The sequence below is a fragment of the Streptomyces javensis genome, assembly GCF_039525925.1.
GTDB classification, from domain to species: Bacteria; Actinomycetota; Actinomycetes; order Streptomycetales; family Streptomycetaceae; genus Streptomyces; species Streptomyces asiaticus.
In genome coordinates, this window is sequence record NZ_BAAAIF010000057.1 from 1 (window position 1) to 57,671 (window position 57,671).

At 71.1% G+C, this 57,671-nt stretch carries 50 protein-coding genes and 1 pseudogene (1 of these 51 running past the window's edge); 25 read left to right on the forward strand and 26 right to left on the reverse strand.

Features of this window, described 5'->3' with window-relative positions; genetic code table 11:
• Positions 1-85: 85 nt before the first annotated feature.
• Positions 86-640 carry an ATP-binding protein gene (locus ABD329_RS35180; RefSeq protein WP_198276291.1) on the reverse strand — a complete coding sequence of 185 codons (555 nt, stop codon included), beginning with the start codon at positions 638-640 and terminating at the stop codon, positions 86-88.
• A 296-nt stretch (positions 641-936) separates the two neighbouring features.
• Between ABD329_RS35180 and ABD329_RS35185 the strand changes: the two genes are divergently transcribed.
• Positions 937-1,812, forward strand: coding sequence for a helix-turn-helix domain-containing protein (locus ABD329_RS35185; protein WP_164428131.1), 876 nt, complete (start codon positions 937-939; stop codon positions 1,810-1,812).
• A 3-nt stretch (positions 1,813-1,815) separates the two neighbouring features.
• The gene (locus ABD329_RS35190; protein ID WP_147966479.1) at positions 1,816-2,040 is read left to right on the forward strand and encodes a DUF397 domain-containing protein; all 225 of its coding nucleotides are present in this window, start codon (positions 1,816-1,818) and stop codon (positions 2,038-2,040) included.
• 151 nt (positions 2,041-2,191) lie between these two features.
• On the opposite strand, the gene ABD329_RS35195 is transcribed toward ABD329_RS35190, so the two are convergent.
• The 6 genes from ABD329_RS35195 to ABD329_RS35220 form a co-directional block, all read right to left on the reverse strand.
• Complete coding sequence (locus tag ABD329_RS35195; RefSeq protein ID WP_309142665.1) at positions 2,192-4,519, reverse strand: ATP-binding protein; 2,328 nt, start codon at positions 4,517-4,519, stop codon at positions 2,192-2,194.
• Positions 4,520-4,613: 94 nt separating this feature from the next.
• Positions 4,614-5,252 carry a DUF6879 family protein gene (locus tag ABD329_RS35200; protein ID WP_198276290.1) on the reverse strand — a complete coding sequence of 213 codons (639 nt, stop codon included), beginning with the start codon at positions 5,250-5,252 and terminating at the stop codon, positions 4,614-4,616.
• Positions 5,245-5,514 carry a hypothetical protein gene (locus tag ABD329_RS35205; protein WP_198276289.1) on the reverse strand — a complete coding sequence of 90 codons (270 nt, stop codon included), beginning with the start codon at positions 5,512-5,514 and terminating at the stop codon, positions 5,245-5,247. The genes ABD329_RS35200 and ABD329_RS35205 overlap by 8 nt, the downstream gene beginning before the upstream one ends.
• A gap of 572 nt (positions 5,515-6,086) precedes the next feature.
• Complete coding sequence (locus tag ABD329_RS35210) at positions 6,087-7,220, reverse strand: TIGR02391 family protein (protein ID WP_309142666.1); 1,134 nt, start codon at positions 7,218-7,220, stop codon at positions 6,087-6,089.
• Positions 7,221-8,232: 1,012 nt separating this feature from the next.
• Entirely contained in the window at positions 8,233-8,850 is a 618-nt protein-coding gene (locus ABD329_RS35215) for a hypothetical protein (RefSeq protein WP_198276288.1), read from the reverse strand.
• Positions 8,851-8,897: 47 nt separating this feature from the next.
• Complete coding sequence (locus tag ABD329_RS35220) at positions 8,898-10,136, reverse strand: AAA family ATPase (RefSeq protein WP_198276287.1); 1,239 nt, start codon at positions 10,134-10,136, stop codon at positions 8,898-8,900.
• A gap of 633 nt (positions 10,137-10,769) precedes the next feature.
• On the opposite strand from ABD329_RS35220, the gene ABD329_RS35225 reads away from it, so the two are divergent.
• The 8 genes and pseudogenes from ABD329_RS35225 (at position 10,770) to ABD329_RS35260 (ending at position 20,827) form a co-directional block, all read left to right on the forward strand.
• A complete protein-coding gene (locus tag ABD329_RS35225; protein ID WP_198276286.1) occupies positions 10,770-12,374 on the forward strand; it encodes a TIGR02677 family protein in 1,605 nt (534 codons plus the stop codon).
• A 9-nt stretch (positions 12,375-12,383) separates the two neighbouring features.
• Positions 12,384-13,649, forward strand: coding sequence for a TIGR02678 family protein (locus tag ABD329_RS35230; protein WP_198276285.1), 1,266 nt, complete (start codon positions 12,384-12,386; stop codon positions 13,647-13,649).
• Positions 13,646-17,791 carry a TIGR02680 family protein gene (locus ABD329_RS35235; RefSeq protein WP_198276284.1) on the forward strand — a complete coding sequence of 1,382 codons (4,146 nt, stop codon included), beginning with the start codon at positions 13,646-13,648 and terminating at the stop codon, positions 17,789-17,791. Before ABD329_RS35230 ends, ABD329_RS35235 begins: the two co-directional genes overlap by 4 nt.
• Before the next feature lie 67 nt (positions 17,792-17,858).
• The gene (locus ABD329_RS35240; protein WP_198276283.1) at positions 17,859-19,106 is read left to right on the forward strand and encodes a TIGR02679 family protein; all 1,248 of its coding nucleotides are present in this window, start codon (positions 17,859-17,861) and stop codon (positions 19,104-19,106) included.
• A 44-nt stretch (positions 19,107-19,150) separates the two neighbouring features.
• On the forward strand, positions 19,151-19,414 hold the full coding sequence (locus ABD329_RS35245) for a CopG family transcriptional regulator (protein ID WP_198276282.1): 264 nt from the start codon (positions 19,151-19,153) through the stop codon (positions 19,412-19,414).
• A pseudogene (locus ABD329_RS35250) lies at positions 19,411-19,800 on the forward strand (DNA-binding protein); the annotation flags it as partial. The gene ABD329_RS35245 and the pseudogene ABD329_RS35250, both read left to right, overlap by 4 nt.
• A gap of 353 nt (positions 19,801-20,153) precedes the next feature.
• Positions 20,154-20,417 carry a CopG family transcriptional regulator gene (locus tag ABD329_RS35255; protein ID WP_198276280.1) on the forward strand — a complete coding sequence of 88 codons (264 nt, stop codon included), beginning with the start codon at positions 20,154-20,156 and terminating at the stop codon, positions 20,415-20,417.
• Entirely contained in the window at positions 20,414-20,827 is a 414-nt protein-coding gene (locus ABD329_RS35260) for a DNA-binding protein (protein ID WP_198276279.1), read from the forward strand. Before ABD329_RS35255 ends, ABD329_RS35260 begins: the two co-directional genes overlap by 4 nt.
• Positions 20,828-21,206: 379 nt before the next feature.
• Here ABD329_RS35260 and ABD329_RS35265 read toward each other — a convergent pair whose 3' ends face one another.
• The 3 genes from ABD329_RS35265 to ABD329_RS35275 form a co-directional block, all read right to left on the reverse strand.
• Complete coding sequence (locus ABD329_RS35265) at positions 21,207-22,820, reverse strand: FAD-dependent oxidoreductase (RefSeq protein WP_425574418.1); 1,614 nt, start codon at positions 22,818-22,820, stop codon at positions 21,207-21,209.
• Positions 22,821-23,139: 319 nt separating this feature from the next.
• Positions 23,140-23,919, reverse strand: coding sequence for a methyltransferase domain-containing protein (locus ABD329_RS35270; protein WP_198276278.1), 780 nt, complete (start codon positions 23,917-23,919; stop codon positions 23,140-23,142).
• A 17-nt stretch (positions 23,920-23,936) separates the two neighbouring features.
• Positions 23,937-25,136: a lycopene cyclase family protein gene (locus ABD329_RS35275; protein WP_198276277.1), complete on the reverse strand. Its 1,200-nt coding sequence runs from the start codon at positions 25,134-25,136 to the stop codon at positions 23,937-23,939.
• Between the two features lie 366 nt (positions 25,137-25,502).
• On the opposite strand from ABD329_RS35275, the gene ABD329_RS35280 reads away from it, so the two are divergent.
• From ABD329_RS35280 to ABD329_RS35295, 4 genes are read left to right on the forward strand one after another with little or no spacing between them, the layout of a single operon-like run.
• A complete protein-coding gene (locus ABD329_RS35280; protein ID WP_198276276.1) occupies positions 25,503-25,661 on the forward strand; it encodes a hypothetical protein in 159 nt (52 codons plus the stop codon).
• Positions 25,658-27,277, forward strand: a complete 1,620-nt coding sequence (gene crtI / locus ABD329_RS35285; RefSeq protein ID WP_344317415.1) for a phytoene desaturase family protein — start codon at positions 25,658-25,660, stop codon at positions 27,275-27,277. Before ABD329_RS35280 ends, crtI begins: the two co-directional genes overlap by 4 nt.
• Entirely contained in the window at positions 27,274-28,308 is a 1,035-nt protein-coding gene (locus ABD329_RS35290; protein WP_344317416.1) for a phytoene/squalene synthase family protein, read from the forward strand. Before crtI ends, ABD329_RS35290 begins: the two co-directional genes overlap by 4 nt.
• On the forward strand, positions 28,305-29,315 hold the full coding sequence (locus ABD329_RS35295; protein ID WP_344317417.1) for a Rieske (2Fe-2S) protein: 1,011 nt from the start codon (positions 28,305-28,307) through the stop codon (positions 29,313-29,315). Before ABD329_RS35290 ends, ABD329_RS35295 begins: the two co-directional genes overlap by 4 nt.
• Positions 29,316-29,931: 616 nt before the next feature.
• Here the strand turns inward: ABD329_RS35295 and ABD329_RS35305 are convergent.
• Positions 29,932-31,365, reverse strand: coding sequence for an ATP-binding protein (locus tag ABD329_RS35305; RefSeq protein ID WP_198281324.1), 1,434 nt, complete (start codon positions 31,363-31,365; stop codon positions 29,932-29,934).
• 194 nt (positions 31,366-31,559) lie between these two features.
• On the opposite strand from ABD329_RS35305, the gene ABD329_RS35310 reads away from it, so the two are divergent.
• Complete coding sequence (locus ABD329_RS35310) at positions 31,560-32,231, forward strand: DUF2399 domain-containing protein (RefSeq protein ID WP_198281323.1); 672 nt, start codon at positions 31,560-31,562, stop codon at positions 32,229-32,231.
• A gap of 141 nt (positions 32,232-32,372) precedes the next feature.
• Here the strand turns inward: ABD329_RS35310 and ABD329_RS35315 are convergent, their stop codons facing one another.
• Positions 32,373-33,272 carry a DUF72 domain-containing protein gene (locus tag ABD329_RS35315; protein WP_198281322.1) on the reverse strand — a complete coding sequence of 300 codons (900 nt, stop codon included), beginning with the start codon at positions 33,270-33,272 and terminating at the stop codon, positions 32,373-32,375.
• A 270-nt stretch (positions 33,273-33,542) separates the two neighbouring features.
• On the opposite strand from ABD329_RS35315, the gene ABD329_RS35320 reads away from it, so the two are divergent.
• Complete coding sequence (locus ABD329_RS35320; RefSeq protein ID WP_198282261.1) at positions 33,543-34,211, forward strand: lytic polysaccharide monooxygenase auxiliary activity family 9 protein; 669 nt, start codon at positions 33,543-33,545, stop codon at positions 34,209-34,211.
• 214 nt (positions 34,212-34,425) lie between these two features.
• On the forward strand, positions 34,426-35,106 hold the full coding sequence (locus ABD329_RS35325) for a DUF4234 domain-containing protein (RefSeq protein ID WP_198282262.1): 681 nt from the start codon (positions 34,426-34,428) through the stop codon (positions 35,104-35,106).
• 42 nt (positions 35,107-35,148) lie between these two features.
• Here ABD329_RS35325 and ABD329_RS35330 read toward each other — a convergent pair whose 3' ends face one another.
• The 3 genes from ABD329_RS35330 to ABD329_RS35340 form a co-directional block, all read right to left on the reverse strand.
• Positions 35,149-35,610: a hypothetical protein gene (locus tag ABD329_RS35330; RefSeq protein WP_344317419.1), complete on the reverse strand. Its 462-nt coding sequence runs from the start codon at positions 35,608-35,610 to the stop codon at positions 35,149-35,151.
• A 106-nt stretch (positions 35,611-35,716) separates the two neighbouring features.
• Entirely contained in the window at positions 35,717-36,115 is a 399-nt protein-coding gene (locus ABD329_RS35335) for a DUF427 domain-containing protein (RefSeq protein ID WP_344317421.1), read from the reverse strand.
• Between the two features lie 96 nt (positions 36,116-36,211).
• Positions 36,212-36,808, reverse strand: a complete 597-nt coding sequence (locus ABD329_RS35340) for a MarR family winged helix-turn-helix transcriptional regulator (RefSeq protein WP_344317422.1) — start codon at positions 36,806-36,808, stop codon at positions 36,212-36,214.
• Positions 36,809-36,929: 121 nt separating this feature from the next.
• On the opposite strand from ABD329_RS35340, the gene ABD329_RS35345 reads away from it, so the two are divergent.
• Positions 36,930-39,353 (forward strand): MFS transporter, encoded by a 2,424-nt coding sequence (locus tag ABD329_RS35345; protein ID WP_198281253.1) that lies wholly within the window; start codon positions 36,930-36,932, stop codon positions 39,351-39,353.
• 109 nt (positions 39,354-39,462) lie between these two features.
• On the opposite strand, the gene ABD329_RS35350 is transcribed toward ABD329_RS35345, so the two are convergent.
• Positions 39,463-39,732 carry a hypothetical protein gene (locus ABD329_RS35350; RefSeq protein WP_198281252.1) on the reverse strand — a complete coding sequence of 90 codons (270 nt, stop codon included), beginning with the start codon at positions 39,730-39,732 and terminating at the stop codon, positions 39,463-39,465.
• A gap of 150 nt (positions 39,733-39,882) precedes the next feature.
• On the reverse strand, positions 39,883-41,127 hold the full coding sequence (locus ABD329_RS35355) for an MFS transporter (RefSeq protein WP_198281251.1): 1,245 nt from the start codon (positions 41,125-41,127) through the stop codon (positions 39,883-39,885).
• A 100-nt stretch (positions 41,128-41,227) separates the two neighbouring features.
• Here ABD329_RS35355 and ABD329_RS35360 point away from each other — a divergent pair, with 100 nt between their 5' ends.
• The gene (locus ABD329_RS35360) at positions 41,228-42,118 is read left to right on the forward strand and encodes a LysR family transcriptional regulator (RefSeq protein ID WP_344317424.1); all 891 of its coding nucleotides are present in this window, start codon (positions 41,228-41,230) and stop codon (positions 42,116-42,118) included.
• Between the two features lie 90 nt (positions 42,119-42,208).
• Here the strand turns inward: ABD329_RS35360 and ABD329_RS35365 are convergent, their stop codons facing one another.
• Together ABD329_RS35365 and ABD329_RS35370 are read right to left on the reverse strand one after the other, a co-directional pair.
• Positions 42,209-42,721: a GNAT family N-acetyltransferase gene (locus ABD329_RS35365; RefSeq protein ID WP_198281053.1), complete on the reverse strand. Its 513-nt coding sequence runs from the start codon at positions 42,719-42,721 to the stop codon at positions 42,209-42,211.
• Positions 42,722-42,946: 225 nt separating this feature from the next.
• Complete coding sequence (locus ABD329_RS35370; RefSeq protein ID WP_198281052.1) at positions 42,947-44,056, reverse strand: ferritin-like domain-containing protein; 1,110 nt, start codon at positions 44,054-44,056, stop codon at positions 42,947-42,949.
• Between the two features lie 191 nt (positions 44,057-44,247).
• Between ABD329_RS35370 and ABD329_RS35375 the strand changes: the two genes are divergently transcribed.
• The 4 genes from ABD329_RS35375 to ABD329_RS35390 all read left to right on the forward strand — a co-directional run bounded on the left by ABD329_RS35375 (position 44,248) and on the right by ABD329_RS35390 (position 48,049).
• Positions 44,248-45,177: an AurF N-oxygenase family protein gene (locus ABD329_RS35375; protein WP_198281051.1), complete on the forward strand. Its 930-nt coding sequence runs from the start codon at positions 44,248-44,250 to the stop codon at positions 45,175-45,177.
• A 155-nt stretch (positions 45,178-45,332) separates the two neighbouring features.
• On the forward strand, positions 45,333-46,160 hold the full coding sequence (locus ABD329_RS35380) for a TetR/AcrR family transcriptional regulator (RefSeq protein WP_246619029.1): 828 nt from the start codon (positions 45,333-45,335) through the stop codon (positions 46,158-46,160).
• Between the two features lie 157 nt (positions 46,161-46,317).
• Positions 46,318-46,584 (forward strand): hypothetical protein, encoded by a 267-nt coding sequence (locus ABD329_RS35385; protein WP_198281050.1) that lies wholly within the window; start codon positions 46,318-46,320, stop codon positions 46,582-46,584.
• Positions 46,585-46,750: 166 nt separating this feature from the next.
• A complete protein-coding gene (locus ABD329_RS35390) occupies positions 46,751-48,049 on the forward strand; it encodes a C40 family peptidase (protein ID WP_344317425.1) in 1,299 nt (432 codons plus the stop codon).
• A gap of 21 nt (positions 48,050-48,070) precedes the next feature.
• Here the strand turns inward: ABD329_RS35390 and ABD329_RS35395 are convergent, their stop codons facing one another.
• The 5 genes from ABD329_RS35395 to ABD329_RS35415 all read right to left on the reverse strand — a co-directional run bounded on the left by ABD329_RS35395 (position 48,071) and on the right by ABD329_RS35415 (position 54,362).
• A complete protein-coding gene (locus ABD329_RS35395) occupies positions 48,071-49,438 on the reverse strand; it encodes a styrene monooxygenase/indole monooxygenase family protein (protein WP_246618646.1) in 1,368 nt (455 codons plus the stop codon).
• Positions 49,439-49,515: 77 nt separating this feature from the next.
• Positions 49,516-50,181 (reverse strand): GTP-binding protein, encoded by a 666-nt coding sequence (locus ABD329_RS35400; RefSeq protein WP_425574419.1) that lies wholly within the window; start codon positions 50,179-50,181, stop codon positions 49,516-49,518.
• Positions 50,162-50,554, reverse strand: coding sequence for a DUF742 domain-containing protein (locus ABD329_RS35405; protein ID WP_198278584.1), 393 nt, complete (start codon positions 50,552-50,554; stop codon positions 50,162-50,164). The genes ABD329_RS35400 and ABD329_RS35405 overlap by 20 nt, the downstream gene beginning before the upstream one ends.
• Positions 50,551-51,042: a roadblock/LC7 domain-containing protein gene (locus ABD329_RS35410; RefSeq protein WP_198278585.1), complete on the reverse strand. Its 492-nt coding sequence runs from the start codon at positions 51,040-51,042 to the stop codon at positions 50,551-50,553. The genes ABD329_RS35405 and ABD329_RS35410 overlap by 4 nt, the downstream gene beginning before the upstream one ends.
• A complete protein-coding gene (locus ABD329_RS35415) occupies positions 51,039-54,362 on the reverse strand; it encodes a nitrate- and nitrite sensing domain-containing protein (protein ID WP_198278586.1) in 3,324 nt (1,107 codons plus the stop codon). The genes ABD329_RS35410 and ABD329_RS35415 overlap by 4 nt, the downstream gene beginning before the upstream one ends.
• Before the next feature lie 389 nt (positions 54,363-54,751).
• Between ABD329_RS35415 and ABD329_RS35420 the strand changes: the two genes are divergently transcribed.
• Positions 54,752-55,522, forward strand: coding sequence for a protein phosphatase 2C domain-containing protein (locus tag ABD329_RS35420; RefSeq protein WP_198278587.1), 771 nt, complete (start codon positions 54,752-54,754; stop codon positions 55,520-55,522).
• 108 nt (positions 55,523-55,630) lie between these two features.
• Here the strand turns inward: ABD329_RS35420 and ABD329_RS35425 are convergent, their stop codons facing one another.
• The gene (locus ABD329_RS35425) at positions 55,631-56,113 is read right to left on the reverse strand and encodes a MarR family winged helix-turn-helix transcriptional regulator (RefSeq protein ID WP_198278588.1); all 483 of its coding nucleotides are present in this window, start codon (positions 56,111-56,113) and stop codon (positions 55,631-55,633) included.
• A gap of 250 nt (positions 56,114-56,363) precedes the next feature.
• On the opposite strand from ABD329_RS35425, the gene ABD329_RS35430 reads away from it, so the two are divergent.
• Positions 56,364-57,212: a lysozyme gene (locus ABD329_RS35430; protein WP_198278589.1), complete on the forward strand. Its 849-nt coding sequence runs from the start codon at positions 56,364-56,366 to the stop codon at positions 57,210-57,212.
• 131 nt (positions 57,213-57,343) lie between these two features.
• On the opposite strand, the gene ABD329_RS35435 is transcribed toward ABD329_RS35430, so the two are convergent.
• Positions 57,344-57,671 carry the 3' portion of a Uma2 family endonuclease gene (locus ABD329_RS35435; RefSeq protein WP_198278590.1) on the reverse strand. 263 nt of this gene lie beyond the right edge of the window, so only the last 328 of its 591 coding nucleotides appear in the window; its start codon lies beyond the right edge, outside the window — the gene reads right to left on this strand; it ends in the stop codon at positions 57,344-57,346.

Genomic DNA, 57,671 nt, shown 5'->3' on the forward strand with positions numbered 1-57,671 from the left:
CCGCCAGAAGGGCGTCCAGGCAAGGAGTCACAACCAAGCCAACGGGCGCCCTTCGCCATGGTCGCGGCCAGCACAAACATCGGACTCATTCATCTAGCACCACGGTGAGCCCACCCGATGTGCGCTGCTGGCTTCCCACGCTGCGGACGGTGCGCCACTCACCCCACACCCGTACGCACTGACCCGCTCGGACCGTCAACGCGGCGACCTCCATCCCGTCCCGTTCCGGCACCAGATCCGGGGCTTTCAGCTCGGCCCAGACAGTCTTCCCGATCCCGCACGCGCGCCTTTCACAGCCCCAGCGATGGGCCAGAGCCTCCACGAGTAGCAGCCCTCGCCCGCCTGTCTCGTCCTCTTCCGGCTTCCGCACCTCCGGCTTGCCCTCGCCGGCGTCGCTGACTTCGAGCCGTAGCACGCCCTCATCCAGCAGCCGCGCGATCCGCACCTCCACCAGTCGGTCATTGGGCACACGCACACGCAGGGCATTGGTCACCAGCTCCGACAACACCAGCTCCCCCACCTCCGCGGCCTCCTGCCCGACACCCCAGTCGGCGAGCACGGAATGCAGCAGCGCCCGCGCCCGCGGAACGCTGCTCCGTCGACGGGGCAGGCGAAACTTGACTTCGTACGGTTCGCTCACGACAGCTCCCACCGATCCAGCGAGCCGTTCGAACTCCCCGGTGAGAGCGGGAACGTGCTCGTTCGTCAGTTACCCGTGCCTCTGAGTCGTTGCACGGAGTATTGCCACGCTCAGCGTTCAGTTGAGCGCATAACGTCATGAACGCTAAGCTGCACCCCACGGCCGGGCACCGTCAAGTCACACGTCGTGTCAATTGACACGACGTTGCTTATTGATCGTTCTTGGCCACATCGGGATCGAGAATGTCCCTCACTCGCCCGGTCTTTGAGGTCAACTCGCGGGCACAAGGAGAAGCAATGACCAACAGCAATAGCACCTTGCTGATGTCACGCGTCACGTTCGGCCGGGCTCTGCGACGTCTGCGCCACGAGGCCAATCGCTTCACCATCGCGGAAGTTGCGGCGGCGCTCGGCTGCGACGTCTCCTTGATCAGCCGGATCGAGAACGGAAAGCGGGTCTGCTCCCAGCGGCACTTCGCCCAGCTCATGGACCTCTACGGGGTCTCCGCTGACCAGCGTGACGAACTTGCCGAGCTGCACGCATCCGCCCGGGAGCGACGCCAGCCGTGGTGGGCGCCGTACAGCGAAGTGATCAGCGCGCAGTACGAACGCTTCCTCGGGTTCGAGGCCGCAGCCTCGACTGTCCACGAGTATCAAGTCGGCATCGTGCCAGGGCTCTTGCAGACAGAGGCTTACGCGACGGCGGTGACCGGCGTGGGCTTCGCCTCACTGGGCCCAGACCAGATCGAGGCGCTTGTCGAGGTACGCAGCCTGCGTCAGCGGCATTGTCTCCACGAAACGACAGCTCCACTGGAGTGCCACTACGTCATCGCGCAGGCGGCCCTGGACTTCCAGGTCGGCGGTGCACGGACGCACCAGGAACAGTTGGGACATCTGGTGGAGATCTCAGCGCATCCCAGCGTCGACCTACGTGTCATCCCCTACGAGAAGGGCGAACAGGCCGCTCAGATCTCAGCCTTTAGGATTCTCCAGTTCTCAGACGACGACGTGCCCGACGTGGCCTTCGGTGAGTCGGTCGCTGGTAGCTTGACGATGGACGACCCACGGGACCTGCGACGCCTGCACCGACTGTTCCGCAGTCTCACCGATGCGGCCCTCTGTCCAGAGGAGAGCCGCGACGTCATCGCTCGTACGAGAAACAGGGGAAGCTAACTGATGGAGAAGATAGACCTCTACTCGATCGACCCTGCATCCCTCGCCTGGCAGAAGAGCAGCTTCACCGCGAACAATGGTGAGTGCTTCGAGCTGGCTCCCCTCCCCGGTGGAGGGGTGGCTGTTCGTGATTCGAAGAACCCATCCGGCCCGCATCTCTGCTTCACTTCCGGTGAGTGGCGAGCCTTCAAGGCAGGCATGACCGCAGGAGACTTTGACAATCTATAATTCGATCTTTCGGAACAGCTCACCGGTTCAACTTGCGGATCTTTCGGCTGATCGGCCGGAAGGCGGAGGCGGGGAAGCCGCCAAGAAGATGAGCGCCGCCGAATCCGCGGCCCCGCCCCTGTCCACGTCGGCCTCCGCCTCGATCGGTGCTTCAGCTAGTTTCGGTTAGTCCACGTTCGATGGTCTCGCGCACCGCTACCGCGCGAGGGTCATCGAAAGCGGCGAGGAACCTCAGCGCCTCTGTCCAGTGCCGACGGGCCTCGTCCGGGCTTTCGCCGAGTAAGGCCGAGGCCGTGCCATCGAGGGCCAGGGCCTGGTGCCACTCATCCCCGAGATCGCGGTGCGTCGAGGCAGCCTGGCGGTGGAAGTCGACCGCCTCGGCATGACGTCCGAGTTGGCGGTACACCTCACCAACCCCCTGCCAGGCCAGCGCCTCTCGGCTGCGGTCGGCGAGGCGTCGGTGGAGTGTGGCGGATCGCTGGTAGGAGGTCAGGGCCTCGGCGTACTCGCCCTTCGCCTGCTGGGCATCGCCCAGGGTCAGCAGCCAGAACCCCTCCAGGCGGAGGTTGCGGAGACCGAGGGCGATGTCGAGGGCGGCCTGGGCCGAGACCAGGGATGCTTCGACATCGCCCCGCTCGCGTTGGACATCGCTCAGCACGCGCAGGATGTTGCCCTCGCCGCGCTGATCACCGAGGGTTCGGTGCGCTGCCAGGGCTTGGTCAATGACGGTTGCCGCCTCCGGGAGCCGTCCGGCGCGGTAGTGGGTGGTCGCAAGGTTGGACAGCGCAGTGGCGGCCCAGTGGGCGGCGTCCTGCTCCTGGAAGGCGGAGATGGCCTGCTCGAAGTAGCGGGCAGCGGGGTCGAGTCGTCTGGCGCGGAGATGGTTCAGCCCGATCAGGTTGAGTGAGCGGGCTTCGCCAAGGCGGTCTCCCAGATCGCGCCGGATGGCCAGCGCGTTCTCGTGGGATTCGAGGCTCTCGGCCAGGCAGTTGAGGCGGGTGTAGGCCATGCCGAGGTAGGTATGGAGTGCGCCTTGCGCGGCGCGTTCGTCCAACCGTTCGGCTGCCTCCAGGCCGATGCGGCCCACGGCCGGCCAGCTTGTGCCCGAGGCGGAGGGAAACTGGGCGTTCCACAAGACTGTGGCCAGCTGCCACGCCAGTCGGTCATGCCCGGCGTCGGCCGCCGTACGGACGGACTGGAGGAGGTTGGCGTGCTCCCGCTCGGCCCAGTCCACGGCGGCGTCATACTCGGAGAACGTCAGCGGGCTGACGTCATCCGGGGCAGGCGTGAGGGGCACACGGTCCTCGGCGGGGTTGATCCAGCCCTGCGCGGCGTCGGCGGTGTGCAGGTACCACTCCAGCACGCGTCGCAGCGCTGCCTCCCGCTCGACCGGCGGCTCCTCGTGCTGGGCCTGGTCGATGGCGTACGCGCGCAGAAGGTCATGGAACTGGTAGCGGTCCGGAGCGGTCTGTTCCAGGAGGTGTGCGCCGACCAGAGAGTCCAGTAGTTGCCGGGACCGACTGATGCTGGTCGACCCTGCCAGGGCCGCCGCGGCCCGCAGCCCGAACTCGGGTCCGGGATGCAGGCCCAGCAGGCGGAACAGGCGGGCGGCCTGCTCGGACAGGGCTCGATAGGACCACGCGAAGACGGTGCGGACGGCTTCGGCTTCCTCGTCATCGCCAGTGCTCAAGGCGTCCCATAGGGCCGATTCGTCACGCAGGTCGGCGATCAGGTCGTCCAGCCGTAGGTGAGGGTGACTGGCGGCGCGTTCCGCGGCTATCCGCAGAGCGAGCGGAAGTCGTGCGCACAGCCGGGCCAACTCGGCGAGCTGCCGTTCGTCATCGACCGGCCGGTATCCCGCAGTGACGACGCGCAGCAAGGCAACCGCCTCCGGCTCCGGCAGCACACCGAGCGTGAGTCGGCGAGCTCCGTCACGGACGGCGAGACCGGACAAGCGGCTACGGCTGGTGACCAGCACCAGGCCGTGCGCGCTCCCGGGCAACAACGGCCTGACCTGGCCGACAGTGGCCGCGTTGTCCAGGACAACCAGCACCCGGCGGTCGGCCAGCAACGAGCGGTATAGCGCGGCGGCCGCGTCGAGATCCTGCGGTACGGCTTCGGCCGGGACACCGAGCGAGGTCAGCAAGCGGTGCAGGGCCTCGCGTGCCGCGACCGGCTCCCCGGGGTCGTAGCCGCGCAGATTGGCGTACAGCTGACCATCCGGGAAACACTCCCGGACCTGGTGTGCCCAGCGCAGTGCCAGCGATGTCTTTCCGGCGCCGGCGGTGCCGGCGATCACGTATACCGAGACGACAAGCGGACCGCCGTCCTCGGTGGTAAGGACGGCATTCAACTGGCCGAGCTCATCGGTTCGGTTGACGAATCCGCCCACGTCAGCCGGTAACTGGCGTGGTACGGGGCTGGAGGAGTTCCCCGGGTCCGGTGTGCCCTGCGCGTGGAAGTGGATGCCTCCGTGCACACTTCTCGCCTGGACGACGTCACGTGAGGATCCCGACAGCTCGGAGTGGGTGCTACCGAAGTGCTCGTCCTGTCCGCCTGGCGATGTGATCGGCCTACTCCCTTCCCGCGTCGCTCAGCGTCGGCGGATCAAGGTGCGCTACCTCGCGGTCGAAGTAGGAGATCACTTCTTCACCCACCGCGTAGAGCGCCTTGATGTAGTTCTCCCAGCGCTCGACGAGGTCACGGTCGGTGTAGCGGATCGCGCCGTCCGCAACTCCTGCTTCGGTGTACAGGACTTGGAAGAGGGTGCGGCCGCCCAGCACAACCACTTCCGGAAGCGGGCCGGTGTCCTCCGAGGCGGCCACCTGCGCGGCGGAGACGATCCTGATCCGCTGCCCGTACTCCGCACGCTGCCGCTGGGAGTGGAGTTCCCACTGCACGTACGGCGTCAGTGGCCTCTCGACCACCCGCACACGGTGAAAGGCATACCCTCTGCGCTCGTCTTCCTGAGCGGTCTCAGCCAAGGTGTCGCGCCGGTCGGCGAGGAGCCGAAGCGCCTCCTCCCAGTCACCCCGACGCAGGGCGTCCCGGCTCGGACTGCCCTGCTCCTCGAAGTGCTGTCGGCGCTCCAGCTTCCAGGAACTCCCGTCACGGACCGCGTCCTCCCGTTGCCGGAAGTCCTGCTTGTAGGCGGTGCGGGTGAGCCGATCGCCCTGCTCGGGAACGAGATCGGGGGCGAGGAGATCAAGCATCGGGGATGTCCTTCTTCGCCGCGCTGAGCATGTTCCCCGGGATGACGACCAGCCGCTCATCAGGAGCGAGGTGCACGCCCTGCGGCAGGCGGGAGCCGTAGACGGCTGTCAGATCCCTGCCGATCACAGCCACATCACCGTTGTCGAGCTGCCAGATGTCCGGACACTCGTCATTGCCGTCGGAGTTCCCGAGCTCTTCGGCCGACTTCCCCAGCCGACGCTCGAATAACGCGGACGGGTCAGCCTCCCAGGCACGGGCCATGTCTGCCTCCGGTCAGGTGGTCGAGCACGCTGTGGCTACCCACTGTATCCAGGGACACACCCATAGGTGAGAGGGTTGGCCCCACGGCCGAGCCGCCGGTGGTGGCACGGAAGCCGTCAGGGGCGGCTCCCGGTGCGGTCGGAGCGCCGGTCGGCTACGTGCGCGCTCGGGGCACCGGCACCGGGAAGGCCGTCTGGATCACCAGCTCACCGTCCATCAATGGCTCGGTTCGTCCCCATTTGCAGTGTCCCCCGCCGGGGGCACTCCTTATGAGGTGCCTGAAGACCCTGTGACCAGCGGAAACGCTGAGTACGGGGTCTTCGTGTTTGTGCAGGCGTATGCCGCCTGGGGCGGCCGTATGTCGGGGTCTGTGGACGAGGCGTGGACGGGATCTTGAGACATCGCCGCAGGTGAGCTCTCACAAATGGCGAGGCCCGCACTAACGCCAGGCGCCCCGCCCCGGTATGCGTCGTCGCGCCGCCGGGCCAACAACGGGCGCCTATGAGCGCATCCGGCACCTCTCACAGGCCCACGGTGCTCCCCAGACAGGCGACCTCGCGCCGCAAGACAAGTTACGGCGTCCCGACTGCCGCGGTCGACGGCGCGCCGAGCTTGGCCTCTGCCTCGTCGAGCCGCCGCATGAGCATGTTGGCGAGGGCCAGCATCTCCTGCGCTTCTTCCGGATCGTCGGCGAAGTGCGGGCCGTGGGATCTCGGGTTTCGAAGTGCTTCCATCGCCCCCTTGAACAGGTCTCGAAAGCCTTCGCGCTCGCTCCGTAGCGAAGGGCCAGTGGCTCGCGTCACGACAAGCTTCGGCGTGTCCGATCCGAGCGCCGCGCCCATGAGTTTCGACCCGACTTCCGGGAGTCCGCTCAGCGTCTGGACGCGGTGCTCCACGGCTTGGAAGGCGCTCCGCACTGCATCGGTGTACTGCCCCTTCTCGAAGCGTCCAGCTGCTACTGCCGCCACTGCGGGGTGAAGTGGAATGGAAAGGGCGAGTGTTGGCGCGGGCTCTGGCGCGAGGACGGGTTTACGTACAAGTGGCGATGGCACGAACTTGGGTTCTACCGGCTGAGAGTCGCGCACGCTGGTCCTCGCGTTCCAATACTCCACGAGTCTAGCCACCATCGCGAAGGGGCGTACTCTGCGGTCGAATGAGACGCGCCAGTACAGCTCCTCGGGTCGCCAGCCGAGACCCGCCGTCCAGGGCTCATGGGTGATCAGGAGTGCGGCGCGGTAGAAGGCCTCGGCCGGCGGGATCACTCCAGGATCGAACGCTGGGTGTGTCGTGACTACTTCCGGGTCAATGTACGGCTGACTAGGCGCCGAGGGATCGTCGGGCCGGGGCTCCCAGTCTCGTTCGATCACGCCGGCTAGACGCACTATGTAAATGAATGCCTTGATCTCTGTCGCAGAGTCGTCGCAGTGCACTGCGCCAGCGAGAGAGAGTTGGATCGCTTGGTCCGGCTGCGGCGGTCGACGTTGCAGGTCGAAGTCGATCCCCAAGAGCAGACCCTGCGGTAGTTGCTCAATCGCATCTTCAAATTGGACACCCATGCGGTAGAGGGCCCTATCAGCCTGCTCGAAGATGGGCCACCGACGCTTCTGGGCAAGGTGCTGCCAGACGAGGTTCAAGAGCTTGGATCCCTCGTCGCCCGAGGGGCGAGGCATGCCCTTCGGCGCGACAGCCCGATTGCGCATGTTCACGAACAACCCGCAACTGTCTGTAACCGTATAGGCCAGGAAGGTTATCGGACGGTCCGGCCATCCAGCGACTGTGTTCGGACCGCCCCCTGGGACTCTGAGCTAGTGTGATGCGCCAGAAATCCTGAGGGTTAGTTACTACCTTGTTGGCATGTCGCATTCGGGGCCTTCTGCTGTGGCGATCACGTTGTCCGAGGCCGAGCGTGCCGAGTTGGTGCGCCGGACGAAAGTGCCGCACCGGCGCTCAGCTGAGAAGGCCCGCATCATCCTGGCGTGTGCTGACGGCATGTCGAACGCGGGTGTCGACGATCGTGATGGGAATCATGCTCGGCGGGACCGGCTCCACCACCATTGCCAACGTCGCCGAGCGTACGGGACAACACTGGGGGCGTCAGGTTGTCGCCAAGGTGCCTGTCGAGACGTTACGCCAGATCAACAGGATCTTGGGGACGAACTTCGTCACGAAGTACGGGACCAAGCAGGGAGTCATAGTTCTCGGTCGAGTGGCACCGTTCGGTATCGGCGCTGTGATCGGTGGTGGCGCCAACGCTGCGATGGCCACTCTGGCTGTGAGGGCCGGTCGTCGCGCGTTCGGCCCACCTCCGACATCGTGGCCATGCTGACGTTCGGAAGCGATCGATCGCTCAGGTGGGACGGCCACGAGGAGTGTTGGACGGTTACCAGCGCTCACTCCCCCGCATAAGCCGGCAGCCGCTCCACAGGTATCCGAGCGTCCCGATCGGCCGTGAGTACGATTCATGCGAAAGGTGCAACTCGCCTCGCCGGAGCGGCCAGGACGTAGCGAAATGGGTGGAGGACCCTCGGCGAGTACTGCGGTCGGCGCGCGCGGGGGGGGCCGTGGCGCTGGATGGCCGTTGCGGTTGCCGACCGATCGCCTCGGGAACGCCTACGTTCGACACCATGGCCGACTGCGGCGGGGCAGCCGGGGCGGCCAGAATGGCCAGGACCGGGTGGTCCCTGTGAGCACCCGGCACGACACCCGGTGCTGCGGGGCTCACGCCCAGTCCTTGAGGTCCTCGACGAAGTCCGTGTAGGAGTCGTTTCTGCCTTCCGGAGCGGAGATCAGGCCGTTCTCCAACGCCTTACGCGCGACCAGAGGGCCGTCGCTCTCGCGAAAGAGCGGCGAGCCGAGCCGTCCTTTGAGTGCTTCCTTGGGGTCTTTGATCCGCCCCGTATCCTTGCCGCGCAAACGAGAGGGAACCTTCCACCTCGGACGCACATGAGGGAAAGCGTCCGGGAAGAGGAGAAGCCATCCCTCGGATTCCCACGCGGCAAGCGCGAGTGCGGTGTGGTGCAACCCGTCGCACTGGCGGCCGAATTCTTCCGTGACCGCAGTGCGAACTTTTCTGTAGTCCCGATCGGTGAAACCATCCACGTCTTCGTGGACCACAAACCCGATAAGCTGCGCCTTCTGCTGAAGCGCCTTGGCTCGCGCCTTTCCGGTAAGTGCCTTTACTGCCGCGGTCAGATCGGGTCCGGACTTTTTGCGCAGTCGTACGGGGTCGTTGATGCGAACCAGCTTGGCGGCCGCCCCTAAGTCGGGACGGTGCGCACGTATCAAAGCAGCCATGATCTCGCAGTCGTTCTGATCCTCACCGGCGAGGACAATCACTTGGTTCGGCGAACCGCTGCGCCGACCGCCTCCCCGACCTCTGCTGGTCACAATGCGCCCCCGGTGAGGTCGCCGCCGAGCACGCCCGCGAACCACAGTTCGCCGAGCGGCTGGTCGCCGGACTCCTCCACGATGGCCTCGACTTCGCTCACCGATAGCGCCGGAATGATCGACGCGCCGTCGTCGTCCCGATCGCAGACGACGAACTCGCCGGGACGAAGCCGGTTCACGAGGGCGGGCGAGTGGGTGGCGACGATGAATTGGGTGCGCTCGGACGCTTCCCGTAGCCGCTGCACAACGAGTTCCAGCGCCTGCGGGTGCAACCCGTGATCGATCTCCTCGATACACGTGAAGGCCGGCGGATGAGGATCGTAGAGAAGGGCGAGCAGCCCGAGCAGCCGGACCGTACCGTAGGAGGCATCGGCCAGCGGGGTCAGGCGACGCAGACTGCGTTCGCGCAGGACGACGGTCAGTTGGTCGATCGAACCGCCGGCCTCTTCGAATTCAATGTTCTCCAGTTGCGGGAGAACCAGCCGGGCGTCCTCGACCAGATTCTCCCAGATTTCGTCCCGGCCACTGAGACTGATCAGGAACGCGGCAAGGTTTTCAGCGTGTGGCGCCAGCGTCGTCATGTCCGCGGCACGCAGCCGAGTGGGCATCCGAGCGGCAGCCACGTCGACATCGAAAACCCGGAAGGAGGAGAGGCGGTCTGCGACCCGGGTCACCTCGTCGCCACCGTCCGCGGGGCCGAGCCTGGGAAGGGTGGACAAGCCACTGCTCAGTCTGCGAATGCCGAAACTGCTTCCGCGGCCCTCCTCCCTACCGGCACGTTTGTCGACCACCCGCGCTTCCTCGCCGGAGATGGTGATGCGCCGCCCCCGCCCCTGTGTTCGCTTGAATACGAAGCTCTCTTCGCGTGACAGGGCGTAGGAGGCTCGGTTGGTGTCCCGGTTCGACGGCAGGGATCGGCGTCGGATCGTGAGGCTGTACTCGTCGGGCGCATTGAGTGTGGAGTTACTCGTCCAGGTTGCCTTCAGCTGCACGCGCATGAAGGTGGGTGGCTTGACGCCACCCCAGAAGGCAGCCTCGTCGAACCCGCCCCGTGCGTCGAGCGCGGGCTGGAGGTCCGTTCGAATGATGTCAGCAAGGAAGTCGAAAACCTTCAGCACGTTCGACTTGCCCACGCCGTTCGGCCCCACCAGCACGGTCAGCGGACCGAGCGGGATGGTCACGTCGCGCAGGCTTCGGAAGTTCTCGACGTGGAGTTCGAGGAGGCGGCTGGGCATGGGATGAACCTATCCGGTAGGCGAACGCGGCAAAGGCAGTTCCCGCAACAGATCGGATCTCGCCGCATATCGGCATCGGCCGACGTCAAGGAAGGGATACGCACGGTGGCGCCATCGCGTGAAGCGACCCGTGTCATGAGTACACAGGGGAGATTAGACCGATCAGCTGACATCACGCTGCGGCAATGCGGACCACGAACCAGCGTCAGCCCATGCCGGGGATGACGACCACCAACCCGTCACACAGATGTCCGGGAACCGCCGACTGGCCGTGCTGCTGATCACCTCGCCGCGCTGTACGGGAGCCGGGTCACCGTTATCAGAATCTGACCGCGGACGTGGGCGAACCGCGCCCTCGCCTCCTGCACGTGGCGACGGTCGTGCAGCGTCCGCCGGGTCTGTCAGTGGTGCGCCGTACGGTTTTCTTCGTGGCCGGCGATGTTCCTGGGGGCGGCGCCGGCTGCCGAAGAGGTACGTCGTGTCATCGTGCTCTCGGTGGGAGGTCAGTATGGTCTGCGAGCAATCGGTGGCTCTGCGCGCGCGGGGTGTGACGCGTAAGCGGCAGGCCATCCTGTCAATCCCCGCGGCGGGGATTTCTGCCCTCGTGTACGTGTCGGGAAGAATGCCGGGACGATGACGTCACCAGCTTCCGGTCCGCGCGGCAGCGAGCATGCGCCGTTCATCCATCTGACCGTGCCGAACGCGGCCTTGTACCGTCAGGTGATGCGTGCGTTCCTCGCGGCGAAGGAGCGGTTCGCGGTGCATCTGCGGCCCGAGGACGTGCACGCCGCGCTGGAGCCGGAGTACCGGCCGACGGATCTGGACGCGGTGGTGAAGGCGCTGGACAGCCTGGTGGAGTGGGGCAATCTGCGGGCGGATCCGGACACCTCGCGGGTCACCGCGGTCGAGGACTTCTACCGCAAGCGGTTCATCTATCAGCTCACCCAGGCCGGGGAGGCCGCCGAACAGGCGTTGTCGGTGTACGACGAGGCGCTGGGGCGGCGCGGTGCGCTACAGGCGGTGGCGCTGCACGACATCGTCACGCAGCTGCGTGCCCTTCTGGTGATCGCGGCCGAGCGGGAGGAGGGCGGGCCGGAGGAGGGCGGGCCGGACGCGGCGAAGGCGCATCTGGCGCTGTCGGCGCTGACGGGCCGGTTCGAGGCGCTGGCGGAGAACGCGCGGGCGTTCATGGGGTCGCTCCAGCGCACCATGGATTCGCACGGTGTGGAGGTCGAGGTGTTCCTCGCCTACAAGGACCGGCTGATCCAGTACCTGGAGCGGTTCATCCAGGACCTGATCACGCTGGGCGCGCGGATCGCGGTGCTCATCGGCGAGCTGGAGCAGGACGGACGGGCCGGTGTGCTGCTGCGGCTGGCGGCGGCCCGTGAGGCGGCCGACGCCGCGCCCGAGGACGCCGAAAGCGCCGAGGAGCAGGCGTATGAGCGGTGGGCGGCGAAGTGGTCGGGGCTCACCGCCTGGTTCGTCTCCGCGGACGGCCGTGAGTCGCAGGCCCGGCTGCTGCGCGGGCGGGCCCTCGGGGCGATCCCGCAACTCCTCGCGGTTGTCAGGCAGTTGAACGAGCGGCGGGCCGGACGTTCGGACCGGTCCGCGGACTTCCGCACCCTCGCCCGCTGGTTCGCCGAGGCTCCGGACGACGAGGCGCGGCACCGGCTGTGGCGCGCCGCCTTCGGTCTGTACTCCGCGCGTCATCTGACCGTGGACGCCGATACCCTGGCCGAGCGCACGGCCCGCCCGGTGCCCGCGTCCACCTCGTGGGCCGAGGCCGAGCCGCTGCGGATCAGCCCGCAACTGCGCCGTACCGGCAGCTACGAACGCCGCGGGCGGGCCCGCCGGGTGCAGGACCGCTCCGAGGAGCGACACCGGCTCGCGGAGATCGCCGCCAGGCAGGCGGAGGAGATTGCCACCGCCCGTGCCCGGCTCGCGACGGACGGCACCATACGGTTGTCCGCGGTGGGAGAACTGGACCCGGTGGCCTTCGGGCTGTTCTTGCAGCTGCTCGGCGATGCCCTGGCCACCTGGCGGCCCGGTATGACGAGCACGGTGGCGACCAGCAACGACGGCTCGATGGAGATCCGGCTGACGGCCCTCGCCGACGGGACGACGGCCGACATCCGCACGCCGGGCGGGACCTTCCGCGGCCCCGACCACCTGATCGAGATCACCGACCTCACCCGGCCCGGCCGCGCAGGACGGCCACCCACCGGCCGAGACGATTGAGGGGGAGCCATGACCACGCCCCTGGGCGAGGTGCTGGACGGCCGGCGGACGGCCGAGGTGCACAAGGCGGCCCGGACGCTGTTGAAGGAGCCGCTGTTGCTGGCGCAGGGCCCGCACGCGGACGAGTTCCGGCTGGTGCGGCAGCACGCCTCGGAGCTGCGCGACTGGTTCGACCGCAACACCGGCTGGTCGCTGCGGGTGGACGCGGAGGCCGCCCGGCTGGCCCGGACGCCCGGCACCTTGGCCGATCCCACCCATCCGGCGCGCGAGGCGTCCCGTGGCCGCGCCCCGTTCACGCGCCGCCGGTATGTGCTGCTGTGTCTGGCGCTGGCTGCGCTGGAGCGGGGTGAGGCGCAGATCGCCCTGGGCCGCCTGGCCGAGCAGGTGGTGCTGGACGCCACCGATCCCCACCTGGCCGCCGCCGGGGTGGAGTTCACCATGGAGCGCCGCGACGAACGCCTGGATCTGGCGGCGGTCGTGCGGCTGCTGCTGCGCCATGGGGTGCTGCGGCGGGTTGCCGGCGAGGAGGAGGCGTACGTCAGTGGTAGCGGCGACGTGCTCTACGACGTACAGCGGCGCGTCCTGGCCGGGCTGCTGGCCGCCCGCCGGGGCCCGTCGACGATCACCGCCGAGGACTTCGAGGACCGGCTGGCCGAGCTGACCGCCGAGAGCGCGCTGGACAGCGACGAGCTCCGATTCCGCGCGATCCGCCAGCGGCTGACCCGGAGGCTGCTGGACGACCCGGTGCTGTACTACGAGGAGCTGACCGACGAGGAACTCGCCTACCTGACCCGCCAGCGCGCCTTCCTCACCGCCCGCATCACCGAACTGACCGGCCTGGTTCCCGAAGTGCGGGCCGAGGGCATCGCCATGGTCGACCCGCACGACGATCTGACCGACGTACGGATGCCGGAGCAGGGCACGCACGGGCACGTCACCCTGCTGCTCGCCGAACACCTGGCGGCCATGGACGGCGAGGTGAGCCGCGCCGACCTCGAACGCAAGGTTCGGGAGCTGGCAGCCGAACACGGTGCGTTCTGGTCGAAGAGCGCCAAGCAGCCCGGCGCGGAGGCGGAGCTGGTCGGCCAGGCGCTGGAGAGGCTCACCGCGCTCGGCCTGGTCGCCACCACCCCGAAGGGCATCGTCCCGCTGCCCGCGCTCGCGCGGTACGCGGTCGGCGAGGCCGTCGTGACGGAACCGGGACCGGCATCCTCCCGCACACCCCGTGCTCCTCGCACGCCCCGCACACCCAAGCGAAAGGCACCGCAGTCGTGACCGCCCTGCCCGACCCGACACCCGGCCGGTGGCAGCCGCTGCGCATCGGCCTGATCGACCTCTTCCACTACGACACGGAGGAGTTCTGGTTCCGCGACGGCCGCCTGCTGCTGCGCGGCAACAACGGCACCGGCAAGTCCAAGGTGCTCGCCCTGACCCTGCCCTTCCTCCTGGACGGCGACCTGTCCGCCCGCCGGGTGGAACCCGACGCCGACCCGGGCAAGCGCATGGAGTGGAACCTGCTGCTCGGCGGCCGGCACCCGCACCCGGAGCGGCTCGGCTACACCTGGATCGAATTCGGCCGCCGGGACCAGGACTCGGGCCGGGCCCACTTCCGCACGCTGCTGTGCGGGCTGAAGGCTGTAACGGGCCGCGGTATCGCCCGCCACTGGTACGCGGTCACCGACCAGCGCGTCGGCGAGGAGCTGACCCTGCTCGACGCCACCGGCACCGCGCTGTCGCGGGACCGCCTGGCCGAGGCCGTCACCGGCCGCGGCATGGTTCACGACCAGGCGAAGGCGTACCGCAGGGCGGTCGACGAGGCGCTGTTCGGGCTCGGCGAGCGGCGCTACGCCGCCCTGGTCGACCTGCTCATCCAGCTGCGCCAGCCCCAGCTGTCCAAGCGCCCCAACGAGACGGCGCTGTCCCGTGCGCTGACCGAGGCGCTGCCGCCCATGGACCAGGCGGTGATCGCCGATGTGGCCGAGGCATTCCGCTCCCTGGACGAGGAGAAGGAGGAACTGCGAGCGGCCGCTGAGGCGGAACGGGCCGCCTCCGCCTTCCTCGACCACTATCGCCGCTACGCCCGCGTGGCCACTCGCCGGCGGGCCCGGCTGCCGCGCAGCGAACACGCCCGCTACGAACAGCTGCACCGTGACCTGTCCCAGGCGCGGACCGAGCGGGAGGAGGCCGAGCGGCAACGGGCGGCGGCCGCGGAGCGTATCGCCCAGCTGGAGGAGACGGCCGTGCGGCTGACGGCCCAGGACGCCGCGCTGCGCGCGGGTCCGGAGATGCGCAGCGCCCGGGAGCTGGAGCAGGCGGCGGCCGATGCGCGGCGCACCGCCGGCGAGCGGACCCGAGCGGAGACGGACCGGGACCAGGCCGCCCAGGCGAACTCTCGCGCCCTCGGCCGCCTGACGAGCGCCGAAGGACGGCTGACAGCGGCGGAGCAGCGAGTCGAGAGCACGCTGTGCCAAGCACGGGAGACGGCCCGAGCGGCCCGGCTCGACGACGTGCTGGGGCCCCACGACGCGGTCCCGGAGGCGGAACTGCACCACGCGGCCGAGGAGTCGGTGGCACGCCGGAGGCGCACCCTCGACCACGTGGAGGAGCTGGCCGCGGGGGCCGAACAGGCCGCCGACGAACGGCGGGCCGCCGCCCGCCGCCTGGACGAGGCCCAGACCGAGGCCGCCCACACCGCCGAACGCCAGGCCCAGGCGGAGGCGTCCGCCACACAGGCGGGCCAGGACCTGGTGGGTGCCGTACGCGAACACCTCGACCGATGCACGGAACTGGACCTTCCCGACCCGACGGGGCTCCTGGACGCTCTGCACGACTGGGGCACGCATCTGCACGGCCCCAGCCCCGCCCGGGAGCAGACCGCGGCGGCCCACCGCGGGCAGGCCGCGGACCTGGCCGACCGGGCCGCCGCACTCGGCCAGCGGCTGGCCGAACTGGCCGAGCGGCGCACCGCGACCGAAAGGGAGCTGGCGGAGCTGGAGGCCGGCGGCCAGCACGGACCGGAGGCACCCCGCACCCGTACCCCGGGGCTTCGCGACCGGACTCCCGGAGCGCCTCTGTGGAGGCTGGTCGACTTCCACGACCACGTCACTCCGGACGAACGGGCGGGGCTGGAGGCCGCGCTGGAGGCATCCGGGCTCCTGGACGCGTGGGTGTGCCCGGACGGCACCATGCTGGAGGCGAGCGGGCACGACGTGCTGCTGTCCCCGCTGCCTTCACATGCGCCGCCGGTCGGCGCCGTGCTCGCCGACGCGCTGCGGCCCGCCGTCGACCACGGCGACCCCCGGGCCACGCAGGTCGATGAACCGGCCGTGTCCGCTCTGCTGACGGCCATCGGCCTCGGGGGTACCGGCGCACCCGGCACGTGGGTGGCGGCGGACGGTCATTTCCGCATCGGCGCGCTGACCGGCAGCTGGTCGAAGGAAGCGGCAGTGTACGTGGGTGAAGGCGCTCGCGAGGAAGCACGCCGCGCCCGGATCGCCACCCTGCGCGGCGAACTGGACGCCCTGGCCGACAACACGGCACGCCGCGAAGCCGAACGCGCCACGGTGGCCGCGCGCCGACGCACCCTGGACGCCGAACTGGCCGCCGTCCCCGACGACGCCCCCCTGCGCCACGCCCACGCGGTGGCCGCCGCGGCGGCGGACGCCGCCCACCGGGCCCGCACCCGCCAGGAGGAACACGCGGCCGAACTCACCGCGACGGCCCGCCGCGAGGCCGAAGCGGCCACCACGTTGACCGAGACGGCCGCCGCCGTGAACCTCCCCACCGACCGACCGGCCCTGACCGCCGTCCGCCAGGCCCTGGCCGACCACACGGCCGTCCTCGCCGCACTGTGGCCGGCCCTGCGCGACCGGGCCGAGGCGCGCCGCGCTGTCGCCGACGAGCGGGCGGAAGCCGGCCGGACCGGGGAGCGGGTGGCCGAGCTGGACCAGCGACTGGCCGAGGCGATCCGGTTCGCCGCCGCCGCGGACGAGCACCACACCACTCTCCGCTCGACCGTCGGCGCGGCCGTCGCCGAGTTGGAGCGCCGTCTGGCCGAAACCGCGGCTGCCCTCGGCGCCTGCGAGCGGGACCAGAAGCAGGCCCGTCACGAGTACTCCGCCGCGGACCGCCGCGCCGGCCGCGCCGAGGGCCGTATCGAGCAGCTGGACAAGGACGTCCATGAGGCGGCGGCCACGCGTGCCGAGGCCATCGCCGCGCTCCAGCGGTTCGCGGCCACCGGCCTGCTGACCGTCGCCCTGCCCGAGGCTCCCGTACCGCCTCTGGACGGCGGATCCTGGGCCGCCACCCCGGCGATCGCGCTCGCCCGGGCGATCGAGGCGGCGCTGTCCGGTACGGACGACTCCGAGGGCGCCTGGGAACGCGTACAGAAGCGGCTCAGCGAGGAGTACAAGAAGCTCCAGGACGTCCTCTCCCGGGGCGGCCACAGCGCCACGGCGCGCATGACCGAGGACGGGATGATCGTCGACCTCGTCTACCAGGGCCACGGGCGGGCCGTGCCCGAACTGGCCGGGGCCCTGGCCACCGAGGTCCAGGAGCTGACCCGCATACTGTCGGCGCACGAACGCGAAATCCTGGAAACCCACCTGCTGACCGAGGTCGCCGGCACCCTCCAGGAACTGATCGACACCGCCGAGCGCCAGGTACGCGCCATGAACACCGAACTCGAACGGCGGCCCACCTCCACCGGCATGAAGCTGCGCCTGATGTGGCGGCCCTCCCGCAAGGCACCGGCCGGACTGGCACAGGCGCGGGCGCGGCTGCGCCAGTCCGCCGACGCCTGGGCGGCCGAGGACCGGGCGGCGGTCGGCGAGTTCCTGCAAGCCCAGATCGCCCGCGCGCAGGCCGAAAACGCCACCGGCAGCTGGCTGGAAGTGCTCACCACCGCGCTCGACTACCGCGCCTGGCACGAATTCGGCATCGAACGCCACCAGCACGGCGCCTGGGTGCCCGCCACCGGGCCCGCCTCCGGCGGCGAACGCGTCCTGGCCGTCTCCGTACCCCTGTTCGCCGCCGCCTCCGCCCACTACGCAACCGCCGCTCCACACGCCCCGCGCCTGGTCACCCTGGACGAAGCCTTCGCCGGCGTCGACGACGACTCCCGCGCCAAGTGCCTGGGCCTGCTCCACGCCTTCGACCTGGACGTGGTGATGACCAGTGAGCGTGAATGGGCCTGCTACCCGCAAGTACCCGGCATCGCCATCGCGCAGCTCTCCCGCGTCGACGACATCGACGCGGTCCTGGTGACTCGCTGGCAGTGGGACGGCGCCGAGCGGGCACGGGCCCCCGAACCCGACCGCCGCATGGCGACGGTCCCCGCACCGGCACACTCCCCCGGGGAGTCTGAGCCCACCCCCACCGAGAGCCCCGCACTCGGCCAGGACGCCCTGTGGGCCTGAGAAGTGAGGCGGGGCCGCCCGTGACGAGGAAGGACCGCCCGTGCCGAGAAAGGGGGAAGACCCTCACATGAGCGCATCCGACACCCCCGCCGGGCGCGTCGACCACGGCCGCCTCACCCGTCTCCTCGGCGATCCGGGCTGTGCCTGGCTACTGGACCGGATACGCCGCCGGATGGCACGCGCCGAGCCACTCACCGGCCCGGTCATCCTGGCCGCGCCCACCGACGGCGAGCGGGCCGCCGCCGAGCGCCTGCTGGGCCGAGCCCCCGGCGGCGGGCGCTCGCTGAGCGTCCGGCTCGACGCCGTCGACACCATCCTGCGCCGCTCCGGCGTCAGCCCCGACGGCCTCGCCACCGCCGTCATCGCCCTCACCGGACCTGTCACCCTCCTCAGCGACGCACGCCGGCAGGAGGCGGACGCCTGGCACGACGCGTACACCCCGCTCACCGGTTTGTGCTCCGAGCGGCCCGAGCTGGCCGACTGGTGTGAGCACATACGCGTGAGCGGTCTCGTCCGCCGCCTCGCACGCGGCCCGGAGGCCGCCCGGGCCCTGGTCGCCTCCACCGCGACGGCGCTGCGGAGCCTGCCCGCGGATCCGGCCGTCTCCCTCCCGGCCTTCGCCGCCCGCGCCCTTGGCGATGCCCACGCCCTCGACGACGGCACCCCGCTCGCCACCCTCGTCCACTCCGGCATCCGCGCCCTGACCGGCTTCCCCGACGGCACCAGAGCCGAGTGGCGCCGCGAAGCATGGGCCTCCGCGGGCCTCCTCAAGGACGCCCTGTCCTCCACCGTCCTGACCCTGGGCCTACGCGGCACACCCGCGCTCGACTGGGCCACCAGCACCGGGGAACCCGCCGTGCTCACCCTGCGCCAGCTCACCCGCACCCCTCCCCGCGAGGCGCCCCCGGTGGTGCACATCTGCGAGAACCCGACCGTGCTCGCCACCGCGGCCGACACCTACGGCACCGCCTGCCCGCCCCTGATCTGCCTCCAGGGCCAGCCCTCGGCCGCCGCCCTCACCCTCCTGCGCCACCTGCGCTCCCACCGGGCGAAACTGCTTTACCACGGCGACTTCGACTGGGGCGGCATACGCATCGCCGCCGCCTTGCTCCGGCGCGTCCCCTGGCACCCCTGGCGCTACACCACCGCCGATTACCGCGCCGCCGCCCGCCGAAACCCCCTGGCGCCAGCGCTGACGGGCTCACCCGCAACCGCCCCCTGGGACCCGGACCTGCGGGCCGCCCTCGGCGAACTCGGCGTACGCGTCGAGGAGGAAACCGTCCTCGACGAGCTCCTGACCGACCTCGGGCCCTGACAACTCACGGGATCGCGTGGAGTATGCGTAGCAGCATAAGGAGCATGTCCGAGCCCACCCAGAAGTACTCGATCACGATGCCACGGGACATCGCCGAAGCCGCTCGCGCTCGCAGCGGGCCGTCCGGCCTGTCCGCGTACGTCGCCGCGGCCGTGGCCCGCCAGATCGAGCGCGACAACCTCAACGAGCTCATCACGGTCGCCGAGGCCGAACACGGACCGATCACCGACGAGGAGGTCCAAGCGCTCCGGGACCAACTTCAGCATGCCCGTAGGCAGCAGACACCCGACAGAGCGAACACGGCATGACGCGATCACCCGCCGCCGTACCCGGCGGCACCCTGGTCCTCGACAGCCTCGCCAAGGCCGTACTGCGGGACCGCACGGTCACCGGCTGGCTCGCTCTGGCCCGCGCCGACGACCTCCGGGTAATCACCAGCGCCGCCACCCTCGCGGAAGTCGTCCACCCCCGGATCAACCGGCCAGCCCTGGAGTGGACCCTCTCCCGTGTCGTCGTCGAGCCGGTCACCGACGCCGTCGCCCGCCATGCTGCCGCCCTCCTGGCTGACACCGGCCTGCACGGCCACAAGTACGCCATCGACGCCATGCTCAGCTCCACCGCTCTCGCCGCCCCCGGGCGCACCACAGTGCTCACCTCCGGCTCCGAGGACATCTGCCACGGCCGAGCCACCGTAGGCGGCTCCGTGCGCTGCGGTCGGAGCGCAGGTCGGTTACGTGCGCGCTCGAGTCACCGGCACCGGGAAGGCCGTCTGGATCACAAGCTCCCCGCCCAACAATGGCTCGATTCGTCCCCATTTGTCGAGTCCCCCGCCGGGGGCACTCACGAGAGTGCCTGGTGGACCCCGTCACCAGCGGAAGTGCTGAGGGCCGGGGTCCTTTTTCGTGCGCAAATCGACTTGCGCACGGACACCAACAGAGTCCAAGCGCCCCCGAATCCCAACTCGCTCAGAGTTTCCCCTGTTGCAGCACCGTTGCCGGGATTCATCGATCGGCGGCAAGCGGGAGCATGCTTGGTAGGATAGGTGGCATGAGTGAGCCTACCGGCAAATACTCGATCACTATGCCGCGCGACATCGCTGAAGCGGCCCGCGCACGCAGCGGCCCCTCGGGCCTTTCCGCGTACGTGGCCGCCGCCGTCGCCCGCCAGATCGAGCGCGACAACCTCAACGAACTCATCCAAGTTGCCGAAGCCGAACACGGAGAGATCACCGAGGAAGAAATCCAGGCCCTGCGCGACGAGCTTCACCGGGCCCGCCAGCAGCAGACAAGCGGCGGGGCAGACGCTGCGTGACTCGCTCCCCCGCCGTTCCCGGTGGCACTCTCGTGCTCGACAGCGAGGGACTGGCCAAGGCCGTCCTGCGCGACCGCACCGTCACCGCGTGGCTCGCCATGTCCCGCGCAGACGACCTTCGTGTGATCACGTCTGCCGCCACCCTGGTAGAAGTAGTTCATCCCCGGATCAACCGCCCGGCCCTGGAGTGGACGCTCTCGCGCCTCGTCGTGGAGCCGGTCACCGAGTCGATCGCCCGGCATGCCGCCGCGCTCCTCGCCGACGCCGGCTTGCACGGCCACACGTACGCCATCGACGCCATGCTCAGCGCGACCGCCCTCGCCGCCCCCGGGCCCGCTACGGTCCTCACGTCAGATCCCGAGGACCTCACTGCACTTTGCGGGGGGCACGTCACCGTCATCAAGATCTGACCTGTACCGGCACCAACCCCTGCTGGCGGTGGGCCAGCTTGTGCCCGAGGCGGAAGGGAACTGCGCGTTCCACAGGACCGTGGACAGCTGCCACGCCAGTCGGTCATGCCCGGCGTCGGCCGCCGTACGCACGGCCTGGAGGAGGTTGTCGTGTTCCCGCTCGGCCCAGTCCACGGCGGCGTCGTAGTCGGAGAACGTCAGCGGGCTGATGTCAGATCCCTGCCGATCACAGCCACACCACCGTTGTCGAGCTGCCAGATGTCCGGACACTCGTCATTGCCGTCGGAGTTCCCCGGCTCTTCGGCCGATCTCCCGACTGTCTGGCCGACTTCGACGCCTCGCTGCGCGAGCAGGGCGGGGGACGTGATGCCCGCCCCCGTCACCCGCCGTGTGCCGCCCGAGCCGCCCACCGCAGGACGGCCACGCGGCCCCGTTCGGGCACGGTCCACAGCGGATGCCCGCGCAGACCCGAGCGGCTCAGCAGCGCATTGGCGGCGAGGAACCCGCTGGTGGCCGCCCGCTCCATCAGCGCCACCGGCAGACCGGTGCGCACGGCGTCGCCCGCCACGACCAGGCCCGGCACGGGGGTACGCACGGCCAGCCGGTCGCCGTACCCGCCGACCGGGAACAGCGGGCAGTCGGCGCGCCATTCGTGGCGGGCGTCCACTACCCGGGCGCTGTGCGTCTCCGGGTAGATCCGGTGCAGTTGCCCGAGCAGTTCCTTCTGCCGGACCTCCCGGTCGGTGTCGCCCGGCAGCGCGTAGGCGTGCAGTTCCACGACCGACCCGCCCGTGCGGGCGGCCCAGCGGGCGGCTTCGCCCTCCCACCGGTTCAGCACGCTGACGTTGTCCAGGAGGCCGTATCCACTGGTGCCCAGGAAGCCGGGCCGGTCGCCGCGGACAGGCCGGGCCAGCCACAGACGGGAGACCAGGAACGGCGGGGCGGTGCGCAGCCGCGCCACCCGCTCGCGCCACGTCTCGTCCCCGAGCCCCTCGGACCGGGCCACCACGCCGCGCAGCGCTCCCGGGTCCAGGGCCAGCACCACGGCGTCGCACCGCTCCTCGGCGCCGTCGGCGGCCACGGTGAAACCGCCGCCGGGCAGGGCGGTGACCGCTTCGACGGCCGCCGAAGTACGCAGTTCGGCCCCGAGTCCGGTCAGATACCCGGCGAGCGGGTCCCACAGGGCCTGCGGGAAAGGCTCGTCCGGTACGTCGAACAGCAGGCCCTCGGCCGAGCCGAGGAAGTAGACGTGGAACATCAGCGCCATCTCCGCCGCCGATAGCCGGCGGGGGTCGGCGAAGAAGCTGCGCGAGAAGACCTCGAAGGCCAGGTGCCGCGCCGCCGCCGGGAAGCGGATCGCGTCCAGGAAGTCGTGGGCACTGGTGTGGTCGAGTCGCTCGTACACTCCGGGCACCCGCACGTCGAACAGCGGCAGCGCGGCCCGTGCGTCCATCCGGGCCAGGTCGCGCACCCGGAAGGAGCGGCTCAGCGCGACGAAGCCGAGCGCGCTCAGCGGCGGCGTACGGGGGACGTGCCGGAAGCTGTCGTGGCCGCCGCCCGCGTGGCGCAGGGGGTAGTCGGGCAGGCCGGTCAGCCGTGACAGGGCCGGATCGGTGCGACGCAGCAGGGCGCGCAGGTTGTAGTACTGGCGGAAGAAGGCGTGGAAGCCACGGCTCATCGTCACCGTGCTGCCGTCGGCGAGCCGGGTGCGCCAGCCGGCCAGTCGGCCGCCCAGCACCTCCTCGCGCTCGTACAGGGTGACCCGCACCCGGCGCTCGGCCAGCGCCGTGGCGGCCGTCAGCCCGGCGATGCCACCGCCGACGACCATGACGTGCGGTGCGGCCGCGGGGTCGGCGCGATCGGCCCCGGGCGGGGCCGGCAACAGCCGGGCGAGCCGGTCCAGGCCGGGGCGGCGCAGGCCGGAGCCACCCAAACCAGCGCCGTCCAGGCCAGGGCAGAGCAGGTCGGGGCGGTCCAGGCGAGCGCCGTCCAAGCTGGGGCGGTCCAGGCCGGGGCCACCCAGACCAGCGCCGCCCAAACCAGGGCCGTCCAGACCAGCGACGTCCAAACCAGGACCATCCAAGCCAGGGCCGTCCGCGCCGGGGCGGTGCGCGGGCCCGGGGCGGTGTGCGGGCCGTTGGCTACCGGTGGTCATCGCGGGTTCTCCTCGCTCGCCGGCTCGGCGGTTCTCGGTTCTGGGTTCCAGGTCCGGGCCTGCTCGCTCCGGGCCGCTCGGTTCCCGGTCCTACGGCCTTCGGCCTCCCGGCTGTCCGCTCGCGGCCCGCGTCCCCCGCCACCCGGCCGAGCGCCGTTCACCACGTCGTACCCGGCCGCCACACCGCGTCCTCTCCCTCCTCCGTCTCGCTGCCCGGCTCCCGGCCGCCCGTCGGCCGACGGGCGACCACGGTGTGCGTGATGCCGGTCTGCCAGCCGGGCAGCGGCAGCACCCGCGCCCGCTCGAAGCCGGCCCGCGCCACCCGTCGCCCCAGAGCGTCGGCCGTGTCGAAGCCGAGGACGCTGCGCCACAGATGCCGGTAGAGCGCCCCGTCCCCCAACAGCGTGGCGACCGGCAGAAGGAGCCCGCCGCACACCGCACTCCACACCGCGCGGTGCGCGGCCCTCCCGCTCAGCGCGTACTCGTGTACCGCCAGACGGCCGTACGGCGCGAGCAGCCGGTGGGCCGTGGCGAGCACGGCGTCCGGGTCGGTGGCGTTGCGCAGCAGGTATGCGGCGAAGACCGCGTCGAACGGGCCGTTCACGCCCGCCTCGGCCAGCCGTTCCACCGGCGCGTGCACGAACCGCACCGGCCGCGCCCACCGCCGGGCGGCCGCCCGGCGGAGCATCCCCGCCGAGGCGTCGACCGCCGTGATGTCCGCACCGGGCAGCACGGTGGCCAGGGCGGCCGTGGACGCTCCCGTACCGCATCCAAGGTCCAGCACCCGCAGCCCGGTGCCGTCCCGGGGGAGACCGAGCCGCCGTGCCGAGCGGCGCAAGTGGGCGTGGTACCCGGGGTTGGTGGCCACCAGCGCGTCGTAGCTGCGGGCGGCATGGTCGAAGGCCTCGGCCAGATCGGCGTCGCGCAGAAGGGGCATGTGGTCCGGCTCCGAGGTCAGGCGGCGGGAAGGCTCCGGCGCGGGGCAAGGGGCAGGGCGAGGGCGGAGGCGAGCATCGCGGCGACGGGCAGGTGCGCGCCGATGGCGAGGTCCTCCGGCAGGCTGGTACGGCCGTCCAGGAACCGCAGCAGCCGCAGTGCGGGCACGCGCCCGAACAGGCGGGTGAAGAAGGCCGGGCCGTCCACCCGTCCGGTGTCGAGGGCGTGCAGCAGCACCGCGTCCATGAGGCGGGCACGTGTGGAGTGGGGCCGCGGGGGCAGCGGATACCGTCCGGTGTGCAGGGCGGCGGCCACGGCGCTCGTCTGCCGCTGCACGGCGCTGAAGGTGTAGCCGGTCGACGGACGGGTGGCGCCGGAGCAGGCCCCGATCCGGAACACGCCCGGCGCCGTCTGCCGGACGAAGTCGGCGTCCGTCATCGGGATCACCCCCTGCTCGCACGCGGTGACCTCGTAGTCGGCCAGACCGAGCACGCGCTCCACGTAGTCCCGCAGCACGTGGTCGTACCCGGCACGGCTGAGCACCCGGCGGGAGAACTCCGTGTATTCGACCAGCGCCACGCGCGGGCCGACCGGCAGCACGTAGCCGAAGGCGAGACCGTGTGCGGGCTGCGGCGTGCGGAAATCCATCAGTTCCACGACGGACGAGTCGAAGACCGGCCGCCCCGTACGGACGAACCAGCCGCGGAAGTGCTGTAGCAGTGTCGTACGTGCCCGCGGGAGGCGGCTGAGCGGGCGTGAGTCGAACACCCAACGGGCGCGGACGGCGACGCTGCCGCCGTCCGCGCGGCGGGCGTGCACCAGGGCGCCGCCGCCCGGCACCGGTGCGACCTGGTCGACGGCCGCCTCGACGCGCGAGACCCGTCCGCTCGCCGCGAGGCGACGGCCGACCAGCGCCTCGAAGGCGTCGGAACGCAGCATCTTGTAACGCAGTGGCGCGATGGCCGTGGTCACGGACGTACCGTCGGCGCCGCGCACGCGCAGCCGCTGCCAGGAAGCGGCCAGCGCCTCGTCGTAGGGGCCGTCGTCCGGCTCCCAGAAGCACCAGGTGCGCGGTGCGGCGCGGGCCGGACCGGACGGGGCGGCCAGCAGTACCGTGTCCAGCGGTCCGGCGCCCAAGGGCGGCCGGGCCAGCCGCAGCGCGAGCGACAGCCCCGCGGCCCCGGCTCCCACCACGGCGACATCGGCCTTCAGGTCCACGACCGCTGTTCCCTTCCTCGAGTCCTCGAGCCGTTCTCATGGCGATCAGGCCGGTATGCCACCCGTCGGTACGTCACCCGCCGGTACGTCACCCGCCGGTTCGACACCGGCGGGTGAACGGTGTCCGCGTGGGCCTGGCGGCCCCCCGTCGAGTCTCGTGCGCACGTCCCGGGACGAGACGGCGTCCGTCCGGTGCCCTCCAGTGTTTCCGGCCGACCGCGGTCAGCGGATGCGGTGCGCGGCGTGTCGTCGCGGGACGCGTCCCCCACGCGGGAGCTTCCCCCGCTTGGCGCATCCGGTGCGGTGCCGTACGCGGAATGTGTCCTGACACGAGCAATGTGACGACGGGCGAGAGGACGATCCGCGATGTGCTTCACCCAGGCGCCCTGCCAATACGCGGCGGCCAGACCACCGGGCGGACCCCCCGATGGCCTGGCCGCCGCCACGGAACTCGCCGCCGCGCTCGCCGCCACGGAACTCGCCGCCACGGAACTCGCCACCACGGAACCGGAGGGAGGCCGGTGACCAGGGCGCTGAAAGGACCGACCGATCACGTGGTGGTCGTCGGCGCCGGACTGGCCGGCCTCTCCGCCGCGCTGCACCTGCTCGGCGCGGGACGCCGGGTCACCGTCGTCGAACGCGCCGCCGGGCCCGGCGGTCGCGTCGGCCGGCTGGTCCGCGGCGGCTACCACATCGACACCGGCCCCACCGTACTGACCATGCCCGAGATCGCCGACGAGGCGTTCGACGCGGTCGGGGCCGCACTGCGCGACCGGGTCGAACTGATCCCTCTGCACCCGGCCTACCGGGCGTCCTTCGCCGACGGCAGCACCCTCGACGTGCACACCGACGCCGACGCGATGGAGACGGAGGTGGAACGCTTCGCCGGGCCCGCCGAGGCGGCCGGCTACCGCCGGCTGCGTCGCTGGCTGACCGAGCTGTACCGCGCCGAACGGCACCGTTTTCTCGACGCCGACTTCGACTCCCCCTGGCAGCTGCTCGGCCCCGACCTGGTCCGGCTGGCCGCGCTCGGCGGCTTCGGCCGCTGGGAGACCGGTGTCGCCCGCCACCTGCGCGACGCGCGGCTGCGCCGCGTCTTCACCTTCCAGGCGCTGTACGCGGGCGTGTCCCCGGCACGCGCCCTGGCCGCCTACGCGCTGATCGCCTACATGGACACCGTCGCCGGGGTGTACTTTCCGCGCGGCGGTATGCACGCCCTGCCGCGGGCCATGGCCGAGGTCGTCGAAGCGGCCGGGGCGGTCGTCCATTACGGACGGCCGGTCACCCGGCTGGAACGCTCCGGTGAGCGCATCACCGCGGTGATCACCGGCCAGGGGCGCATCCCCTGCGACGCCGTCGTCCTCACCCCCGACCTGCCGGTGACCTACCGCCTCCTCGGCCGCACCCCGCGCCGCCCGCTGCGGCTGCGGCACGCCCCGTCGGCGGTCGTCCTGCACGCGGGCTGCGACCGCACCTGGCCGCAACTGGCCCACCACACCCTGTCCTTCGGCCACGCCTGGCGGCGCACCTTCGACGAACTCACCCGCACCGGCGAGCTGATGCGCGATCCCTCCCTGCTGATCACCCGTCCCACCGCCACCGACCCCGCCCTGGCCCCGCCGGGCCGCCATCTGCACTACGTCCTGGCGCCGTGTCCCCACACCGGCATCGGCCCCGGTCCCGCCGACTGGCGCGACCTCGGTCCCCGCTACCGCGACGCGCTGCTGTACGAGCTGGAACGCCGGGGACTCGACGGCATCGCCGCGGCGATCGAAGAGGAGTGCCTGGTGACGCCGGCCGACTGGACGGAGCAAGGGCACGCCGCGGGCACGCCGTTCTCCGCCGCGCACACCTTCGCCCAGACCGGCCCCTTCCGCCCACGCAACCTGGTGCGCGGCACCGCCAACGCCGTCCTCGCCGGTTGCGGCACCACGCCGGGCGTCGGCGTGCCGCCCGTCCTGCTGTCGGGAAAGCTTGCTGCCGCCCGCATCACCGGCGCGGGCCGCATCACCGGCGCGCGCCGCGCGACCGGCGCCGCCCGCATGACCGGCGCGCGCCGCGCGACCGCCGCCCCGGTGACCCGCCCGGTAACCCACCCGGCGGCCCGGACCCGGCCCCACCCGGAAGGAGCTCGTCCATGACCGGCCGGGAACTGGACGCCGCGGGCATCACCGAGCCGGACCTGCGCGCCGCCTACACCCGCTGCCGGGAGCTGAACGCCCGGCACGGCCGTACCTACTTCCTCGCCACCCGCCTGCTCACCCCCGACCGGCGTCCCGCCGTGCACGCCCTGTACGGCTTCGCCCGCTGGGCCGACGACATCGTCGACTCCCTCGACAGCGCCGCGGACCCGGAGGACCGCGCCCGCGCCCTGGACAGGCTGGACGACGACCTCGCCCACGGCCTGGCCGGCGGCGCCGGAGCCGAGCCGGTGGTGCGGGCGCTCGCCGACACCGCACGCCGCCACGCCATCGACCACCGCCACTTCACCGACTTCCTCGCCGCCATGCGCAGCGACCTGACGGTCACCTCGTACGCCACCTACGCCGATCTGCGCGGCTACATGCACGGCTCCGCGGCGGTGATCGGTCTGGAGATGCTGCCCGTGCTCGGCACCGTGACCCCCCGGGAGGAGGCCGCGCCCCACGCCGCCGAACTCGGCGTCGCCTTCCAGCTCACCAACTTCCTGCGAGACGTGGGAGAGGACCTCGACCGCGGCCGCGTCTACCTCCCGTACGACCTCCTGAGCGCCCACGGCGTCCACCGCGAGCTGCTGCGCCACTGCCGGGACACCGGCCGGGCCGACCGCCGGGTCACGGCGGCGCTGCGGGAGTTCGAGGACCTCACCCGCGCCGCCTACCGGCGCGCCGCGCCCGGCGTGGGCATGCTCGCCCCGGTCTCCCGGCCCTGCATCCGCACGGCGTTCGTCCTGTACGGCGGCATCCTGGACGCCGTCGCCGCCACCGGGTACGCCGTGCTGCACCGCCGCGCCGTGGTGCCCCGGTGGCGGCGGGCCCTGGTCGCCGCGGACGGCCTGCTGCGGGTGGCGACCGCCCGCGTGGCCGCCCGGCGCACCCCCGGCGGGCCGGGCGTACCCCTCGGCCCGACGGCTTCCGGTCCCCGCGCCCATCCCCCTGCCCGGCCGCACCCCCGTCACAAGGAGGTCGCGTGAAGCCCGCCCGGCCGTCCCGGCCCAAGCGTCTGCCGCTGACCCTGCGCCGCGGCCCGGTCGCCTGGGAGCGTCAGCGACCCACCTGGCGCGAAGCCCGGCCCGCCCTGATCGCCGACGCCCTCAGAAGGGCCCAGGCCCGCCCCACCGGCAACTGGTACGTCGTCGGAGCCTCCCGTGAGCTGCGTCCCGACCGGCCGCTGGCCCGCACCGTCGCCGGCCACGAGGCGGTGCTGTGGCGGGACACCGAAGGACGCATCGTGGCCGGGCCGGGAAGCTGCCCGCACCTCGGCGCCCCGCTGCGCGACAGCGTCGTGCGCTGCGGCACCCTGGTGTGCCACTGGCACGGACTGGCCCTGAACGGAACACCGTTCGCCGGCTGGGAGCCGTGGCCGGCGCACGACGACGGGGTGCTGGTCTGGGTACGGCTGGACCAGGTCGGGGCAGAGGAGCCCACCGCCCGTCCGGCGGTGCCGGGGCGACCGGCGGCGGCCGGGGCGCTGACCGCCGTATACACCGCAGTGGGCGTCTGCGAGCCGGACGACATCGTCGCCAACCGCCTCGACCCCTGGCACGGGGCCTGGTTCCACCCCTACTCCTTCGTCGACCTCACCGTGGCCCGGACCCCCGGGCGCGCTGACGAGAGCGACTCCTTCACCGTGGACGTGTCCTTCAAGGCCGCCGGGCGGCTGGTCGCCCCGGTGCGCGCGGTCTTCACGGCGCCCGGGCCCCGCACCGTCGTGATGCGGATCATCGAGGGCGAGGGGCGGGGCTCCGTCGTGGAGACGCACGCCACCCCGCTCGGGCCGGACGCCCTGGGACGTCCTCGCACCGCGGTGGTGGAGGCCGTCGTCGCCACGTCCGAACGGCCGGGCTTCGCGGTGGCCCGTCGCGCCGCCCCGCTGCTGCGCCCCCTGATACGCGCCGCCGCGGGCCGACTGTGGCGCGACGACCTCGCCTATGCGGAGCGCCGCTGGGCCTTGCGCTCCTCGGGTGATTTCCCGGGCTGACGGACGCCCTGGCGGCACCCCGCCCCGTACTGCGCGAACGGTGAGATATCCAGCGGATCGCGGATGCGGGCCCGGACCGCGGCGGGGTCGCCGCTAGCGCTCGCGGCCCGGAGCTCCGGACGGCGCCGTAACTGCCGGTCCTCGCCGACTTGTTCCCGCACCAGAGCGAGCAACTCGTCCTTGGACAGGCCGGACGGCCACCCGGCAAGGTTCTGCGCACGGTCCCCGGGCCGCCTTCCGCCGCCGCGGAAGGCCCTCCCGCTGGGCGAGCACGGTCAGGCCGAGGGCGACCGGATGCTTGCAGAAGTTGCCCTCCATGCCGTACGGGCAGGCACACTCATCGGACAGCCCGCCGGGCCGTCCAGCGCCAACTCCACCTCGTACCGCTCCGTGCCGTGGACACTCGCTGCCGTGGACACTCGCGGTAATCCGGCCGTCACCGACCTCGACCCCGAACACCGCGTTCAGGTGGCCGAGCCCGCGCTCGTAGGAACGGGGGCCAGCCAACGCCCGCAGCGTCGACCCGCTGAACCCTTCCATGGCCTTCCTCTGCTCTCCGTGCCCTCTGCTGACCCCGGCATCCGCCCTCTGGGTGGCCTGCCCGCCGCTCCCCCGGTTACTGCCACGCGCGGACCAGTTCTTCCGGGCCCCAGTGCGCCGCGAGCGGCAGGTCGTCCTCGATGCCGCAGCGTGAGACGGCGACGAGCGGGGTGTCCGGTGCGGCGCCGGGCACCGCGAGCATGTCCCGGGCCAGGGCGTCGTACTCGCGGCGGCCGAACGGATGAGACTCCAGCCACTTGATGGAGCCGATGAAGTGCACCGCCCCCGCGACCGGTTCGCGGTCGGCGCCGATCAGGTCGATCTCGGGGTTGTTCTGCCGGTTCCACCAGCCGCCGACCGCTTCCGTGTGGGGCCATCTGTCATCGGGGAGGAGGCGCAGCAGCGACTCGCGGATGACCGGCTCGACCGCACGTCCTCGCCACGTGGTCCAGGACCGCTCGATGCGCTCCAGGGCCAGATCGCCGCGGCCGCGTTCGATGAGCGGGATTCCCCGTTGCAGGAAGGCCAGCCAGAAACGAAGGTACGGGTCGGCGATCCGGTAGCGCTTGTTCTTGGTGTCGGCCTTGGCGGAGAGCGGCAGGTCGGTGGCCAGGATGCGCTTGGCCAGCAGGGTGTGCAGCAATGGCGACAGGGTCCCGGAGGGCAGGGCACCCGCGCCTCCGGCCTGCGCGGCGATGGTGGAGAAGGTCCGCTCGCCGCTGCCGACCGCCTCCAGCACCGCTCGCGAATGCGAGGCTTCGGGGAACTCGCCCAGGAGTGAGAGTTCGCCCGCCACCAGTAGCGGCGACAGAGGGTTGGCCACGGCCTCGCGCAGGAAGTCCGTACGACCCATTCCCGGTCGCCACGACTGGACAATCTCGGGGAAGCCCCCCGTGATCAAGAGCGCGTCCACCGCGTCCGCCGCGCCCAGAGAGGTCATGGCCTGCACATCGGCCAGGTGCAGCGGACGTACGGTCATCTTCGCGGCCCGGCCGAAGAACGGACGGCCGTACGATTGCAGCGCCTCCATCACCGACATGTCGCTGCCCACCAGGATCAGCAGCACCGGCTTGGCGGACAGGTGACGGTCCCAGACCGTCTGGAGCGCCCCTTCGAATTCCTGGTCCTGCTCCACCAGCCACGGCACTTCGTCGATCACCGCGATGCTCGGGGCATCGTCCGGAACCGCGACGGCCAGGGACCGCAGCGCCTGGTTCCAGTCCGCGGCGTGCAGCCCGGCCACCAGTTCCGCCCCGGGCAGCGCGGACTGCGCGAGCGCCGCGGAGAAGTCCGCCCGCTCGGCGACGGGGTTACGGCCCCGGGTCGCCTGGAGGACCACGTACGGAACGCCGGACCGGTCGCAGAACTCCTGGACCAGACGGGACTTCCCCACCCGACGCCGCCCCGTCATGATCACAGCCTGGCCCCGGGTGGCTCCCGCGCCCCCGGTCACGACGCCCAGTTGCCTGGTCAGGAGATCGAGGTCAGCGACCCTGCCCTCGAATTCCATCCCTGCCGTGCCTCCGGCCCATCAAACATAGTTTCGATCTTACGTAGATTGAATCTTACTTAGATGCTAGCTCGCTTCTTAGGACGCCGCTGGCGACTCCGGCATCGATCGGCGCCCGACAGACGCCCTGCCCCCGAAATCGAGAAACGCCGGGCGCGGCAGGGGAGCCGCGAGGGGCGGCTCCGGGCTCCCGTATGCAGCGGCCGAAGCTCGCCCTCGCCCATGGCACCGAGCTCCCCGTCGACGCGGCCGGCCGACGCGCTCTGTGGCGGCTGGTGTCCGTCACGCCGGACGAGGTCTCCAGCACGGTGCTGACCTACGGGCTGCGCCCCGTCGGCGAAGGCTGGCGGGAGTGTGCCCTGCGGGAGCGGGCCAAGCATCACACTGAAACGCACCTGACGCCGCGCGACCTGCACTCCCTGCGGCTGCGTCTCCCCACCGGAACGCTCATCCACATCTGTGAGAATCCGCGCGTGGTGGAACCCGCGGCAGACGCGGCCTGCCTCCGCCCCCTCGTGTGCACGTCCGGCAGCGCCGCCACAGTGGTCGTCACGCTTCTCGACGCCCTCACCGCCACAGGCTGTCGCTTCGCCTACCACGGCGACTTCGACTGGCCAGGGATCGCTCTGGCCAACCGGATCATCCGCCACTACGACGCCGTGCCGTGGCGCATGGGCACCGCGGATTACGAGCACCTGGCCGCTCGCAGCCAGGCTGAGGGCATCCCTCAACTGGCGCTCGACGGCCAGCCGGTCAGCGCGGACTGGGATCCGGATCTCGCCCCTGCCATGACGGCCCTCGGCGTCGCACTCCACGAGGAGGCCACTCTCGACCTTCTGGTGGACGACTTGTCACGTCAGACGTAGGGGCATCGGTTCGGGAGCGGCCGAAGCGCCGTCGGCAGCAGACCCCGCCATCAGCCACATCGCTGGATGCGGGGTCTTTGCAATACGCGAGATCTTGCCTGTTAAGGGATGCCAGGCCAGCCCCTAACGGTAACCAAGTGGTCACCCTTTACCCGCGGGCGTGCGAAGCAGATGCCGCATTGACTCCGCCGCGCGGACGGCCGCGTCGGCGCAGCAGTTGTTGAACAGGGCGTGGACCTCGTCGGCTTGGTCGGCCATTGCGTGGAGGCGGGGGATCCACTCCGTCAGTTCCTCCGGGGCGTAGGTGTGGCGAAAGCGCTCCTCCTTGGTGCCGGTGCCCCAGGCGTCGTTGCGGCCGTGGAAGCGGGCCACCGCCAGGTGGGGTGAGGTGACCGGGGTGACCGGGGGTATGGAGGTGGGCAGTTTCTGGGTCATGTCCACGGCCACGGCGGACATGTCCCAGTCCTTGAGGGTCGCCTCGGTCTTGGCCCGCTCGCCCTCCTGCCACCAGGCGGGATGCCGGAATTCCACGGCGACGGGCCAGCCCGCCGTGCGCTGCGCGCATTGGGCGAGGAACTCCTTTGACCGCGCGTCGCCGGGGGTGAACCAGGGCGGGAACTGGAAGAGCAGGGTGCCGAGCCGTCCTGACCTCTTCAGGGGTTCCAGCGCTCCGCTGAAGCGCTGCCATACCTCGTCGAGCAGGGCCGGATCGATGTCTGCGGGCCTCGGGCGTCCGCCCCTTCGTCCGGGCAGTGCGTCGCGCAGATCGGCAGGCAGGGCGTTCGGGGAGGTCGGGTGGGCGGTGAGGAGGGAGAACGCCTTGACGTCGAAGCGGAATTCGTCCGGGGTGCGTTCGGTCCACAGGGTGCTGTTGCGGGCGCTGGGCAGGGAGTAGTACGTGGCGTCGACCTCGACCACCGGGAACTGGGCCGCGTAGTGCCGCAGTCTTCCCTCCGCGTCGCGCAGCCCCGGTGGGTACCAGCCGCTGGACACCAGCGCGCGGTCCGTCCATGAACACGTGCCGACCAGAATCTCGCCCATGCCCTGCCGACTACCCCGGGTGGGGGTGGGGGCCACTGACGGGCCGTCGGGTGGATGGATACGCGCGATTGTCGGTCAGCTTGCGCTGAGGGCTGAGGAGTGGGCGCCTCCGTTCGATGGGAGTGGGCGCGGCGCGTCTTGCTGGACATCCATTTCGGTGCATGGCTCCCGGCTCTACGTTTTGAGGGCCCCCCTCAGGGAAGCCCCCAGTTTGGGAGCGCTCCCACCCGCCCTCCCACTCCCCCTAGGACGATGGAGGAAGATCGCGCAATGATTTGTCATGAACGCGGCAATTCCTTACGTTGGGCATCTCGCGCCCTCGGTCTGCTGGCCGCGGCGCTGCTGTGTCTGATCCCGTGGTCCACCACCGCGAGCGCCCATGGATCCGTCGTCGACCCCGCGTCCCGCAACTACGGCTGCTGGCTGCGCTGGGGAGACGACTTCCAGAACCCCGAGATGGCACAGTTGGACCCCATGTGCTGGCAGGCGTGGCAGGACAACCCGAACGCCATGTGGAACTGGAACGGGCTGTACCGCAACGGCTCCGCCGGCAACTTCCCGGCAGTGATCCCGGACGGGCAACTGTGCAGTGGTGGCCACACCGAGGGTGGCCGCTACAACTCGCTGGACACGCCGGGCGCCTGGAAGACGACGAACATCGGCGGCAAGTTCACCGTGAAGCTGTACGACCAGGCCAGCCATGGTGCCGACTACTTCAAGGTCTATGTGACCCGGCAGGGTTACGACCCCACCACCCAGCCGCTCAAGTGGAGCGACCTGCAACTGGTCACCACGACCGGCAAGTACGCCCCCAGCAACAACTACTCGATCGACGTCAGCACCTCGGGCTACACCGGCCGCCACGTCGTCTACACGATCTGGCAGGCGTCGCACATGGACCAGACGTACTTCCTGTGCAGTGACGTGAACTTCAGCTGAATCGAATTTCAAAGACGCATGCACCCGCGCCCCGGCCCCGCCGGACACGCCGTGTCCGGCGGGGCCGTCGGCTGAACTCGGACGGGGCTCTGGAGCGCGCTGCGCTTCTGCGCCCCTGGGCCTGCTACCGCTTACGGATGAACCGGGCAGGAGCGATGATGGAAGGGGGAAGCGAACACCGCGTCTGGTCCAGCATGAGAGGGCTGGAATCGGCATGGAACAGATCCACGCAGTCCGTCAGGTCGATCGCTATGTACACCAGCGGCGCGCCACCGACCAGAGGTTCGTCAGCTGGCCGCTCTACTACTTTCTGCTCAGGTGGGTCACTCTTGGCATCTACTCGATTGTGATCTTCTATCGTCGCTTGAAACGCACTGATCTCTTCAGGGAACGCCAGGCCCATTACACCGCTGCGGTCATCACCGCCACCCGCCAGTTCGCTGAGCAGCACGAACACTACGGAGCGGCCCGCGATGACCTCAACGACCTGTGGCGATTCATGAAGGAGCGCTTCGAGGACGAACACAAGCCGATCAAGGCAGGGGCCTCCCTCGCGCTTTCATTTCTCACACTCGGCATTTATGGATTCTATGCCACCTACCGCACGATGCGATTTTGGTGGGAGATACAGCTGACCGAGCAGGATTTCTATGACCAACTGGGCACGATCTGGGCCAAGTTGGGGATGGTCAACTATCCCGTGACTCTTGAGGTGAACGAGAACCTACATCGCAGCTTTGGAATCTACCTCTTTCTCACCATCATCACACTAGGAATTTTCTGGATCGTGTGGGATTACCGCATGCATACCGATCCTGAAAGGATCTACCCAGAGTTCCATTCAGCCGAGGACGGCGTTCTCGGCGCACTCCGCACCGTCGATATGCACGGGTGAGGTCGGCCCCTCAGCGCGTCAGGTACGTCCGCTGTCGCGAGGTCAGGTGAGCGGGCAGCGGAGAGCCGGGGCCCAGTGGTTCGGGGTGCATGTCACCAGGGCCAGGGAGAGGAAGGACATGCGGCCCAGGTAGAAGCCGAAGGAGACGTCCGTGCCGTGGGTGAGGCGGGCGGTGGACGTGGTGACCAGGCGGGCCAGGCGGGCGGTGTCGGCTTCCTGGTGGGAGAGGAAACCGGGGGAGTGATCGGTCAGTTCGCGGCCCAGCCAGGCCGCCGCGTCCTTCGGTTCTTCGAAGGTGGCGCGGATCAGGGTGGGGGTCTTCAGGAGCCAGAGGGACGTTTCCAGTGGGGGGAGCTCCGAGTGGCGGAACGTTTCCAGGAGCGTGCGGTAGTGCTCCTCGTCCTCCGCCGTGACGGGCGGGTGGGGGCGGTCGGGTGGGCGGCGGAGGGCCTCCCGGTCGAACAGCTCCTTCTCGCCCAGCCACGAGTACGCGTGGATGTGCACGCGTCAGGGGTTCCCCCCGGGGGGAACCTGGAAGGCCCCTGACTGGGTGATGTCCCGGGTGGGGTTCTTGTTCGGACGGTTCCGTGCTCTTTTACTCCGTGCTCTTCTACTCGGCTACGTCGATCTTCGCCACCTCGTCGTAGAACGACAGATGGTCCTTGATCTCCGACACCTTCTCGATCGGCTGCGGGTACGCCCACACCACGTCCGGGCGCGGTTCCGTGCCCTCGCCCGCCGGGCCGCGGTAGGTCCAGTACGCGGCCTCGCCCTTGAAGGGGCAGACGGTGTGGGTCTCGGTCGGCTCGAAGAGGGTCAGGTCCACGTCCTCCGGGGGGAGGTAGTAGCGGACCGGGAGACCGGTCTCGTGGACGAGCAGGGGGCGGGTCGACTCCGCCACGACGCGGCCGTCGATCGTGACCGTGACGTGCTGCGCGCCGCGCTCCACGTCCACGCGGTGTCCGCCGCTGGTGCCGGTGGTCTTGGGGTGGGAAGCGGGGGTGGGCATTTCTTCCTGGCCTCCTCGGTGTGTCGTTCCGGGGCGTGGTTCCCTCGTGTGACGGGCGTCATGCCCGCTGTTCTCGCAACGTCCTCCGCCGCGCCCTCATTCCGCCGTGCGGGCCGCCTCGTCCGGCTCCCGTGGCCAGGCCCGGCCCTCCTGGCGTTCCACCTCGCGGTTGAAGCGGGTCAGGACGTCCTCGAAGCGGGCCACGTCCTCCGGGGTCCACGACTCCAGGAGCCGGGACAGGTCGGTCTGCCGGCACGTCCGTTCCGCCGCCATGCGATCGGCGCCCCGCGGGGTGACGCGGAGCTTGCGGGCCAGGCCGCCCTCCGGGTCCGGGATGCGTTCGACGAGGCCGGCCCGGAGCAGGGCGCCGGTCTGGCGGTTGACGGTCGAGACGTCCAGCTGCAACGCGTCGGCCAGCTGGCCGATGGTCATCGCGCCCTCCGCGTCCAGGCGGGAGAGGAGCAGATAGCCGGAGCGGTCCAGGCGGGTGGGGGTGCACGGTTCGGGGGTGCACGGTTCGGGGGCGCACGGTTCGGCGCCGGGGGTCGTGCCAGTGTCCGGCCGCGTCGTTGGCCGCGCCGTGGGGGTCTGGGGGTCCGGTCCCTGGCCCTTGCGTTCGCGGGGGGTCAGGACCGAGCACCTGGCCACCAGCATCAGCTCGCGTTCCAGTCGCTCCAGCCGACGATCCAGCACGATTCCTCCTCGCCTCCCCCGCGCCCCTCAATGGAAGTGTGCACGATACACACCCTGTGTAGGATGCACATCTCTCGTGCTTCCATCAATCTCCTGAACTTTCTTTGGAGGCGGCATTCGCATGCCCCAGTCAGCCCCACCTCGCGTCGCGGAACCTCTGAGCGCCGCGCCGACCGGCACGCCGCTCCCGCGGGAGGTCGGCGGCGGCTTCGTGGCGGTGCTCGCGTTCTGCGGCATCGCCGTGTCCGTCATGCAGACGCTGGTCGTTCCGCTGGTCGCCGAGCTGCCCCAGCTGCTGCACACCACCAGCTCCAACGCGTCCTGGGTGGTCACCGCCACCCTCCTAGCCGGTGCCGTCTCCACGCCCGTGATGGGGCGGCTCGGGGACATGTTCGGCAAGCGCCGGATGCTGATGGTCGCGCTCGCGCTGATGGTCATCGGCTCGCTGACCTGCGCCGTCACCTCCGACCTGGTCGTGATGGTGATCGGCCGGGCCATCCAGGGCGGGGCCATGGGGGCCATTCCGCTCGGCATCAGCGTCATGCGGGACGAGCTCCCGCCGCACAAGCTCGGCTCGGCGATGGCCCTGATGAGCTCGTCGCTCGGCATCGGCGGCGCGCTGGGACTGCCCGCCGCCGCGTTCGTGGCGCAGCACACCAACTGGCATGCGCTCTTCTACGGGGCCGCGGGGCTGGGCGCGATATCCATCGCCCTCGTGCTCGCCATCGTCCCGGAGTCCTCCGTCCGCACCCCCAGCCGCTTCGACGCCATCGGCGCGCTCGGGCTGACGGCCGGGCTCGTCTGTCTGCTGCTGCCCATCACCAAGGGCGGTGACTGGGGGTGGACGAGCGGCACCACGCTCGGGCTGTTCGGCGCGGCCGTGGTGATCCTGCTGCTCTGGGGCGTCTTCGAGCTCCGTACCACCGAGCCGCTGGTCGATCTGCGGACCACGGCGCGGCGCCAGGTGCTGCTGACCAACCTCACCTCGATCATGGTCGGCTTCTCGTTCTACGCGATGTCGCTGATCCTGCCGCAGCTGCTCCAGCTGCCGGAGGCCACCGGGTACGGCCTGGGCCAGTCGATGGTCATGGCCGGGCTCTACTTCGCCCCCATGGGCGTCGCGATGATGCTGGTCTCCCCGCTGTCCGCGCGGATCAACGCCGCGCGCGGGCCGAAGGTGTCGCTGGTCCTCGGGCTGTTCGTCATCGGCGCGACGTACGGCGCGGGGCTCGTCATGATCGACCACATCTGGCAGATCGTGGTGCTCTCCACCGCGCTCGGCGTCGGTATCGGTATCGCGTACTCGGCGATGCCCACCCTGATCGTCAGCGCCGTGCCCGCCGCCGAGACGGGTGCGGCGAACGGGCTCAACACCCTCATGCGGTCCATCGGCATGTCCACCTCCAGCGCGGTGGTGGGCGTGATCCTGGCGCACCAGACCATCGACTTCGGTGGGATGGCGCTGCCGAGCAAGGACGGGTTCAAGATCTCGTTCCTGGTGGCGTGCGCCGCCTCGGTCGTCGGTCTGCTGATCGCCCTCTGCCTGCCCGGGCGGCAGCGGGCCAAGCGGGCCACGGGCTCGGGCCCCGTGGCCACTTCGGCTCCGGTGGCCGACTCCGATTCTTCGGTGGCCGACTCCGGTTCTTCGGTGGTGGCCGACTCCGGTCCTTCGGTGGATTCCGTTCCGGCTGGTGTTCCGGTCGCCGTTGCCGCCGCGGGGGCGGTCGCCGAGGTCGTCGACGATCTCCCCGACCTCACCGCGGGCGTCATCCACGGCCGTGTCCTCGGCCCCGGCGACACCCCGCTCGCCGACGCCGCCATCACCCTCATCGACACGGGCGGCCGTCAGCTCGGCCGTACGGTCACCGGTCGCGACGGCCGGTACCACCTGCCCGCGCCCGACGCCGCGAGCGTCGTCCTCATCGGCTCGGCCGCCGGGCATCAGCCGCAGGCCGCCACGCTGCTGGTCTCGGATCTGCCGGTCGTCTGCGATCTGCGGCTGTCCGGCGGGGGCGGGCTGACCGGTTCCGTACGGGCCGTCGGCGGCGAGCCGCTGGCCGGTGCGACCGCCACCGCCACCGGGCCCGAGGGCGAGGTGGCGGGGTCGGTGACCGCTGACGAGAAGGGCGAGTTCGCGCTGCCGGAGCTGGCCCCGGGGACGTACGCCCTGACCGTGGCCGCCGCCGGGCACCGGCCGTACGCCACTCAGGTCGAGCTCACCGCCGGTGAGCCGGTGCGCGTGGACGCCGAGCTGCCGCCCGCGGCCCGGGTCCGGGGCACCGTACGGGACCGGGGCGGCCGAGCCCTCGGGGACGCGCGGGTCTCGCTGCTGGACGCCTACGGGGACGTGGTCGGCCAGGTCATCACCGGTGCGGACGGATCCTTCGGCTTCGAGGCCCTCACCGGCGACCACTACACGGTGGTGGCCAGCGGCTACGCCCCGGCGACCCGCCAGATCACGGTCGGCGGCGCGGCGGGCACCGAGCGGCGGGATGTGGACTTCCTGCTGGGGCACGGCGACAGCGACGGCGACGGCGAGGAGTGAGTCCGGGCCCCCAGCGGGAGGGCCCGGCGGAGCATGACGTAAAAAGCGGCGGGTAAAGGGGCACGTAAAGCGGCATGTAAGGAGCGGCGCTCTGGGCGCCGCTCCTTACTCATTCGTCCTCCTCGGAGAGGCCCTCCTCCGAAAGCCCCTCCTCCTCGGGCAGGCTCTCCCACGCCTCGCCCTTCCGGTACAGCTCGAAGCCCTCCTCGTCCGCGATGGACTCCGCCTGGGCCCGGCTGCGGAGGGAGATCTCATACGTATGGCTGTCGACGGTCGCGTGGACGCCCGAGCCGTCGGTGACCGTCTCGATCGAGTGCGTCTCGTAGATGACGCGTCCCGGCTCGCACTTGCTCCAGACCACGTGCATGCTCACTGCCATCGGACCCACTCCCGCCGACGAGTCCCCTGGTTTCAGGGTCTCACCTGCTCGCCGGGTCCACATGGCTTGACGTGGCCCTCGATGACCTCCGTACTCCCGACGGCCTCCCGACGGCCTCCCGACGGCCCCCTCACCTCCGTCTGCCGGAATTCACCTCCGTCTGCCGAACAGCACCACGTTCGCCAGGGCGAGGACCACCAGCGCGCCCCCGAACCACATGACGCTCGGGACCGCGATCCCGTCCGCCGCCCGGCCGCCGAGCAGCGCGCCCAGCGATATCGCCACGTTGAAGACGCCGACGTACAGCGCCGACGCCGCCTCCCGCGCGTCCGGCGCCGCGTACAGCACCCAGGTCTGGCAGGTCACCGACACCCCGCCGTACGCCAGGCCCCACACCAGCAGCAGTACGGCCGCCCCCGCCGTCGTGGCCCCGGCGACCGGGACCAGCAGCTCGGCCGCCGCCAGCAGGGTGAAGATGACCATGAGGGTGCGGCGCGGATCACGGTGGGCGGTGGCGCCGGCCAGGAAGTTCCCGGCGATGCCTGCCACGCCGTACACCAGCAGCAGCGTGCTGATCAGGCCCGTCCCGACCCCGGCGACGTCCTCGAGCACCGGGCGGACGTAGGTGTACGCGCCGAAGTGGCCGGTGACCAGCAGCAGGGTGGTGATGAGGCCGGTCCGCAGCCGGACGTCGCGGAACAGGCCCGGCACCTCGCGCAGCCGGATGGTCCCGGTGGCGGGCAGCGGCGGCAGGGTGACGGCCATGGCGGCGGCCACGGCCAGCGACAGCGCGGCGAAGGCGGCGAACGCGACCCGCCAGTGGACCAGATCGCCGATGAGCGTCCCGATCGGCACCCCGAGCACCGAGGCCACCGCGATACCGCTGAAGATCAGCGTGGTGGCGTGGCCCGCGGAGCGCTCGGGCACCAGCCGCACCGCGAGCCCGCCCGCGATCGACCACACCCCGCCGATGCTCGCCCCGACCAGCACCCGGGCGAACAGCAGGACGGCGAAGCCGGGCGCCAGCGCGGAGAGCAGATTGGCGACGGCCAGCAGCACCATCAGACCGCACAGCACCAGCCGCCGGTCGTAGCGGCCGACGGTGACGGTGAGCAGCGGGGCGGCGAGCGCGGCGACCAGGCCGGGCACGGTCATGGCCAGCCCCGCCGTACCGTCCGAGACCCCGAGCGCGGAGCCGATCGAGGTGAGCAGGCCGACCGGCAGCATCTCGGTGGTGACCACCGCGAAGGTGCCGACCGCGACGGCGACGACGGCGAGCCAGGCCCTGAGCCGGGCTCTGAACCGGGCCCTGAACCGGGCTCTGAACGGCGAGCGCCCCAACGGAGGTGACCCGGATGTGCCTGCCGGAGCGGTGAGTTCCGTGCTATTGGACATGCCTTTAGCGAACAGCTGTGCCCCTGCGGGAACAACGCCGAAGTTTTCAGCCTTCCATGAGCGAGGCTCATCAATCGGCGTCGGTGGGAGGCCATTGCCCATGGCCGGGTTGGACATCCGCGAGCTGGAGTGCTTCCTCGTGCTGAGCGAGGAGCTGCACTTCGGCCGCGCGGCGGAGCGGTTGTACGTCTCGCAGAGCCGGGTGAGCCAGCTGCTGCGGAACCTGGAGCGCCGGATCGGCGCCCGGCTGCTGGAGCGCACCAGCCGCCGGGCGCGGCTGACCCCGCTCGGCGAGCGGTTCCTGGCCGAGCTCCGGCCCGCCTACGAGGCGCTGTACGGGGCCTTCGAGAGTGCCCGCGGAGCGGCGCGCGGGGTGGACGGCGTGCTGCGGATCGGGTTCCAGGGGGCCGCCGACGAACGGGTGACCGCGGCCATCGCGGCCTTCCGGGAGCGCCACCCCGGCTGTGAACCGACGACAGTGGAGATCCCGCTGGCCGATCCGTTCGGCGCGGTGCGGGCCGGTGAGGTGGACGCCGCGATCGTCTGCCTGCCGGTGGCCGAGCCCGATCTGGTCCTCGGCCCGGTCTTCTCCAAGCAGCCGCAGACCGTGGTGGTCCCGGCCCGCCATCCGTTCGCGGGCCGCGGCCGGGTGGACGCCGAGGCGCTGGCCGACTGCCCGCTGATCGGCCCGTCCGCCCCCGCGCCGCCCTACTGGCACGACGCGATGGCGCCCGCCGCCACCCCCGGCGGGCGGCCCATCCCCCGCGGGCCGCTGGTGCACACGCTCCAGGAGGGGCTGGCGGCGGTCGCGGCGGGCCGGGGCGGGATGCTGCTGTGCGCCCCGACGGCGGAGTACCACCGCCGCCGGGACATCACCTTCGTAGCGGTCGAGGGGGTGCCGGACTCGATGCTCGGCCTGGTGTGGCGACGGGCGGACGAGACCGCGCGGTTGCGGGCGTTCGGGCGGACGGTGGCGGAGCTGTGTGTGTAGGCGGGGCCTGAGCCGCCCCGGGGGCGCCCGTGCCGGGCGGAGGGGTCGTTCCCCTGCCGGGCCCAGGCCCGCGCCATGTCCGCGTACCGGCTAGCCCACGTCCCTGCGCATGCACACCCGTGGCCAGCGGTCCAGCCCATGACCGGCCTCGCTGAGCCGGATCCGGCGGAGGCCGGGGGTCAGCTCGGCCTCGGTCAGGGCCCGGAAGCCGCATCGCGCGGCGTAGTACGGGGCGTTCCAGGCCACGTCCACGAAGGTGGTCAGGGTGAGCGCGGGGACGCCGTCGCCCGCGGCCCGCGTCGCGATGTGGTCGATCAGGGCCCGTCCCACGCCACGGCGGGCGCTGTCGGGGTGGACCGAGATCTGCTCGATGTGGATGTTTCCGTCGACGGGGTCGGTGATCAGGTACGCCATCGCCCGGTCGGCGTCGTCCACCGCGACCCAGGCCCGTCCGGCCCGCTGGTAGCGGCTCAGCTCTTCCAGACTCAGGGGCTCGTCATCGGCGACTTCGTCCATTCCGATGTCCCGGAAGCAGAGTCCGGCGGCGCGCTCTATGTCCTGGAGGACGGGGAGTTCTTCACTGGTGCTCGTTCGAATCCGCACCCCACCATCATCCTCCGGAACGCCGGAACAAAGGTGTGCCCCCCACCGCCGTGGAGAGCACCCTTCGGCCGTTCCTTCATATGAACGCATATGAATGCCATCGGACCGAGGTCACCCCAATGACCTCGGCCTTCTCCGCTGGCGGTGATCATGAATCTACCAAGATCGGTGCGTGGGGGCGAGGTTGAGGGGACGTCACCTCGGAGAGCGGCCTCCCCCGTGTCCTCACGCCCCGGCCGCGCCCTCCGCGATCGCCTCGTCCACCTCGCCCGTGCGCGCCGCCTCCTCCGCCGCGAAGCGCTGCTGGTCCAGCCGCTCGGCCAGCTCCTCGTCCTGGTTCATCAGCAGGTCGAGGTTGCTGTCGCCCAGCTCCAGCACGCCCATGTCGACATACGCCCGCTGGAGCCGCTCGCCCCACAGCCCGATGTCCTTCACACACGGCACGATCCGGCTGAAGAGCAGCTTGCGGAACATGTGCAGGAACTGCGACTGCTCGCAGTACTCCTCGGCCTCGGCCTTCGGGATGCCGAAGTTCTCCAGGACCTCCACGCCGCGCAGCCGGTCGCGCATCAAGTAGCAGCCCTCGATGACGAATTCCTCGCGCTCGCGCAGTTCCGCATCGCTCAGCTGCCGGTAGTAGTCGCGCAGCGCCATCCGGCCGAAGGCCACATGGCGGGCCTCGTCCTGCATGACGTAGGCGAGGATCTGCTGGGGCAGCGGCTTGTCGGTGGTGTCGCGGATGAGGCCGAACGCGGCGAGCGCGAGGCCCTCGATGAGCACCTGCATGCCCAGGTAGGCCATGTCCCAGCGGGAGTCGCGGAGGGTGTCGCCGAGCAGGGCCCGCAGATCGGTGTTGATGGGGTAGACCGTGCCGAGCTTGTCGTGCAGGAAGCGGCCGTAGAGCTCGGCGTGGCGCGCCTCGTCCATGGTCTGGGTCGCGGAGTAGAACTTGGCGTCGAGGTCGGGGGCGGCCTCCACGATCCGGGCCGCGCACACCATCGCGCCCTGTTCGCCGTGGAGGAACTGGCTGAACTGCCAGGCGGCGACATGATGGCGCAATTCACCCTTGTCGCGGTCGGTCATCCGGTCCCAGTGGCGGGTGCCGTGGAGGGCGAGCGACTCATCGGGGGTGCCCAGCGGATCGTACGGGTCCACATCCAGGCCCCAGTCGATCCGCTTGACCGCGTCCCACTGCTTGTCCTTGCCCTTCTGGTAGAGGGCGAGCAGCCGGGCCCGGTGGTCGTCGTACTCCCAGCTGAACCGGGCGGCGCCGCCGGCGGGCACCTGCCAGAGGGGGTCTCCGGGATCCATCGCGTAGAGCTCATGCGTCGCCACCGACGCCTCCTTCGCCTCGCTCCCCCGTGAACGGATGCGTACTCGGCAGGCTCACACGTCCGTTACTCGGCGGTCAATAAGACCTCCCCAAGGGATTGACGGCCTTGCTGACACGGAGTCTCATAAGAGGTATCCGCCGGTAACCGTTCCCACCGGCGCCCGTCCGAGCCATCAGTGAGGTGCCCTCGACGATGTCCACCGTGACCGAACCACCCGCGCTCCGGGACGCGCTCGGGCTGATCAAGGACCGCGAACGGGTCGCGGAGCGGCTGCTCCAGTCCTCGGCCAAGCACTCCTTCGACCCCGACACCGAACTGGACTGGGACGCGCCCTTCGAGCCCGGCAAGTGGTTCTGGCCACCGGAGCTGGTGTCGCTCTACGACACCCCCATGTGGCGCCGGATGCCGGAGGAGCAGCGGCTGCTGCTGTCCCAGCACGAGGCGGCGGCCCTGGCCTCCCTGGGCATATGGTTCGAGATCATCCTGATCCAGCTGCTCACCCGGCATATCTACGACAAGCCCGCGACCAGCGCCCATGTGCGGTACGCGCTCACCGAGATCGCCGATGAGTGCCGCCACTCCAAGATGTTCGCGCGGCTGATCACCAAGGGCGGCACCCCGGCGTATCCGGTCGCCCCGCTCCACCACAACCTGGGCCGGATCTTCAAGACCTTCTCCACCACGCCCGGTTCGTTCACCGCGACCCTCCTCGGCGAGGAGATCCTGGACTGGATGCAGCGGCTGACCTTCCCGGACGAGCGCGTTCAGCCGCTGATCCGCGGGGTGACCCGGATCCATGTGGTCGAGGAGGCCCGCCATGTGCGGTACGCGCGCGAGGAGCTGCGCCGCCAGATGCTGCGGGCGCCGCGCTGGGAGGCGGAGCTGACCCGGATCGGCTCCGGGGAGTTCTCGCGGGTCTTCTCGCAGGCGTTCATCAACCCCAAGGTGTACACGGACGTGGGACTCGACCGCCGCGCGGCCGTCGCTCAAGTGCGGGCCAGCGCCCATCGGCGCGAGGTGATGCGCAGCGGCGCCCGCAAGCTCACCGAATTCCTCGATGACGTCGGAGTGATGCGGGGCGTGGGGCGTCGACTCTGGAAGAGTTCGGGGCTGCTGGCCTAGGGGCCGCCCGCGGCGGGCTGTTCCCCTCCCCGCCCGGACCAAGGGGCATTGGGCCGCCGGACCCAAGGGCGTGTTCGGGCCGGGCCCAAGGGCCCGTTCGGGTCGGGCCGAAGGGGGCATCCGCTTCGTAACGATGGGCGGTTACGCTGCCAGGCATGACGACAGGCAGCGGCACCGCTCCGGCGCCCCCGGAGGCGACACCCCCGGCGGAGGCGAGTGCCGCCGCGCGCCCGGCGGCCGAACCCCCGGCCACCGCGAGCCCACCGGCCGTGCGCCGGGGCAGCTACCGCAGGCTGAGCGTCGAGGCGCGGCGCGCCGAACTCCTCACCGCCGCGCTCGACCTCTTCGCCCACCGCGCGCCCGAGGACGTGTCGCTGGACGATGTGGCCTCGGCCGCCGGGGCCTCCCGGCCGCTGGTCTACCGCTACTTCCCGGGCGGTAAGCAGCAGTTGTACGAGGCGGCGCTGCGCAGCGCCGCCGATGAGCTGGAACGGTGCTTCGAGGAGCCCAGGAGCGGTCCGCTCAGCGCCCGGCTGAGCCGGGTGCTGGACCGCTACCTGGGCTTCGTGGACGAGCACGACGCGGGGTTCAGCGCGCTGTTGCAGAGCGGCAGCGTGGCGGAGACCTCGCGCACGAACGCGATCGTCGACGAGGTGCGGCGGGCGGCGGCCGAGGAGATCCTGCTCCACCTGGCGGTCAAGGAGCCCGGTGCGCGGCTGCGGATGATGGTGCGCACCTGGATCACGGCCGTCGAGGCGGCCTCGTTGATCTGGCTGGACGAGGAGAAGCGGCCGTCGCTGGAGGAGCTGCGCGACTGGCTGGTGGACCAGTTCGTGGCGATGCTGACCGCCACCGCGGCCACCGACCCGCAGACGGCCCGGGTGATGAAGGCCGCGGTCAGGATGGAGCCCGCGGAGGGGACGGTCGGGCGGCTGGCGCGCCGCGTGGTGCCCGCGCTGGGCGAGGCGTCGCATCTGCTGTGACGAGCGCGGCCGGTGGGGCGTGCGGTCGTGGTGGGGCGAACAGTCGTGGTGGGGCGAACGGTCGTGGTGGGGCGAACGGTCGTGGTGGGGCGAACGTCGACGTGGGACGTACGGCCGCGGTGAGACGTACGGTCGTCGTGGGACGTACGGTCGTGGCGTGAGAAGCGAGGAGACGCCCTTCGTGGGCGGGCCGCTGGACGGCCGGGTGCTGCCGGTGCTGGTCGGCCTCACGGGTCAGCCGCCGAAGACCTACGAGGTGCCGGTGGAGGACGAGGCGGGCGGACCGCCGACGGTGTATGTCTACCGCAGGGTTCCCGCCGCCACTTCCAAGCGGCTGGGCCTGGTCCGGGGCTGGGCCTATGAGTACGACCCGGAGGGAAAGCCGGGCGGCGGGCCGAAGTGGCCGTGGTCCAAGCCGAAGTGAGTGCCGGGCCGAACTGACCCCGGGCCGGGCCGAGCCGACCGCCCGCCGGACGGGTGACCGTATTCGCCCGACTCGCCCACAATTCTCCTGAAGATACGAACGTCATGCCACGATCCCTGCTGAGCTGGACGCCGAACAGAGGCGTCTCGGAGCCGGAGGTGATCACGTGTCAGGACGGATCGTGGGCTCGGTCTGCGCGGCGGCGATCACCGCCGCCGCCGCGCTGGTGCCCGCCGTTCCGGCGGCCAAGGCGGCGGCCGCCCCCGCCCGCCCCGCCGACCGGTCCGTGTCCGAGCTGCTGACGCAGCTCAAGACGCTGTACCGGAAGGCCGAGGAGGCGACGGAGGCGTACAACGGGACCGAGGAGAAGCTGCACAAGCAGCGCACCAGGACCAGGGAGCTCACGGCCCAGCTCGTCCACGCCCGTACGGAGCTCGCCGACAGCCACGACGACGCGGGACGGCTGGCCCGTCGGCAGTACCAGGGCCACAGCGCGCTCTCCTCCTACAGTTTCCTGCTGACCCTGCTCACCCCGCATCCGGAGAACGCCGCCGACGAGGCGCGGGAGCTGGGCCGGGCGGCCGGTCGCGAGGCCGCCCTGATCCACCGGCTGACCAAGGGCGAGCGGCGCGCCGACACCATCGCCACCCGGGCGCGGAGCGCGCTGGACAAACAGCTGTCCCTGGCGGCGAAGCGGAAGAAACAGCGGGACAAGGTGAAGAAGCAGCTCCGCTCCATCGAGAAGCTGCTGGCGGCGCTCAGCACCCGCCAGATCGCCCAGGTGGCCCAGCGCGAGCGCCAGGAGACCGCGAAGGCCCAGCGCGAACTGCTCGCCTCGGGCGCGCTCGGCTCCACGAACGGCGCCGCGAACGGCGCCGCGGGCCCGCCCGCCACCACGAACGGCGGCACGAACGGCGGCACGAACGGGGGCACGGGCGGCGGGACGAGCGGTGGCGCGGACGGCGGCGCCCCGGCTCCCGGAAACCGCCGGGACACCCCGGCGGCGGGCACCCCCTCCCCGGTGGCCACCGTCACCGAGCCCGGCCCCCGCCCCCACCAGTCCCCCGGCCGCCGCCCCGGCATGGCGTCCGCGGAGGCCGGACGGCGCGCGCTCGCCTACGCCCTGAACCAGATCGGCAAGCCCTACGTCTGGGGCGCCGAGGGGCCGAACTCCTTCGACTGCTCGGGGCTGACCTCCTCCGCCTGGGCGTATGCCGGGCGGACCATCCCGCGCACCAGCCAGGAGCAGTGGCGCCAGCTGCCACGGGTGCCGCTCAGTCAGTTGCGCCCCGGCGATCTGGTGATCTACTACAAGGGGGCGAGCCATGTGGCGATGTACGCGGGCAACGGCCAGGTGGTCCAGGCGCCGCGCCCCGGCCAGCGGGTGAAGCTCTCCCCGCTCGCCTCCAATCCGCTCCAGGGCGTGGTGCGCCCCGGCCCGGTCAGGGTGGCCAAGAAGCGGTGAGGGCTCCGGTGGCGGCCGGTGTCAGCGGAAGGACCAGACGGCTTCAGGAGTCTGGGCGTCCACCTCGGCGGTCTCGGCCTCGGCTTCAGCGGACTCGGTTTCAGCGGACTCGGCTGCTGCGGCCGCAGCCTCGGCTGCCTCCGCCTCTTCCCTGACCTGGTCCAGATAGGCGGCCGTCTTCTCCGGCTCGTAGAAGAAGTTCTCGAAGTCGGAGGGGTCGTCGAAGCCATTGGCGATGCGGTGGGCGACGGCGGGGAAGGCGGACCCCGCGCCGAGGAGGTTCACGATGTGCTCCGGCGGCGGGGCCAGCATCGCGTTGGTCCACTTGGTGACGTGCCGCGCGCTCTCCCAGTAGCGGTCGAACGTCGTCCGCATCCACTCCTCGTCGAACGGCCGGTCGCCGCGCTCGAGGATGCTCTCCAGATAGGCCGCCGCGCACTTGGCCGCGGAGTTGGAGCCCTGGCCGGTGATCGGGTCGTTGGCCACCACGACATCGGCCACGCCCAGCACCAGGCCGCCGCCCGGCAGCCGCCCGACCGGGTGGCGTACGGTCGGCGCGTACCGCCCGGACAGCGTGCCGCCCGCGTCCGTCAGCTCGACCTTCGTGGCGCGCGCGTACTCCCAGGGCGTGAAGTGTTCCATCAGCTCCAGGACGCGCTCCAGGTGCTCCGAGGGGTCGGTGATGCCCTGGAACGCGTCGGCCGGACCGTCCGGGACGGCCTCCCAGAAGAGGATGTCGGCGCGGCCGCTGTTGGTGAGCGCGGGCATCACGAAGAGCTCGCCGACGCCGGGCACGAGGTTGCAGCGCACCGCGTCGACGTCCGGGTGCTCGGGGCGCGGGCCGAGGCCGTGCACATAGGCGACCGCGAGGGCGCGCCGCGGGGTGTCGTACGGGGAGCGGGCGGCGTCCCGGTCGAAGAGCGAGACCAGTTCGCCCTTGCCCGCGGCCACCAGCACCAGGTCGTACTTCCTGTCGAGGACGTCCAGGTCGGAGACGGCGGCGCCGTGGATGACCACCTGGCCGCCGCGCTGTTCGAACGTCTCCATCCAGCCGGCCATCTTGATCCGCTGGTCGACGGACTGGGCGTAACCGTCCAGCCGGCCGACCCAGTCGATGACCCGCGGATGGCCCCCGGGAGCCGGCGGCCCGGCGACCGAGACCCCGAGGCCCTCGACCCGCGGCGCCCGCTCCTCCCAGAAGTTGAGCCCCAGGTCGCGCTCGTGGCCCAGCGCGGTGCGGAACATGCACTGGGTGGACATCACCCGCCCGCCGCGGATCTCATCGGCCGTCCGGTTGGACATCAGCGTGAGCTCGTAACCCTGGGACTGTAGGCCGAGAGCGAGTTGGAGGCCGGATTGACCGGCACCCACGATGAGTATCTTCCGCATGGCTGTCGACTCTCCCTCATGCTCGGGCCGGAAAGAGGAACGGAGCATTCCATCCCACGGGCGGAGCAGAGGTTACGTCATTCGGGTGACACGTCAACGGCGTGCCTCACCAGCGCAAGCAGCGCGTCCACGACCGCGATCCGGCGCCGGGCGTCCATCATCACCACGGGGACGGAGGACGCCACCGAGAGTGCGTCCCGTACGTCCTCGGCCTGGTAGAGCGGAGTCCCCTCGAAGTGGTTGACCGCCACCACATACGGCAGTCCGAGGCTCTCGAAGTAGTCCAGCGCCGGGAAGCTCTCGTCCAGGCGCCGGGTGTCGACCATCACCACCGCGCCGATGGCCCCGCGCATCAGGTCGTCCCACATGAACCAGAAGCGCTGCTGGCCGGGGGTGCCGAAGAGATACAGCACCAGATCGTTCTCGAGCGTGATCCGGCCGAAGTCCATCGCGACGGTGGTGGTCAGCTTCTCGGGCGTCGCCTCGAGGTCGTCCACGCTCTCGCTGGCCCGCGTCATCAGTGCTTCGGTCTGAAGCGGAGTGATCTCCGAGACCGCGCCGACGAAGGTCGTCTTACCGACGCCGAAGCCTCCCGCTATCACTATCTTGGTGGCGATCGGCGCGCGGGAGCGGTCCGTCTGCCACCTCTGGAGCACCTCCTCGGCCCCGGGTATCCCGGCCCCGGGTATCTCCGACGTCGCCGGCGGGGTCGCCGTGATCGTCTCAGAGCCTGCGAAGTCCACTGAGCACCCTTTCGAGCAACGCGCGGTCCGGCTGGCCGGGGCCCCGCCCGGTGCCGTAGACGCGGATCTTTCCCTGGTCGGCCAGGTCGCTGAGCAGGACGCGCACCACACCGAGTGGGATCTTGAGCATCGCGGAGACCTCCGCGACGGAGCGCATCCTGCCGCACAGTTCGATGATCGCCCGGATCTCCGGCAGCATCCGGGAGTTCAACCCGCTGGGGGCCAGGTCGAGCCGTCCGTCCGGAGACTCCAGCGCGGCGACGAAGGTCTCCACCAGCAGCACATGGCCGGAGCGGGTGCGGCCACCGGTGAGTGAGTACGGACGTACGCGAGCGGGTTTACGGGCGGGTCGGCCGGACCCGGCGGCCGTCACTGTGCGTGCTCCAGCGACCTGCGTAGTTCATTGCGGAGTTCCGGGGTGAGCACATGCCCGGCCCGGCCCACGAACAGCGCCATGTGATAGGCGACGACGGTCATGTCGCAGTCGGGGGTGGCGTGCACTCCCAGCAGCGAACCGTCGCTTATCGACATGACGAACAGACTGCCCTCGTCCATCGCCACCATCGTCTGTTTGACACTGCCGGCGTCCATCAGCTTCGCCGCGCCGAGCGTGAGGCTGCCGAGCCCCGAGACGATCGTCGCGAGATCCGCGCTGGAGCCCTTGGGGCCGTCCTGCACCGACGGATCGCCCGACGCGGCCGCGGCGTGGTGCCGTGTGTCGGAGGAGAGCAGCATCAGCCCGTCGGTCGAGACGACCACGACCGAACGGACGCCCGGCACCTCCTCGACCAGGTTCGCCAGCAACCAGTGCAGATTACGGGCCTCGCGACTCAACCCGTAGGTACTACTGGGCGCATTCACCCGCGTGCCTCCTCAACCGTGCCACCCTCGTTCTGCGCCCCCGTTTGCCCTGCTGTTCCCCCGTGCCCCCGAGCGGGCTCGCCGTGGGCGGCGATCTCGGCGGCGGCGTCGCGGTGTCCCTCGCGGGCACCGCGCTGGAAGCCTCCGAGCCGGCGCCGCAGTTCCTCCGCGTTCACCGAGCCGGTCCGCTCCCGTGGATCAGGCTCCCGGAGCGCCACGTTCCGCGGTCGGCGCTTGGGAAGCCCCTTGTCGGTGCGCACCGGCTCGTCGTCCGGGCGGGCGTGCTGGTCGGGGCCGATGGCGTACGGATCGGCGGACGGCTCACCGCCGCCTGCCCGCTCACCACCCTCCGCCGTCCTGCCGCCGGGCGGCGACGGGACGCTGTCCTCCGGGCCGTCGTACGACGCCGGGGCGCGGTTGGCCGGACCGCCGTGGGCCGGACCGCCGTGGGCCGGGCCCCAGGCGGCCGCGCCGACCGGGCGTATGCCGTGGCCGCCGAGGTACCACTCGCGGTCCGCGTGGTCGTCGGGGTCCGCGCGGTCGTCGCGGCGGTCGGCGTCCGCGCGGCCCGCGGCGTCCGCACGTACGTCGCGACCCGCACGGTCCGCACGGTCCTCGCGACCCGCACGGTCCTCGCGGTCCTCACGGCGTTCGCCGCCGTCGGGATCCGTACGGTCCGAGCGGTCATCGCGGTCCTCGGGGCCCCCTTGGCTCTCGCGCAGCCGGCGGAGCATCAGCTCCATCGTCTGCTCGACGGCCGGGACCTCCGGCTCCTCGGGCTGAGGCGCCGGGGCCTTGTCGTCCGCGCCGGGCCGGGCGCCGTCCGGCCCGTCGGCCTGGGCCAGCTTGGGGACGCGCTTGGGCAGGGCGGGCAGCGCACCGGCGCCTTCCGGGGCCGGATGGCCGCGCGGCGGCGTGGGCTCCATGGGGTAGTCGCGGCCGGTGTCCCCCGTCAGCCCCCACCGCTCACCGGGGACGGCCCAGGGGGCGCTCGGCTCCGGTTCTGCGGCGGCGTCGACGGGCTCGGACTCGGGACGGGGCTCGTCCTCGGGCCCCGGCCCGGCGGCCTGGGGCACCGGGTCCGGCTGCGGCACCGAGTCCTGCTGCGGCACCGGCTCCACGGGCGGAGCGATCGGCTCCGCACCGGCCCCCGCCCCACCCTCTTGGCCGCGCGTGACCGAACGGGCCTGCCCCGGCAGCGCGTTCGAGTTGGCCTCGGCCTCCGAGCCCGGGAAGCCCGGGAAGGACGACGGCCCGGTGGCGCCGAACGTCGCGTCCGCGCCCACCGGCGGGACGGGCGGCAGCCCGGCGCCGGGCGGACCGGAGGGAAGGATCTTCGTCGGGAGGACGACCACGGCCGCCACCCCGCCCGGCTGCTGCTCGCGCAGCTGCACCCGGATGCCGTGGCGCGCCGCGAGCCGGGTCACCACGTACAGCCCGAGGCCCAGCGGGTCCTCCGGCTGGGGGCCCTGGCAGTACTCCGGCACGGGGTCCGCGAGCCGGTTGTTCAGCTCGATGAACCGCTCGGGCGTCATGCCGATGCCCTCGTCCTGGACGGAGAGCATGACCTCGCCGGTCTCCAGCAGCCAGCCGGAGATCTGGACCGCCGCGTCCGGCGGAGAAAACGATGTCGCGTTCTCCAGGAGCTCGGCGATCAGGTGGCTGACGCTGTCCGCGGCGAACCCCGCGACCTGGGCATGTGGCGGCAGCGCCTGGATCTGCACCCGGTCGTACCGCTCGACCTCGCTGATCGAGGCGCGCAGCACATCCAGCAGCGGCACCGGCCCCGGATGGGTGGCCTTCTGCTCGGAGCCCGCGATCACCAGCAGGTTCTCGCCGTAGCGGCGCATCCCGGTGGCCAGGTGGTCGAGCTGGAAGAGCGTCTCGAGGCGGTCGGGGTCCTGCTCCCGCTCCTCCAGGGACTCGATGATGGCGAGCTGGCGCTCGATCAGGCCCAGCGAGCGCAGCGCGAGGCTGACGAAGCTGCCGTGAACCCGGGCCCGCAGCCCCTCCAGCCGGGTGGCGACCGCGTCCCGCTCGGCGCGCAGCCCGTCCCGCTCGTCGGCCAGCCGCTGCCGCTCACCGACGAGCCGGGTGCGCTCGCGCTCGAGCTCGGCGACCCGCTCGTACGTCTGGGTGGCCTTGGCGTGCAGTTCGTTGACGGCCCGTACGGCGTCCGCGAACTCGTCGTCGCGGCCCTTGAACGCCACCGGCTCCTCGGCCGCCGGATCAGCCGCGACCCGCCGGGCGCCGAGCCGCAGCGCGGCCAGCGGCCGGGTCATCGAGCGGGCGCTGTGCACTCCGGCGCCGAGGGCGACCAGCAGGGCGGCGCCGACGATGCCGATGCGCAGCTCCAGGTCGGTGACCTCGTCGTCCCGCACCCGCGCGAGCTGGGCCGCCTCGGCGGAGGCCAGCGAGGACTGCGTGCCGCGCATCTGGTCGATCCGGGCGTTCAGGGCGGCCTCGACGCGGTCCTTCTGGAGGAAGAAGTCATTGCCCGCGAGGCGGCTCTGGTCGGTGAGCCGGGCGAGGTAGCGCTCGGCGGAGTCGACCTCGGCGCCGTTGACGGTGCGCCGGTAGGCCTCGCGCATGGTGGCGGGGGCCAGCTGCTCGAAGTCGTCGAGCGCCGACTGCTCGCGGACGTTGGTCCGCTGGGCGGCCGAGACCAGCGTGGGCTGGCCGCCGCCCGCGTCGAGCGCGGCCAGCAGCAGTCCGCGGGTGGCGGACGCCTCCTCCACCGCGCGGCCGAGCGGGGCCAGCGCGGCGGTGCCGCCGGACTCGGCGTCGGCCGGGAGCCGGCGGGCGAGGGTGTCGGTGATTCCATTCAACGCTTGCACGGTGCGGGTGTAGGCGGTGAAGACATCGATGGCGGAACCCTTGCCGGTCAGCGCCTCCTGCCGCAGCTCGGGGAGGGCGTCCAGGCGCCGCCGGACGGAGTCCGGGACGTCCCCGCGCACCTCCCGGACCCGGCGGTCGACCCGGGCGCGCATCTCCTCGGAGACCCCGTGGCCGGAGGCGGAGGTGCGGCCGTCGGCGACATAGCGGGTCATGGCGTCGCGCTCGTCGGCGAGGGCGTGGGCGAGGGTCACCGTGGAGCGGTTGGTCTCCGCGAGGTCGACGAGGTGCTGGGCGTCGGTGGTGTCGTCGAGGGCCAGCAGAACGGCGGGCGCTCCGGCCCCGAGGACGGCGGCGGAGACGAGGACGACGGACGTGGTGAGCCGACGACGGACGCGTACGGTGCGGCGTCGCGGCGTCGCCTCATCCTGGCGTGGCTCGCCGACCGCATCGCGCGTGGTGCCCCGAAGCCGTTTCTTCCGCACCGGTGCTCACAATCCATTCTCGCCCGACCGCTGACGTGGACAGAGGTGACGACGGATCAACAATTGTGTTTCCCCACCTCTGGTAGGGATTCCGACCCTTTCAGGACGGGTCTGGGGCAGGTACGCATCACCCGCCCGGCCACCCGAACGAGTGAACCGTATTGCGTAGTTGACCACCAACTTTGGCTCGCGGCCATACCTTCCCGCCACCTTGCGCGGATTGGTAAAGACCTCGGCGCCCTGAGAAGATGCCCACCCGCAGCTTCCCAGAAGTGTCAATCCCGCCCCAATCAGGCAGCGGAGAAACCGGCGACGGATTTGGTACGGACCAACACCCGGTCCGGCCCTCGCCACCGCGGTGATCGACAGGGCTCCGGCAGACTGAGGGAATGCGCATCGAACTCGCGACCGCCCCCGGCGATCAGCAATATCCCAACGAGGACTACGCCTCGGTAGCCCTCCCGGCCTCGGGGAGCGGCGGTGCGCTCGTGGTGCTGGACGGGGTGACCCCGCCCGAGGGAGGGGACGGATGCGTCCACAGCGTGGACTGGTTCACCGCGCGGCTCGGCGGATCGCTGCTCGAACTGTCCGGTTCGCGGCGGGATATGCCACTGACACTGTGCCTCTCCGAGGCGATCGCCCGGACCGCCGCCGCCCATAGTTCAACATGTGACCTTTCTCACCCGCTCACACCCCAGGCAACCGTGGTCACGGCGCGCTGGAACACCGAGCGGATCGAGTATCTGGTGCTGTCCGACTCGGTGTTGCTCATCGAGCGGACCCATGACGGAGTGACCCCGGTCCTGGACGACCGCATCGACCGGCTGCGGGCCGAGGGCCGGCGGCTCGCCCCGCTGCGCAACGCGGCGGACGGCTTCTTCACCGCCGCCGCCGACCCCGCCGTCTCCGGTAAGGCGGTCACCGGGGAGCTCCCGCGCGGCGAGGTGCGGGCGCTGGCGGCGCTCACCGACGGGGCGTCGCGCTGGGTGGAGAGGTTCGGCGAGGGCGACTGGACCGAGTGCTTCGCGCTGCTGCGCAAGGAGGGCCCACAGGCGCTGATCGACCGGGTGCGGGCGGCCGAGCACGCCGATCCGGACCGTACGGCCTTCCCCCGGGGCAAGACCCATGACGACGCGGCCGTGGTCTTCGTGGAGCCGTGACCGCAGGGGCCGCCCTTTCCGGGGCGGGCAGCGGGGGCGGGTAGCGCGGTTGCCACATCCGCGTCGCCGGATGCGCGCGGGTCGCCGATCCTGACGTGTATGAGCGCCCTACTCCTGCGCCGCGCGCGCCGTCTGACCGCGGTCGTCGGCCTCCTGCTCCGCGTTCAACCGGTGCAGCAGCCTGGCGAGTTCGGCGACCTCGCTGCGCTCCCACGCGGCGAGGCGGCGCGCATACCGCGCCCGCCGTGCGCCACGCACGGCACGGAAGCGGCTGCGGCCCTCCTCGGTCAACTCCACCAGGAAGGCACGGCCGTCGGCCGGATCGGGCGTCCGCGTCACCAGTCCCAGCCCCTCGAGCGCCCGGAGCTGACGGCTCATCGTGGCCTTTCCTACGCCCACGAAGCCGGCGAGCTCGGTGGCGCGCTGCGGACCGGCGTCCTCCAGCCGCATCAGCAGTCCATAGGCGGCGGATTCGAGCTCCGGGTGGACCTCCCGGGCCAATTCCCCCGAAGCGGCACGGGCTCTGCGGAGGAAAACCGCCAATTCGCGCTCCAGAGCCAGGAATGCACGGTCCACACCAATGCCGCCCATGGTGCCCCCCTCACCCCGCTCAGGGGGCAACGCCCCGTTGTTGTGCACGTCAGAGCCCTCTCCGGGTTTTCACTTCGTGAAAGTTTCTACCACGCGCGGCTGTTACCGCAGCTCCACCAGTATTTCGCAGGATTAGACCAACGGCATCACACTCTCCCCCTTCCGTCGGCCTATCTACGCCCGTAGCGTCAACTCCTGACATGGTCATTCCAATCGGAGCTCCCCCCACCGAGGTTTCGGAGGCAACGCCATGCCTGTGCACAGACCTGGTTCGGCCCGACGCGCCCTCAGTGCGCTGATCGGTATTCTCGCCGCTCTCCTCGCCGTGACCCTCGCACTGCCCGGTTCGGCGTTCGCCGCCCAGGGGCGGGGCGACAAGGCCATCCCGCATCCCGAGGACGACTGGGCGGGTTCCCAGATAGCCAAGCACGAGGGCGGATCCACGACCGGTGAGGCGCCGACGGGGCTGCTCGCCACCGTCGAGGGCGTGGACGTCAGCAGCCACCAGGGCAATGTCAGCTGGTCGACGCTGTGGAGCAGCGGCGTCCGGTTCGCCTACGTCAAGGCGACCGAGGGCACCAGCTACACCAACCCGTACTTCGCCCAGCAGTACAACGGCTCGTACAACGTCGGCATGATCCGCGGCGCGTACCACTTCGCCCTGCCGGACAACTCGACCGGTGCCGCACAGGCCAACTACTTCGTCGACCACGGCGGCGGCTGGTCCAAGGACGGCAAGACCCTGCCGGGCGCGCTCGACATGGAGTACAACCCCTACGGCGCGACCTGCTACGGGCTGAGCGCCAGTGCGATGGTCAACTGGATCAAGTCCTTCAGCAGCACCTACAAGTCGCGCACCGGCCGCGATCCGGTGATCTACACCTCCACCAGCTGGTGGAAGACCTGCACGGGCAACTCCGCCGCCTTCGGTGGCGTCAACCCGCTGTGGATCCCGCGCTACGGCTCGTCCGTCGGCGAGCTTCCGGCCGGCTGGGGCTTCCACACCATCTGGCAGTACACCTCCACCGGCCCGACGGTCGGCGACCACAACAAGTTCAACGGCGCCATGGACCGGTTGCAGGCGCTCGCCAACGGCTGAGCCCCGCATCGCGTCACCCCCCACACCTGGCGCGCCGCCCGCATACGGCGCGCCCCGCCCTCCGGCGTACGGACAGGTCTGTCCGTACGCCGGAGGGTTTGGTCGTGCCACGGCGGCTCGAACGCGGCGGGTCAGTCGCGGGGGAACTCGTCGGTGGCGAGGGTGAGGTCGACGACCGTGCCGGTCAGGTCGACCGGCACGCCGAAGTCGATGGTGCTCTCGACGTGGTACGCGCCGTCCTTGGGCTCGGTGTGAAGGCGGCACTTCCCCGTGTACGGGTCAGCGATCAGATAGACAGGGACCCCGGCCTGGGCATAGGCCGCCTTCTTGGGACCGTAGTCGTTCGCCGCCGTATCCCTTGAGATCACCTCGGCGACGAATTCGATGTCCTCACAGCACCAACGGCCCTGCGGGGTCTTCTCGGCACCCTGCGCGACCTTGACGACATCCGGGCAGAAG

Coding starts and splice junctions, on each gene's coding strand:
- ABD329_RS35185 (WP_164428131.1), top strand. CDS start 937: ATGACCAACAGCAATAGCACCTTGCTGATGTCACGCGTCACGTTCGGC.
- ABD329_RS35190 (WP_147966479.1), top strand. CDS start 1,816: ATGGAGAAGATAGACCTCTACTCGATCGACCCTGCATCCCTCGCCTGG.
- ABD329_RS35200 (WP_198276290.1), bottom strand. CDS start 5,252: ATGCTTGATCTCCTCGCCCCCGATCTCGTTCCCGAGCAGGGCGATCGG.
- ABD329_RS35205 (WP_198276289.1), bottom strand. CDS start 5,514: ATGGCCCGTGCCTGGGAGGCTGACCCGTCCGCGTTATTCGAGCGTCGG.
- ABD329_RS35220 (WP_198276287.1), bottom strand. CDS start 10,136: ATGCCCAGCCGCCTCCTCGAACTCCACGTCGAGAACTTCCGAAGCCTG.
- ABD329_RS35225 (WP_198276286.1), top strand. CDS start 10,770: ATGACGTCACCAGCTTCCGGTCCGCGCGGCAGCGAGCATGCGCCGTTC.
- ABD329_RS35230 (WP_198276285.1), top strand. CDS start 12,384: ATGACCACGCCCCTGGGCGAGGTGCTGGACGGCCGGCGGACGGCCGAG.
- ABD329_RS35240 (WP_198276283.1), top strand. CDS start 17,859: ATGAGCGCATCCGACACCCCCGCCGGGCGCGTCGACCACGGCCGCCTC.
- ABD329_RS35245 (WP_198276282.1), top strand. CDS start 19,151: ATGTCCGAGCCCACCCAGAAGTACTCGATCACGATGCCACGGGACATC.
- ABD329_RS35255 (WP_198276280.1), top strand. CDS start 20,154: ATGAGTGAGCCTACCGGCAAATACTCGATCACTATGCCGCGCGACATC.
- ABD329_RS35270 (WP_198276278.1), bottom strand. CDS start 23,919: ATGCCCCTTCTGCGCGACGCCGATCTGGCCGAGGCCTTCGACCATGCC.
- ABD329_RS35280 (WP_198276276.1), top strand. CDS start 25,503: ATGTGCTTCACCCAGGCGCCCTGCCAATACGCGGCGGCCAGACCACCG.
- ABD329_RS35290 (WP_344317416.1), top strand. CDS start 27,274: ATGACCGGCCGGGAACTGGACGCCGCGGGCATCACCGAGCCGGACCTG.
- ABD329_RS35305 (WP_198281324.1), bottom strand. CDS start 31,365: ATGGAATTCGAGGGCAGGGTCGCTGACCTCGATCTCCTGACCAGGCAA.
- ABD329_RS35310 (WP_198281323.1), top strand. CDS start 31,560: ATGCAGCGGCCGAAGCTCGCCCTCGCCCATGGCACCGAGCTCCCCGTC.
- ABD329_RS35315 (WP_198281322.1), bottom strand. CDS start 33,272: ATGGGCGAGATTCTGGTCGGCACGTGTTCATGGACGGACCGCGCGCTG.
- ABD329_RS35320 (WP_198282261.1), top strand. CDS start 33,543: ATGATTTGTCATGAACGCGGCAATTCCTTACGTTGGGCATCTCGCGCC.
- ABD329_RS35325 (WP_198282262.1), top strand. CDS start 34,426: ATGGAACAGATCCACGCAGTCCGTCAGGTCGATCGCTATGTACACCAG.
- ABD329_RS35335 (WP_344317421.1), bottom strand. CDS start 36,115: ATGCCCACCCCCGCTTCCCACCCCAAGACCACCGGCACCAGCGGCGGA.
- ABD329_RS35345 (WP_198281253.1), top strand. CDS start 36,930: ATGCCCCAGTCAGCCCCACCTCGCGTCGCGGAACCTCTGAGCGCCGCG.
- ABD329_RS35350 (WP_198281252.1), bottom strand. CDS start 39,732: ATGGCAGTGAGCATGCACGTGGTCTGGAGCAAGTGCGAGCCGGGACGC.
- ABD329_RS35355 (WP_198281251.1), bottom strand. CDS start 41,127: ATGTCCAATAGCACGGAACTCACCGCTCCGGCAGGCACATCCGGGTCA.
- ABD329_RS35360 (WP_344317424.1), top strand. CDS start 41,228: ATGGCCGGGTTGGACATCCGCGAGCTGGAGTGCTTCCTCGTGCTGAGC.
- ABD329_RS35375 (WP_198281051.1), top strand. CDS start 44,248: ATGTCCACCGTGACCGAACCACCCGCGCTCCGGGACGCGCTCGGGCTG.
- ABD329_RS35380 (WP_246619029.1), top strand. CDS start 45,333: ATGACGACAGGCAGCGGCACCGCTCCGGCGCCCCCGGAGGCGACACCC.
- ABD329_RS35395 (WP_246618646.1), bottom strand. CDS start 49,438: ATGCGGAAGATACTCATCGTGGGTGCCGGTCAATCCGGCCTCCAACTC.
- ABD329_RS35420 (WP_198278587.1), top strand. CDS start 54,752: ATGCGCATCGAACTCGCGACCGCCCCCGGCGATCAGCAATATCCCAAC.
- ABD329_RS35425 (WP_198278588.1), bottom strand. CDS start 56,113: ATGGGCGGCATTGGTGTGGACCGTGCATTCCTGGCTCTGGAGCGCGAA.
- ABD329_RS35430 (WP_198278589.1), top strand. CDS start 56,364: ATGCCTGTGCACAGACCTGGTTCGGCCCGACGCGCCCTCAGTGCGCTG.